This window comes from Trichocoleus sp. DQ-U1 (assembly GCF_039961925.1).
Lineage (GTDB): Bacteria > Cyanobacteriota > Cyanobacteriia > Cyanobacteriales > FACHB-T130 > FACHB-T130.
The window spans coordinates 57,672-115,342 of sequence record NZ_JAMPKB010000003.1 but is presented as its reverse complement, the minus strand read 5'-3'; the positions used below and the strand labels follow the sequence as shown (position 1 = coordinate 115,342).

50 protein-coding genes (2 of these 50 cut by a window edge) are annotated in these 57,671 nt (G+C 47.1%); 33 read left to right on the top strand and 17 right to left on the bottom strand.

Annotated elements, in window-relative coordinates:
- From NDI34_RS02255 to NDI34_RS02240, 4 genes are all read left to right on the top strand, one after another.
- Positions 1–571, top strand: the 3' end of a protein-coding gene (locus NDI34_RS02255) for a chemotaxis protein CheB (protein WP_348231725.1). The gene continues 1,094 nt to the left of window position 1, outside the view; the window shows 571 of its 1,665 coding nt (coding positions 1,095–1,665); its start codon lies beyond the left edge, outside the window; it ends in the stop codon at positions 569–571.
- A 461-nt stretch (positions 572–1,032) separates the two neighbouring features.
- Positions 1,033–2,892, top strand: a complete 1,860-nt coding sequence (locus NDI34_RS02250; RefSeq protein ID WP_348231724.1) for a CheR family methyltransferase — start codon at positions 1,033–1,035, stop codon at positions 2,890–2,892.
- Positions 2,889–3,803, top strand: a complete 915-nt coding sequence (locus tag NDI34_RS02245; RefSeq protein ID WP_348231723.1) for a PAS domain S-box protein — start codon at positions 2,889–2,891, stop codon at positions 3,801–3,803. The genes NDI34_RS02250 and NDI34_RS02245 overlap by 4 nt, the downstream gene beginning before the upstream one ends.
- Before the next feature lie 579 nt (positions 3,804–4,382).
- Positions 4,383–5,741, top strand: coding sequence for an ATP-binding protein (locus NDI34_RS02240; protein WP_348231722.1), 1,359 nt, complete (start codon positions 4,383–4,385; stop codon positions 5,739–5,741).
- A gap of 157 nt (positions 5,742–5,898) precedes the next feature.
- Here NDI34_RS02240 and NDI34_RS02235 read toward each other — a convergent pair whose 3' ends face one another.
- Positions 5,899–7,179 (bottom strand): sugar ABC transporter substrate-binding protein, encoded by a 1,281-nt coding sequence (locus NDI34_RS02235; RefSeq protein ID WP_190677014.1) that lies wholly within the window; start codon positions 7,177–7,179, stop codon positions 5,899–5,901.
- A gap of 229 nt (positions 7,180–7,408) precedes the next feature.
- Between NDI34_RS02235 and NDI34_RS02230 the strand changes: the two genes are divergently transcribed.
- From NDI34_RS02230 to NDI34_RS02200, 7 genes are all read left to right on the top strand, one after another.
- Positions 7,409–8,512: a type IV pilus biogenesis protein PilM gene (locus tag NDI34_RS02230; RefSeq protein ID WP_190413781.1), complete on the top strand. Its 1,104-nt coding sequence runs from the start codon at positions 7,409–7,411 to the stop codon at positions 8,510–8,512.
- 4 nt (positions 8,513–8,516) lie between these two features.
- The gene (locus NDI34_RS02225) at positions 8,517–9,317 is read left to right on the top strand and encodes a PilN domain-containing protein (RefSeq protein WP_190413631.1); all 801 of its coding nucleotides are present in this window, start codon (positions 8,517–8,519) and stop codon (positions 9,315–9,317) included.
- On the top strand, positions 9,314–10,105 hold the full coding sequence (locus NDI34_RS02220; protein ID WP_190667440.1) for a hypothetical protein: 792 nt from the start codon (positions 9,314–9,316) through the stop codon (positions 10,103–10,105). Before NDI34_RS02225 ends, NDI34_RS02220 begins: the two co-directional genes overlap by 4 nt.
- Positions 10,106–10,150: 45 nt before the next feature.
- Positions 10,151–12,799, top strand: a complete 2,649-nt coding sequence (locus tag NDI34_RS02215) for an AMIN domain-containing protein (protein WP_348231721.1) — start codon at positions 10,151–10,153, stop codon at positions 12,797–12,799.
- A gap of 376 nt (positions 12,800–13,175) precedes the next feature.
- Complete coding sequence (locus NDI34_RS02210) at positions 13,176–13,457, top strand: HU family DNA-binding protein (RefSeq protein ID WP_190413637.1); 282 nt, start codon at positions 13,176–13,178, stop codon at positions 13,455–13,457.
- Between the two features lie 26 nt (positions 13,458–13,483).
- Entirely contained in the window at positions 13,484–14,560 is a 1,077-nt protein-coding gene (cobD, locus tag NDI34_RS02205) for a threonine-phosphate decarboxylase CobD (RefSeq protein ID WP_348231720.1), read from the top strand.
- A 90-nt stretch (positions 14,561–14,650) separates the two neighbouring features.
- Positions 14,651–16,150, top strand: a complete 1,500-nt coding sequence (locus NDI34_RS02200) for an NAD(P)/FAD-dependent oxidoreductase (RefSeq protein WP_348231719.1) — start codon at positions 14,651–14,653, stop codon at positions 16,148–16,150.
- 24 nt (positions 16,151–16,174) lie between these two features.
- On the opposite strand, the gene thyX is transcribed toward NDI34_RS02200, so the two are convergent.
- From thyX to NDI34_RS02185, 3 genes are read right to left on the bottom strand one after another with little or no spacing between them, the layout of a single operon-like run.
- Positions 16,175–16,897: an FAD-dependent thymidylate synthase gene (gene thyX, locus NDI34_RS02195; protein WP_190537078.1), complete on the bottom strand. Its 723-nt coding sequence runs from the start codon at positions 16,895–16,897 to the stop codon at positions 16,175–16,177.
- Between the two features lie 12 nt (positions 16,898–16,909).
- Complete coding sequence (gene dcd, locus NDI34_RS02190; protein WP_190537077.1) at positions 16,910–17,491, bottom strand: dCTP deaminase; 582 nt, start codon at positions 17,489–17,491, stop codon at positions 16,910–16,912.
- Between the two features lie 52 nt (positions 17,492–17,543).
- Positions 17,544–18,080 (bottom strand): P-loop NTPase family protein, encoded by a 537-nt coding sequence (locus tag NDI34_RS02185; protein WP_190439959.1) that lies wholly within the window; start codon positions 18,078–18,080, stop codon positions 17,544–17,546.
- Positions 18,081–18,383: 303 nt separating this feature from the next.
- Between NDI34_RS02185 and NDI34_RS02180 the strand changes: the two genes are divergently transcribed.
- Positions 18,384–18,947 (top strand): adenylate kinase, encoded by a 564-nt coding sequence (locus tag NDI34_RS02180; RefSeq protein WP_348231718.1) that lies wholly within the window; start codon positions 18,384–18,386, stop codon positions 18,945–18,947.
- A gap of 68 nt (positions 18,948–19,015) precedes the next feature.
- Here the strand turns inward: NDI34_RS02180 and NDI34_RS02175 are convergent, their stop codons facing one another.
- Positions 19,016–20,293: a folylpolyglutamate synthase/dihydrofolate synthase family protein gene (locus NDI34_RS02175; RefSeq protein WP_348231717.1), complete on the bottom strand. Its 1,278-nt coding sequence runs from the start codon at positions 20,291–20,293 to the stop codon at positions 19,016–19,018.
- A 164-nt stretch (positions 20,294–20,457) separates the two neighbouring features.
- On the opposite strand from NDI34_RS02175, the gene NDI34_RS02170 reads away from it, so the two are divergent.
- From NDI34_RS02170 to NDI34_RS02155, 4 genes are read left to right on the top strand one after another with little or no spacing between them, the layout of a single operon-like run.
- The gene (locus NDI34_RS02170; RefSeq protein ID WP_348231716.1) at positions 20,458–21,150 is read left to right on the top strand and encodes a hypothetical protein; all 693 of its coding nucleotides are present in this window, start codon (positions 20,458–20,460) and stop codon (positions 21,148–21,150) included.
- A 46-nt stretch (positions 21,151–21,196) separates the two neighbouring features.
- Positions 21,197–23,059, top strand: coding sequence for a P-loop NTPase fold protein (locus tag NDI34_RS02165; protein ID WP_348231715.1), 1,863 nt, complete (start codon positions 21,197–21,199; stop codon positions 23,057–23,059).
- A gap of 29 nt (positions 23,060–23,088) precedes the next feature.
- Positions 23,089–23,730 carry a Uma2 family endonuclease gene (locus NDI34_RS02160; protein WP_348231713.1) on the top strand — a complete coding sequence of 214 codons (642 nt, stop codon included), beginning with the start codon at positions 23,089–23,091 and terminating at the stop codon, positions 23,728–23,730.
- Positions 23,731–23,738: 8 nt separating this feature from the next.
- A complete protein-coding gene (locus tag NDI34_RS02155) occupies positions 23,739–25,187 on the top strand; it encodes a DUF1802 family protein (RefSeq protein ID WP_348231712.1) in 1,449 nt (482 codons plus the stop codon).
- A gap of 6 nt (positions 25,188–25,193) precedes the next feature.
- Here the strand turns inward: NDI34_RS02155 and NDI34_RS02150 are convergent, their stop codons facing one another.
- A complete protein-coding gene (locus tag NDI34_RS02150) occupies positions 25,194–25,838 on the bottom strand; it encodes a hypothetical protein (RefSeq protein ID WP_348231711.1) in 645 nt (214 codons plus the stop codon).
- A gap of 433 nt (positions 25,839–26,271) precedes the next feature.
- Here NDI34_RS02150 and NDI34_RS02145 point away from each other — a divergent pair, with 433 nt between their 5' ends.
- From NDI34_RS02145 to NDI34_RS02130, 4 genes are all read left to right on the top strand, one after another.
- Entirely contained in the window at positions 26,272–26,697 is a 426-nt protein-coding gene (locus NDI34_RS02145; protein WP_190413660.1) for a DUF4278 domain-containing protein, read from the top strand.
- 450 nt (positions 26,698–27,147) lie between these two features.
- Positions 27,148–29,757 (top strand): bifunctional aconitate hydratase 2/2-methylisocitrate dehydratase, encoded by a 2,610-nt coding sequence (gene acnB / locus NDI34_RS02140; protein WP_348231710.1) that lies wholly within the window; start codon positions 27,148–27,150, stop codon positions 29,755–29,757.
- A gap of 66 nt (positions 29,758–29,823) precedes the next feature.
- Positions 29,824–30,471 carry a Uma2 family endonuclease gene (locus tag NDI34_RS02135; RefSeq protein ID WP_348231709.1) on the top strand — a complete coding sequence of 216 codons (648 nt, stop codon included), beginning with the start codon at positions 29,824–29,826 and terminating at the stop codon, positions 30,469–30,471.
- Positions 30,472–30,967: 496 nt separating this feature from the next.
- Positions 30,968–32,293, top strand: coding sequence for a GTPase domain-containing protein (locus NDI34_RS02130; protein WP_348231708.1), 1,326 nt, complete (start codon positions 30,968–30,970; stop codon positions 32,291–32,293).
- A 63-nt stretch (positions 32,294–32,356) separates the two neighbouring features.
- Here the strand turns inward: NDI34_RS02130 and NDI34_RS02125 are convergent, their stop codons facing one another.
- Together NDI34_RS02125 and NDI34_RS02120 are read right to left on the bottom strand one after the other, a co-directional pair.
- Positions 32,357–32,620, bottom strand: coding sequence for a hypothetical protein (locus tag NDI34_RS02125; RefSeq protein ID WP_348231707.1), 264 nt, complete (start codon positions 32,618–32,620; stop codon positions 32,357–32,359).
- 400 nt (positions 32,621–33,020) lie between these two features.
- On the bottom strand, positions 33,021–33,350 hold the full coding sequence (locus tag NDI34_RS02120) for a phosphomannose isomerase type II C-terminal cupin domain (RefSeq protein WP_190413787.1): 330 nt from the start codon (positions 33,348–33,350) through the stop codon (positions 33,021–33,023).
- Between the two features lie 277 nt (positions 33,351–33,627).
- Between NDI34_RS02120 and NDI34_RS02115 the strand changes: the two genes are divergently transcribed.
- On the top strand, positions 33,628–34,041 hold the full coding sequence (locus NDI34_RS02115; protein ID WP_348231706.1) for a nuclear transport factor 2 family protein: 414 nt from the start codon (positions 33,628–33,630) through the stop codon (positions 34,039–34,041).
- Between the two features lie 180 nt (positions 34,042–34,221).
- Positions 34,222–34,440, top strand: coding sequence for a hypothetical protein (locus NDI34_RS02110; RefSeq protein ID WP_190439938.1), 219 nt, complete (start codon positions 34,222–34,224; stop codon positions 34,438–34,440).
- Between the two features lie 451 nt (positions 34,441–34,891).
- On the opposite strand, the gene NDI34_RS02105 is transcribed toward NDI34_RS02110, so the two are convergent.
- Complete coding sequence (locus NDI34_RS02105) at positions 34,892–35,425, bottom strand: hypothetical protein (protein ID WP_190985581.1); 534 nt, start codon at positions 35,423–35,425, stop codon at positions 34,892–34,894.
- A gap of 95 nt (positions 35,426–35,520) precedes the next feature.
- On the opposite strand from NDI34_RS02105, the gene NDI34_RS02100 reads away from it, so the two are divergent.
- Complete coding sequence (locus NDI34_RS02100) at positions 35,521–35,754, top strand: Nif11-like leader peptide family natural product precursor (protein ID WP_190528204.1); 234 nt, start codon at positions 35,521–35,523, stop codon at positions 35,752–35,754.
- A gap of 242 nt (positions 35,755–35,996) precedes the next feature.
- On the opposite strand, the gene NDI34_RS02095 is transcribed toward NDI34_RS02100, so the two are convergent.
- The gene (locus NDI34_RS02095; protein WP_347276127.1) at positions 35,997–36,881 is read right to left on the bottom strand and encodes a tetratricopeptide repeat protein; all 885 of its coding nucleotides are present in this window, start codon (positions 36,879–36,881) and stop codon (positions 35,997–35,999) included.
- A gap of 320 nt (positions 36,882–37,201) precedes the next feature.
- On the opposite strand from NDI34_RS02095, the gene NDI34_RS02090 reads away from it, so the two are divergent.
- From NDI34_RS02090 to NDI34_RS02080, 3 genes are all read left to right on the top strand, one after another.
- The gene (locus tag NDI34_RS02090) at positions 37,202–38,788 is read left to right on the top strand and encodes an efflux RND transporter periplasmic adaptor subunit (RefSeq protein WP_190413673.1); all 1,587 of its coding nucleotides are present in this window, start codon (positions 37,202–37,204) and stop codon (positions 38,786–38,788) included.
- An 87-nt stretch (positions 38,789–38,875) separates the two neighbouring features.
- Entirely contained in the window at positions 38,876–40,093 is a 1,218-nt protein-coding gene (locus tag NDI34_RS02085) for an ABC transporter permease (RefSeq protein ID WP_190413675.1), read from the top strand.
- A gap of 76 nt (positions 40,094–40,169) precedes the next feature.
- Positions 40,170–40,934, top strand: a complete 765-nt coding sequence (locus tag NDI34_RS02080) for an ABC transporter ATP-binding protein (protein WP_348231705.1) — start codon at positions 40,170–40,172, stop codon at positions 40,932–40,934.
- Between the two features lie 107 nt (positions 40,935–41,041).
- Here the strand turns inward: NDI34_RS02080 and NDI34_RS02075 are convergent, their stop codons facing one another.
- On the bottom strand, positions 41,042–41,563 hold the full coding sequence (locus tag NDI34_RS02075) for an orange carotenoid protein N-terminal domain-containing protein (RefSeq protein WP_190413679.1): 522 nt from the start codon (positions 41,561–41,563) through the stop codon (positions 41,042–41,044).
- Positions 41,564–41,770: 207 nt separating this feature from the next.
- Between NDI34_RS02075 and NDI34_RS02070 the strand changes: the two genes are divergently transcribed.
- Together NDI34_RS02070 and aspS are read left to right on the top strand one after the other, a co-directional pair.
- On the top strand, positions 41,771–42,076 hold the full coding sequence (locus NDI34_RS02070) for a hypothetical protein (protein ID WP_190528200.1): 306 nt from the start codon (positions 41,771–41,773) through the stop codon (positions 42,074–42,076).
- 373 nt (positions 42,077–42,449) lie between these two features.
- Positions 42,450–44,255, top strand: coding sequence for an aspartate--tRNA ligase (gene aspS, locus NDI34_RS02065; protein ID WP_348231742.1), 1,806 nt, complete (start codon positions 42,450–42,452; stop codon positions 44,253–44,255).
- Between the two features lie 132 nt (positions 44,256–44,387).
- Here aspS and NDI34_RS02060 read toward each other — a convergent pair whose 3' ends face one another.
- Complete coding sequence (locus tag NDI34_RS02060; protein ID WP_348231704.1) at positions 44,388–44,672, bottom strand: Dabb family protein; 285 nt, start codon at positions 44,670–44,672, stop codon at positions 44,388–44,390.
- Between the two features lie 400 nt (positions 44,673–45,072).
- Here NDI34_RS02060 and NDI34_RS02055 point away from each other — a divergent pair, with 400 nt between their 5' ends.
- Positions 45,073–46,722: an alpha/beta hydrolase gene (locus tag NDI34_RS02055; RefSeq protein WP_348231702.1), complete on the top strand. Its 1,650-nt coding sequence runs from the start codon at positions 45,073–45,075 to the stop codon at positions 46,720–46,722.
- A 75-nt stretch (positions 46,723–46,797) separates the two neighbouring features.
- Here NDI34_RS02055 and NDI34_RS02050 read toward each other — a convergent pair whose 3' ends face one another.
- The gene (locus tag NDI34_RS02050; RefSeq protein WP_348231701.1) at positions 46,798–48,360 is read right to left on the bottom strand and encodes a hypothetical protein; all 1,563 of its coding nucleotides are present in this window, start codon (positions 48,358–48,360) and stop codon (positions 46,798–46,800) included.
- Positions 48,361–48,880: 520 nt separating this feature from the next.
- Here NDI34_RS02050 and NDI34_RS02045 point away from each other — a divergent pair.
- The 4 genes from NDI34_RS02045 (at position 48,881) to NDI34_RS02030 (ending at position 52,569) form a co-directional block, all read left to right on the top strand.
- On the top strand, positions 48,881–49,564 hold the full coding sequence (locus tag NDI34_RS02045) for a general stress protein (protein ID WP_242028870.1): 684 nt from the start codon (positions 48,881–48,883) through the stop codon (positions 49,562–49,564).
- Between the two features lie 78 nt (positions 49,565–49,642).
- Positions 49,643–50,161 carry a BON domain-containing protein gene (locus NDI34_RS02040; protein WP_190425946.1) on the top strand — a complete coding sequence of 173 codons (519 nt, stop codon included), beginning with the start codon at positions 49,643–49,645 and terminating at the stop codon, positions 50,159–50,161.
- A gap of 251 nt (positions 50,162–50,412) precedes the next feature.
- On the top strand, positions 50,413–50,973 hold the full coding sequence (locus NDI34_RS02035; protein ID WP_190536976.1) for a signal transduction histidine kinase (STHK), LytS: 561 nt from the start codon (positions 50,413–50,415) through the stop codon (positions 50,971–50,973).
- 198 nt (positions 50,974–51,171) lie between these two features.
- Positions 51,172–52,569 (top strand): TldD/PmbA family protein, encoded by a 1,398-nt coding sequence (locus NDI34_RS02030; RefSeq protein WP_190434077.1) that lies wholly within the window; start codon positions 51,172–51,174, stop codon positions 52,567–52,569.
- A gap of 142 nt (positions 52,570–52,711) precedes the next feature.
- Here NDI34_RS02030 and coaE read toward each other — a convergent pair whose 3' ends face one another.
- The 4 genes from coaE to NDI34_RS02010 all read right to left on the bottom strand — a co-directional run.
- Positions 52,712–53,302: a dephospho-CoA kinase gene (gene coaE, locus NDI34_RS02025; protein ID WP_348231700.1), complete on the bottom strand. Its 591-nt coding sequence runs from the start codon at positions 53,300–53,302 to the stop codon at positions 52,712–52,714.
- On the bottom strand, positions 53,299–55,500 hold the full coding sequence (locus NDI34_RS02020) for an EAL domain-containing protein (RefSeq protein ID WP_348231699.1): 2,202 nt from the start codon (positions 55,498–55,500) through the stop codon (positions 53,299–53,301). The genes coaE and NDI34_RS02020 overlap by 4 nt, the downstream gene beginning before the upstream one ends.
- 140 nt (positions 55,501–55,640) lie before the next feature.
- Positions 55,641–56,084 (bottom strand): response regulator, encoded by a 444-nt coding sequence (locus tag NDI34_RS02015; protein WP_190683236.1) that lies wholly within the window; start codon positions 56,082–56,084, stop codon positions 55,641–55,643.
- A protein-coding gene (locus NDI34_RS02010; protein WP_348231698.1) for a PAS domain S-box protein crosses the window boundary here: on the bottom strand, positions 56,077–57,671 show its end. Its footprint extends 2,398 nt past the window's final position; 1,595 of the gene's 3,993 nt are visible here — the last part of the coding sequence; the start codon falls outside the window, past its right edge — the gene reads right to left on this strand; its stop codon occupies positions 56,077–56,079. The genes NDI34_RS02015 and NDI34_RS02010 overlap by 8 nt, the downstream gene beginning before the upstream one ends.

Below are 57,671 nucleotides of genomic sequence, written 5' to 3'. Positions count from 1 at the left end.
TTTGATTACCTTTCCCATCGTGGCAGTGGCAGCGTCTGCCGGTGGGATAAAAGCCATCACCGAATTGATTTCTGGCTTGCCAAAAGACTTTCCGGCAGCGATCGCCATCGTCCAGCACCTAGACCCCAAACACCCCAGCCTACTCGCAGAAATCCTGAATCGTCGCACGTCTCTACCCGTCAAGCAGGCAGAACCAAGAGAGCAAATGCGTCCGGGGACAATCTATATCGCGCCGCCGAATCATCACCTGCTGATCGACCCTGACGCTACTCTCTCCCTCACCCAGACGAAACTGGTGCATTTTGTCCGTCCCTCCGCTGATCTACTCTTTGAATCAATCGCGGCGAGTTTTAAAGAACGAGCGATCGCGGTTGTCCTCACCGGGACGGGTAAGGATGGTGCAACCGGCATCAGAGCGATTAAACAAATGGGCGGAATCGCGATCGCGCAAGATCGGGAATCTTCGCAGTATTTTGGGATGCCGGGAGCCGCAATTGAAACTGGAGCAGTCGATTGGATACTCCCCTTAAATGAAATTGCTGCTACTTTGGTGAATCTGGTAAATAGCTAATTGCAAATGGCAAATTGTTGTCACCAACTTTAATCATTTATAGATAGAGTTTGCTAATAAAAATAGGGCAAAAAGCTAGTGATTTACCACGAATCGCTAATCAAACTGTGAGCAATCAATGTAACTTTGTTGAAGACTGGGAATCGGAAATCCTCAGTAGTCATTAAGTCCTCAGCTTGCTGCGATTGACAACTAACCTTTCTACCACTCCCAAAGCGTGATATCTAATTACGCTAATATACTAAATTGATGTTGTGTAAAAAAATATTCGATTAAGCGAGTAGCTATTATAGTCATTTTCGATCGGGTAAGATATACAGAGAAAACCTAAGCGCTAACCCTCTTCCCAACGCGGTTGTGGGCGGTCAATTCAAAGCCTCTCTCAGATTCTTCTAGAGCAATGGAAGCGAGGTCAAAACCGTATTGCACTTATGGAAAACTGGTATAACTAACAACTACTTATGGATCGCTCAATCCTCAACCCTGAATTTGAAGCGCTGCTAGAGTATCTTAAAGGCAGCCGTGGCTTTGATTTTACTGGCTACAAACGTTCCTCTCTGATGCGTCGCGTCCTGAAAAGGATGCAGATAGTAGGACTGGAAAGCTACAACGATTATATGGATTACCTAGAAGTATATCCAGAAGAATTTATTCACCTGTTTAACACGTTGTTGATTAATGTAACTGCCTTCTTCCGCGATCGCTCAGCCTGGGATTACATTATTGAAGAAATCGTTCCCACCATTGCCGCCCGCAAACAAATCAACGAACCGATCCGCATCTGGAGTGCTGGCTGTGCCTCTGGAGAAGAAGCTTATACTATCGCGATCGCGTTCGCTGAAGCGCTGGGAGTGGAACAGTTCAAAGAACGGGTGAAAATTTATGCCACCGAGTTAGACGAGGAAGCCCTCAATCTAGCCCGCCAAGCGACCTATTCAGCGAAGGATGTCGCGGATCTGGCTCCGGAAATGGTAGAGAAGTACTTCGAGGAATGCGCTCGCGGCTATAACTTTCGCAAGGATCTGCGTCGCTCGGTGATTTTTGGGCGTCACAACTTGACGATTGATGCTCCCATCTCCCGCATTGACTTACTGGTGTGTCGCAACACTTTGATGTATTTCAATGCCGAAACTCAATCTAAAATCCTCTCCCGCTTTCACTTTGCCCTGAATGACAGTGGCTTTATCTTTTTAGGGAAGGCGGAGATGTTGCTCAGCCACAGCCACACTTTCACACCTGTGGATTTGAAGCGGCGTATCTTTACCAAAGCCCATAAAATAGGAATACGCGAACGGTTGTTGCTTATGGCTCAGTCTGGCAGCGAGGAGGCAGTGAACAATCTAGCCACTCATGTCCGCATTCGGGAAGTCGCCTTCGACAGCAGCCCAACATCCCAGATAGTGATAGATGTCAATGGCTTTTTAGTGCTGGTGAACGAACGTGCTAGGGCAATGTTTCCCTTGAGTCCGAAGGATCTGGGTCGCCCCTTGCAAGATTTAGAAATTTCTTATCGTCCCCTGGAATTACGCTCTTGTATCGATCAAGCCTATGCGGAGCGCCGACAGATTACTGTCAGGGATGTGCCGTGGCAAACTCCGAAAGGCGAAACGATTACTCTAGACGTGCTGGTGGTACCGCTCGTAGAGGTATCCAACAATCTTTTAGGCGTCAGTATTTCCTTCATTGATGTCAGCCGCTACAAACAGCTACAGGACGATTTGCAACAATCCAACCAAGAACTGGAAATGGCTTATGAGGAACTCCAGTCTACGAATGAAGAGTTGGAAACGACGAACGAGGAACTCCAATCCTCTAACGAAGAGTTAGAGACGACAAATGAGGAACTCCAATCCTCTAACGAAGAGCTAGAAACCATGAACGAAGAGCTACAATCCACGAATGAGGAATTGCAGGCTCTTAACGATGAAATGCACCGCCGCAGCGAAGAACTCAACGACGCAAACGCCTTTTTAGAATCGATTTTAGGCACTCTTCGGGGCGGCATCGTCGTAGTCGGGCGAGATATGCATATCCAGCGTTGGGATCGCAAAGCTGAGGAGTTGTGGGGACTGGGAAGCGATGAAATCCAAGGACAACACTTTCTAAATTTAGATATTGGCTTGCCAGTAGAGCAACTCAAACAGCCGATTCGCAACTGTCTAGCTGGGGAGAACGATTTACAAGAAATTATCCTCAATGCCACTAACCGACGCGGCAAGGCAATTGAGTGTAAAGTCTCTTGTAAACCTTTGTTAGGGAAGGAGGGAGAGATTCGAGAAGTGCTTTTATTCATGGAGGAGCAAGAAGGAGTTCCTGAATGAATGAGGACAAGTTTTCCCAGCAGATAATCCTTCTACAACAACACTTGGCAATCCTGCACAAATATTTATTAGCCATTGATTCATCGCCCCTACAGGCATTAATCTTGCAGCAAATCGTGTTGGCGACGGCAGCGTTTGAGGACTTTTGCTTCGTCTTGGAAGACTTGCTGGTGGCGCACGAGGAGCTATCTCAATCCAACGAGCGTTTGGCAGCGATGGAGAGCGATTGCCAAGACATGAACCAATCTCGACAGTTCCAGGTGCAATACTCTAAACAGAGGCTACAACTTCTCAATGAGCAACTGCAAGCGACTGTCGAAGCATTAGCCAAGAGCGATCGCGCCTTAGAAAATAAAAACTACGACTGGCTTGTCGTCAACGAACACCTGCAAAGCGCGATCGCCCAAATTAAGACCACTGCTGATAGCTTAGAGGCGCGTAACGAAGATTTACAAATAAAATCAGAACAATTAGATACAAGTAACGAAGAGCTACGCCTAACAACAGAAAAACTGCGGCTGTCCAGCAACCAGGTTAACCAAGCCAACGCCTTTCTCAAATCTATTTTTACCAGCCTACCGGGCGGAATTGCCGTATTAAACCAACAACTGAACATCCAAATCTGGAATCCTCAAGCTGAAGATTTGTGGGGATTGCGAAGCGATGAAGTCCAGGGACAGCCCTTTCTAAATTTAAAGATTGGCTTGCCGGTAGAGCAGCTTAGACAGCCGATTCAAAGCTGTTTAACCGGGGACTTGGAATACCACGAAGAAACGCTAGATGCTATCAACCGGCGTGGGAGGACAATTCAGTGTAAAGTCACCTGTATGCCTCTATTTATTTTAAAAAAAGATATTCAGGGAGTGATTGTATTAATGCAAGAATTGCACAGCGCTATGCCAATATTATAAAAATCTCAAAGCTACAGTCTGTCTTGGAATATCTTTTCTAAGTATGTGTAAAAACTCAACCGTACTGGTATAAAACTAACCGCTTTCTAAACCTCGATCCGACAATATAAAAAAAAGTTAAAGTTAGCCGCTTTCTCCCTAAAAAAAGCTAGAATGTTTCATCTTTTTCTTCTTCTAACCAGGCAACGCTTACCGTGAAGCGGGCAGAAGGCTGGGGGATCGGGTTTGTTTGGTTTCGAGAAGGAACGGAAAGGTATGTGGATAAAGCTCTGGTTACGGCTTATGGATTTCACCTAACTTATCAGCCTTAAAGAGGATTTACACATAAATTTCTTACAGTTAACTCAAAGTATGTACATAGTGTCTTTACTAAGATTTTGCACACCTTGTGTGTTACGGGAATTTATTCATTAAAGTTAAGTTCAACGGCACTGGCTGCCAAAAGCTAAAAACTTTGTGTGATTTGTCTAGTTGCTTAGGGCGCTTACAGCTAATCTGATTTCCAAATTGCTCAAAAAGCAAAATGGGTGATTCAAGAGCTTAACAAAAGTTTAAAAAAAGATAGTAATCAAGAATTTCATGACTTTTCATCTAAAAGGAGAGCGGTTTACCGAGAAAATAGAGACGGCACGCCAACGCGCAGCGGCGTTACAGCAGCGTGTCACCGAATCGCCTCAGCAACAGCCACAGCTGCTAGCGGGATCGCTGGAAGAATTAAAAACCGCTTTGGAAGAATTACACGTAGCCGAAGAAGAACTGCGCCAGCAGAATGAGGAGTTGTTAGGGGCGAGGGGAGCATTGGAATCGGAACGCCAGCGCTACCTAGACCTATTCGAGTTTGCTCCAGACGGCTACCTGGTAACAGATGCGGCGGGAACGATTCGGGAAGCCAACCGCGCCGCCGCTGAGCTTCTCGGTATCTTGCCCACTTACCTAGTGGGCAAACCGCTAATCATATTTGTGCCTGAAGAAGCTCGTCGAGCCTTTCGTTCCCAACTGACTCAGGTGCCAAAATTAGGCTTAGTTCAGGAGTGGGAGGTGCGACTAAAATCGCGTCAAGGCAAACTCTTTAATGCTGCGCTGACTGTCGCCAGCGTCCCAGATAAGCAAGGTAAGGGGTCTTCCCTGCGCTGGATGCTACGTGATATCACCGCCCGCAAGCAAGCGGAGGAGAAAATTCGCTATTATCATTTACAAAATTTGCGCCTTCAAGAAGAAGTCCGGCTGAAGTCGCAGTTTTTGGCGCTGATGTCCCACGAACTGCGGACTCCGATGAATGCGATTCTAGGCTTTACGCAATTGCTGATGCGCCAAGCTCAGCATCAGCTGGGCCAAAACCAAATACATATGCTGGAGCGCATTTTTAATAGTGGCAAACACCTACTCAAACTGATTGAGGATATTCTGGACTTCTCTAAGCTAGAGGCGGGAAAGCTGGAATTAAATTTGGAAGAATTTGACTTAGTCGAGCTAGTCACGCAAACGGTGGAAGAACTCCAGAGCTTGGCTCAGCAGAAGCACCTGGAAGTACATATTCACGTTAGTCTTGATAATCCTTGTGTTGTGAATGACAGTAATCGCGTGCGGCAGGTGTTGGTTAATCTTCTTTCCAACGCGATTAAGTTTACCGATTCGGGTAGCATTACTGTGGATGCTTGCGAACCGACACCCGACCAAATTGCGATCGCGGTCAAAGATACAGGCATTGGGATCGAGGAGTCGGAAATTCAGCAAATTTTTCAAGAATTTCGACAACTCAGTCAAAGCCTGACGCGCACTCATGGGGGTACGGGTTTAGGGCTTGCCATTACTGACCGATTAGTTCGCATGATGGATGGGAAAATACAGGTGGAAAGTCAGCCGGGAGAGGGTTCAACTTTCCGCCTAGAGTTGCCCCGTGAAGTCACATCAAGCTCTAATACTGCTGTAATCGTGTGATAACTCCCCATCTAGAGAAAAAAGTGCCTCTCCAAACCTCTCCCCAAACCCCTCTCCGAAACGGAGAGGGGTTTTGAATATTTCTCTTGAATATTGCTCCCCTTCCCGATTCCAGGAAGGGGTTGGGGGTTAGGTCTGGCAGCTTTAGCGTGAATCCCTAGCGTTGATTCCACGCTAAAGCTGCATCTCCAACTGCTTTGTCTACCGTTTTTTCCCCTAACATTGCTGCTTGCAAATTCTCATAAATTGCCTTCTGCAACTTGTTGAGATCCTTCATCGCCGGGACTAAAACCTCTGCCGATGTCAATTGGCTGGCACTAATGACGCGAGCTTGTTCTACTGGCGACACCTTCGGATTACTGGCTATCTGGCTTTGGTACTCTTGCACTGCCTGAACTGTAGACGGCAACACGTTCGCCGCCTTAGCAAAAGCCAGCTGATTTTGATCGTTGGTGACAAATAAAGCAAATTTGAGGGCGTCATCCGGATTTGGAGTGTCGCGGGGAATCACCAGATTCATCACCGCTACATTCTTTTTACCCGTTTCGCCGGTAATCTGGGGTGCCGCAGCGGAGACTTGCGCGATCGCTGGGGCGTTCTTCTCAATCGTCGCCATAAACTCTGCGCCCGTTGCTAGCACCGCCGTCTCACCTGCTTGGTACAGTTCAATTGCACGTCGATGCCCTTGTGTCAATACTTCCTGGGGCAACAGCTTCTTCTGGTAAAGGTCTACCCAATACTGAAACGCCGCTTTCCCGGCGGGTGTATTAAAAGCCGCCTCTCCATTGGCATCCACCAATTGAACCCCCATCTGCACCATCGATTCCAGCACCTCAGCCGAATCTTCTGGAACTAGGGTTGCAAAAAACGCATACTTGCCGGTTTTTTCCTTAATTTGTTGAGCAACTTGTGCCAGTTCGGCATAAGTCGCCGGAGGTTTGCTTACCCCAGCGGCTTTAAACAAATCCTGGTTGTAAATCGTCACCCGCGTCGTTAAATACCAGGGAAGTCCAAAACTTTGGTCGCTGAGCGTGCTAGCCTTCCATATATTAGGTAGATATTGCTGACGCACCGCCTGGGGAACTTTAGTATCTAAATTCAACCAAGCATTGCGCGACGCCAACTGAGAGGCAAAGTCCGGATTGAGGTTCGCGACATCGGGTGCTGTTTTTGCCGAAACCGCGGTCAGGATTTTGCTTTCCATCGCACTCCAGGGTACATCTACCCAGCGGACTTTGACGCCGGTATTTTCGGCTTCAAAGTTGGCAATCAGTTTGTTGAAATACTCAGTAAACTGCGGTTGCAGCTGCATCGTCCAGAACTCAATTTCCCCTTTTCCGGATGGGGCAGATCCAGGGCTACAGCTGATAACCCAGCTGAAAATGAACCCCAATAGGGTACAGATGCCCAATCGTCTCCAGGTTTTCCTACGGATCATGTAAATTGCAATTCCACTTTCAGCGCTAGCAGTAACCCAGCTAGCAGTAACTCATCCTACCTGATGAGGTATATCTAATGGTACGGAATCTATCAGGGTGTATTTTTGTCTCTACCGATGTGTTTGTCAGCTAGATTGGGTACCATGAATCTGTCTCTATTTCCCTATACGCAATCTCTCTTACCTAACTAAAGTTTCTATGGCTGCTCCCCTCAGCAAACCTAAAGATATGTTCACCCGATTTAAAGGATTATTATCGAAACGTACCAAAGGAATTGGTATAGAAATTGCCCCTGAACGAATTAATATTGCTCAGCTACGCAAGCAGGGACAAGGATTCAAATTAACAATGCTGTCCTCGAAAGAAGTTCCGGAAGGGGTTTTTCAAGAAGGCAAGATTATCGATGCCCCAGCTTTAGCAGAACTGATTAAGGAAGCGATCGCTGAAAGTAAGATAAAAGTCCAGAACGTCGCCACTGCCGTATCGGGTCGCGAAGCCGTGGTGCGCGTTATCCCGGTGCCTGCGGAACTTGATGACAAAGAGTTGCGGGAAATGGTGTTGGATCACGAAGCCGGTCTCTACTTGCCTTTTCCACGGGAGGAAGCAGATGTAGACTACCAGAAGCTGGGATTTTTCACCGATGAGGATGGAATTGAGAAGGTGCAGGTGCTGCTAGTTGCCACCCGCAAGGATGTGACAGATACCTATATCGAAACCTTCCGCGAAGCTGGATTAAAAATCGATGTGTTAGAGATTAGCAGTTTTTCTCTGATTCGGACGATTCGAGAGCAGTTGCGGCAATTTGGTCCTCAAGAAGCTGCCGTTTTGGTAGATATTGAGTTCGACAGCACCGAGATTGCCATCATCGTAGATGGGGTGCCACAATTCTCGCGCACCGTGCCGATTGGGACGTATCAACTACAGAGTGCCCTCAATCGGGCGATGAATTTACCGACATCGAGAAACACTGAAATCCTGCAAGGGATGACAATTCCCAACACCCCCGTCGATAATGTCCGCACAGGTGCAACAGGGATCAATCCCGGTATGGCGGCTTTGGTTAGAGTATTGGGAGAGCTTGCCGACGAACTGCGTCGTTCTATCGATTTTTATCTAAATCAGAGCGAAAATTTAGAAGTGGCGCAGCTGCTACTCGCTGGGCCAGGAGGAGGAATTGGACAACTGGATGAATTCTTCACGCAACGGTTGAGCTTGCCAACGACACAAGTAGACCCAGTTGCGGCCCTTTCCTTGGAGGTGATAGAGGAAATTTCACCAGTGCAAAGACCGGGATTGGGAGTGGTATTGGGATTAGGACTACGAGAGGTTTAAAGCGATGTATAGCCTAGATATTAATTTTCTTAAGGATCGCCCGGACATCATCCGCCGCGATGTCCCCGGTGCCAAAGCTCCCTCTGGGAATAAAAACATGACGCCGCTGTTGGCGGGATTGGCAGTCGGTCTGCTGTTGCCAGCAGGAGTTGGGGCGTTGTGGTTGTTGCTGCAAAACCAAACCGAACAATTGACCGCCAAAAAAGCTCAATTGGAACAGCGGCTCAATGAAGGCAAAGCCAAAGAGCAGCAAATTCAAGCAATCAACAACGAAACTCAGGCAGTGAAAGGAGAAACGCAGGCACTCGCCAGCGTGTTTAATCAATTAGCTCCGTGGTCAGCGATTTTGCAGGATATACGCGATCGCGTGCCACCCGGTCTACAAATTACCAGCATTGAACAAACCGCTCCAGATCCAGCCACCGCCGCAGCAGCCCCTAGCCCCACTGCTGCCGCTGCCCCTCCGAGTTCTAACGTGTCAATCAAAGGGTACGCTCGCTCCTTTGATGAAGTGAACGACTTTTTGCTAACGCTACAGCGATCTAAGTTATTCGATAGCGAAGATACCCAAATTGTGGCGGCTGAGTTGAAAGACAATCAAACTCAGGTGCAACAGCCCCAGGATCAAGGAAATTCCAACGCTAGAGTAGAAATTAAATTGCCAAAAGTGGTGGAATACACCATTAAAACGAGCCTGAGCGATGCCCCGGCTTCCCAGTTACTTAGAGAGTGGGAGCGCAAAGGTGCAGTGGGATTAGCGACTCGGCTTAGAAACCTTCAGAACACAGGAGCGCTGCAAAAATGACGGTAAGTCAAGACTTTATACCATCCGATGAAGGCCAGGATGAGGCTGCCTATCCCAGTGCCTTTGGTATTACGTTCACGCCAACAGTCAGCGGTGCCTTGCTGGCAGTGTTGGGTTTAGCAGGAGCAGCTTATTTGGTCGTTAACTTGTTGTTGCCTGCGTGGACTTCTTATCAACAACTGCAAACTGATGTAGAAAACACCGAGCAGCAAATTCAACAACAGGCACAACTCCAGCAAAAAATTGATGCGGCGAAAGTAAACCTAAACAAGGCAAAACAGCAAAGAGCTGCTGTCCTTTCCATGTTTGGTAGCTCCAGAACCCTGGATACCTTAATGCTAGATATCAATCGTTTTGTTAAGGCAAGACAGGGTAAATTGACCAAGTATGAGCCAAGAAGAAACGATGCCGCTGATGCTAGCAGTAGTGACATTATTACTGATGGGTCTTTGGGGCCGGAAGTCAATGGTAAGCTCAAACGTAAGGTATACAATGTAAGCTTTGAAGGCGACTACGGACAAACCCAATCGATTCTGAGAAGTCTAGAGCGACTCCAGCAACTGCTAGTAGTAAAAGACTTGAAATCAGATTTAAAGGACGCGGCGACCAGTCAGAAAATTACGGTAAACCGGCAGGGTCAAATTGTCCCCACTGGCAAACCAAAAGAGCGAACCTTGATTAACACCTCTTTTAGGTTAGAGGTGCTGCTGCCATTATCGGAGCAGGAAGCGAAAGAGGCGGCGGCAGCAGCAGCGGCAGCAGCAGCGGCAGCTCAACCACCCCAGTAGGAGACAGCAAGTAGGTGTCGAGAATTCGACCTGAAAGCTGTTCAGGTGCAAAAATTGCTTTTGTGTGAGGAGGAAACGGTGAAACAGCTATCAATATTGGGTGGAATCTTGCTCGGTTCAGCACTGGTTCTACCCGGAACACAACGGGTCTTAGCAGCTGCCACGCAAGTAACCGCTGTGCAACTCAATCCCACGGATAATGGTGTTGAAGTGATGCTAAAGACATCTGAGGGCGATCGCTCCGGCAAGGACACTGTCCTACGCCCTCAGATGTTCACACTCAGCCGTGGCAATGAGTTAACGGCAGATGTGCTGAATGCCCGACTGAGCTTACCTGAGGGAGACAGCTTCCGTCAGGAAAATCCGGCTCCTGGCATTGAGTCAATCGTCGTGAGCCAGCGGGAGGACAATAGTGTCCGAGTAACAGTCAGCGCAGCTAACAGCAAACCGACCGGGCAGATTAGCCAGAACAAGGAAGGGGGAATCACCTTAAACGTTAACTCTGTTGCACCGCCGACTGAAGCAACACCGCCGACGCTCTCCTCCCAAGCACCTGTTAATTCTTCTCCTACTGCACCTGCACCAACGGCACAGACACCACCGACTCCAACCCGACTCGCTCAAACGCCAGTTCCGGGCGGTGTATTCCCCCAAACGCCACCCGGTCAAATCCCTCAGGTTCCAGCACCCAGTGGCATAACTCCTGCGCCCGGTCTACCAGAGGTTCAGCCTCAACCAGTCATCAACCCGCCAAACCCAGATGTTCTGGTGCCAAACCCGCGCATTACCATTGACGGAGTTCCGGCTCCAGCGGCGGGGACAGTGCAACCCGTCAGTCCGGCACCGCCTTTCTTGCCGAGAGCGATCGCGCCCCCAGTCGGCGATATTACTACCTCCAACACCAATGCTGCCCCCGCTGTCATCGATCTCGGTACAGCTGAGCGCGTACCCCGCTTAGTGTTGCGGGATGCTCCCGTCCGAGAAGTTTTAGGGCTGCTTGCCCGTTCGGCTGGTCTCAACCTTGCCTTTACGGGAGGCGCGGCAGCAGGCGGGACTCCGGGGCAACCAGCAGCCGCTCCTGGCCCAGGTGGTGCTACCGAGGGGGGACCTACGATTTCCCTGGATATCGAAAATGAGCCAGTTCAAGATGTCTTCAACTACGTCCTTCAGCTGAGCGGTTTAGAAGCCAACCGAGTTGGACGAACAATTTTTGTGGGTGCCAGACTGCCCGACGATGCTCGAAATATCATCACGCGCAGCCTGCGACTCAATCAAGTCCCTGTCACGGCTGCGGCAAACTTCTTGACGACCCAAGGGGCAGAGACGCAAATCCCTACAGAGCAAATTCAAATTCAGACCATTGGAGAGGGAGCCGCTGCGCGAACTGTAGAAATCAGAACGCCAAGCATTTTAGCACTGAGAGCTACTGAGGGAAATGCCCCTTTACTACTCAAAGGGTTAGCAGTATCAGCCGACGAGCGACTCAATGCCATCACCCTGGTTGGTTCTCCTCGCAAAGTTGAAATTGCGACAAACCTCTTGACCCAGTTAGATGCCCGTCGTCGCCAGGTGGCAGTGAATGTCAAGGTCGTTGATGTCAACCTATTGAACACCAAGGACTTTAACACTAGCTTCTCCTTCGGGATCGGGGATAGCTTCTTCAGTGTTGACCAGGGAGCAGCAGCCTTTAATTACGGCGGTGTCAGACCCCCGACAAACCAGCAGGTGACTACGAGTCAGGTTAGCCCACCTATTATCCAGAATCCATTTAGCGGAGCCAATGTTTTCCTCGATCCAAACAATCCCGTAAGCATTCCGGGAACTTCACCCGGTACCATCATAGTGGGTCCAAATGGTGTTCAAAGGGTGCAAAATGCAGGCGCTGGGCTTTTTCCTAGACCTTTTGTGAACTTAAATAATCCGCTACAGGGTGGTTTCATCACCGTTACTCCAGCTACAGACAATATCATTACTCAAACCGTTGACCCCGCTACTGGAAGGGTAACATCAACTGCAACAGCAGGAACCGTTGGGACGGTTACGGCAGCTCTCCCTTCCCTATTGCAGTTCCCTAGCCGGTTCTTATCCTCATTGCGGGCGCAGATTCAAAGCGGCAATGCCAAGATTTTGACTGACCCGACTCTGGTTGTCCAGGAAGGACAGTCGGCTACCGTAAACTTGACTCAAGAGGTTGTGGGTAATATTCGGCGGGAAACGGAAACAACTGAAAATACGACGAATACAACCGTCACCGCAGAAATTAAACAGGCAGGTTTAATCCTCAATATCAGAGTCGAGCGAATTGACGATAATGGTTTCGTCACTTTAGCGGTAAATCCCACCGTAACTGCGATTGGCGGTCAGCAAAATATAGTCGTTGGTGATGATGTCAACCAAATCGCTTTGCTGACGGTGCGTAACCTGAACTCTGGACAACTTCGCCTGCGAGATGGTCAGACGCTGATTCTGTCGGGGATTATTCAAGATTCAGAGCGAACGACCGTATCCAAAGTGCCAATTTTGGGCGATATTCCGCTGCTGGGTGCCTTGTTTAGAAGTACCAACAAGGTGAATCAACGGCAAGAGGTAATCGTGTTGCTGACTCCTCAGATTATCGATGACTCGTCCCGTTCCGCGTTTGGCTACAGCTACACCCCAGGACAAAATGCGCGTCAGATATTGGAGCGTAAGTAAGGGGCGTAAGTAACAAGTAGCGCTCGCTTGAGCCTTGAAGAGACAAAACACAACTTCCCCCTGTTCGACTTCCGACAGGGGGCTTATTTGTGCCCTAGACGGAGTTTTTGCCTAGGAAACTAGGTTGTGCAACTCTTAAAAAGTGCCCGTTGCCGAAAAATTAATCAAAAAACTCTTCAAATCTACATAACTTAAAGCTTTCGACGATCCATATCCAGCACGCAGACTTTAGAATAATGCAGTGAAACTTCGAGACAGCGAGAGTTTCAGCTTTTTTGAGGCTAAATTGCCCTCAAAGGCTCGTGTCTAAAGCCCCGATTGGGACTTTAGAGCTAGTCATAATCACGCCCGTACAAACCATTTGGAGTGACTAAACATGAATAAAGGTGAATTGGTTGATGCAGTGGCAGACAAGGCTTCTGTCACTAAGAAGCAAGCAGATGCTGTTTTGACGGCTGCCTTGGAAGCTATCATGGAAGCTGTTTCTTCTGGCGATAAGGTGACTTTGGTGGGATTCGGCTCTTTTGAATCGCGGGAACGCAAAGCCCGCGAGGGTCGCAATCCTAAAACTGGGGACAAAATGGAAATCCCCGCAACGAAGGTTCCTGCATTTTCTGCGGGTAAGTTGTTTAAAGAAAAAGTTGCGCCCGAAGATTAACCACTTATCCAAAGCGGCAATCATCCTTGACTCGGCCTGTTCACGGGGGTAACTTAGCCTGGGCAGCTGCACTGGCAGGCTGTTCCCCCGACCTCATTGTTGATTTTTCTGCCAGTATTAACCCGTTGGGGCCTCCCCAGTCGGCACTCGCGGCGATTGGGGCACATCTAGAGCGCTTACGTGCCTATCCTGACCCAGATTATGCCGAGTTGCGGGTGTCTCTGGGTCAGCTGCACCAACTCCCGGCAGACTGGATTCTGCCTGGGAACGGCTCGGCAGAGTTACTAACCTGGGCAAGTTGGGATTTATCAGAACTGACGGGAACGTGTCTGGTGACACCAGCATTTGGCGATTACTGGCGGGCACTCCGGACGTTTAGCGCCAACGTACATGAGTGCCCGCTTCCCGATTTTCGAGCTTCGATTTTGGATTTAGAATTCCCAATCCAAAATCCAAAATCCAAAATCCAAAATCCCACTGGTCTACTGGTGAATAACCCGCACAATCCCACGGGTCAGATGTTTTTCAGAGAGACTCTGATCCCTTATCTGGAGAAATTTGCGCTGGTGGTGATGGACGAAGCCTTTATGGATTTTCTACCGCCTTCCCAGCAGCAAAGCCTCATTCCAGTGGTGCAAGACTACCCAAATTTGGTGATTCTGCGATCGCTCACCAAGTTCTACAGTCTGCCAGGGCTGCGCTTAGGTTATGCGATCGCTCACCCAGACCGTCTGCGTCGCTGGCAACAATGGCGCGATCCTTGGCCCGTCAACATCTTAGCCGCAGCCGCTGGTGTCGCTGTGGTACAGGATACACAATTTCAACAGGAAACCTGGGATTGGTTGGAACCGGCAAAGTCCCACCTGTTTCAAGGTTTGGCGCAAATACCGGGATTGCAACCGCTACCGGGTGCTGCTAACTTTTTGCTGGTTGAGTCAGAACAACCCAGTTCGCAAGTACAGGAAAAACTTCTCAAGCAGAGTAAAATTCTGATTCGTGACTGCTTGAGCTTCCCAGAATTGGGCGATCGCTATTTCCGAGTCGCCGTGCGTTCCGAAGTTGATAACCAGCGCCTAATCGACGGTCTAGCAGCAATTTTGTAATGGCTAATCGCTAATGGCTAATTGTTCATTTTTCCGATTAGCCATTAGCAATCAACACATTAGCAATTAACAACTGACAAAGAACAAATCATGGCAGTTGAGTACGACTTAGTCGTAATAGGCGGCACGGAGGCAGGGCGTCATGCCGCAATTGCTGCTGCCAACCTGCAAGCCCGCGTCGCCTTAGTCGAACCCCAGCCACCTTCTGAGAGACGCTGGCAATCGTCCTTACAGTTAGGGTCTCTCTATACCAAAGCTTTGACTCAGGTTAGGCGAGTGATTCACCCGCAAAGTGACTTCAATCGATTTGGTGTCCCCTGGGATCTGGCTGATTCTACAGAACAGCAACCCGTTCCAGGGGGGCGATTGACTGAGGCAATCCAGTGGGCGGATGGCGTCCTCTCCACTTTAGAAGAACAACATTCCCCAGCGATTTTGGCTTCTTTGGGCGTTGATGTCATTGTTGGGGAAGGTGAATTTTGCCGTAAACCTTACCTCGCTTTTGTCGTCAACGGACGGAGATTGCGATCGCGTGCCTACCTGATCGCCACGGGTTCTCGTCCGGGGATTGCAGCAATTGACGGACTCGAAGCTACTGGCTATCGGACGCCGATAGATATTTGGCAGCAATCCCCCGAACAGATAGCTGTAGACGCATCTCCTCGCCCCTGCTGGGTGGTTATTGGCGGTGGCGCATCTGGCACCGAACTGGCGCAGACTTTATCTCGGTTGGGCGCTGATGTCACCCTGGTGGTACGCAGTTCCCACATTCTGCCGAAAGAAGACCCAGAAGCGGCGAGAGTGGTGCAAGCACAGCTAGAAATTGAGGGCGTCCGCGTCCTGACTCAAATAGAGGTGACGCAAGTCAAACAAATTGACGGCAAAAAGTGGGTTCTCGTTGGCAACAAAGCGATTGAAGCCGATGAAATTGTGCTATGTACTCGACCGCAACCGAATGTCACAGCTTTAAACTTGGAAGGCGTTGGCGTCAAGATGAATCGGCGTGGGATGGAGTTGAACGAGAAACTGCAAACAACGAATCCCCGTATTTACGCTTGTGGTGACGTTGCTGGGGGTTATCAAGCTGCCCACATTGCTCGGTACGAAGCCAGCATTGCCCTCAAAAATGCCTTGTTTGCGCCTATTTTCAAAGTAGACTATCGCGCCATTCCGACAGGTGTTTTTTCGGAACCGATGCTGGGGCGGGTTGGCTTAACCGAGGCGCAAGCGAGACGTCAGTACGGTAAAGATGTCTTAGTGTTGCGACAATATTTCAAGGCAGTGGCAGCAGCCCAGATATTAGGGGAAATCACGGGATTTTGTAAAATTCTGGTGCGTCGCAATGGAGAAATTCTAGGAGCAACGCTAGTGGGGATGGAAGCGGGTGAGTTAATCGGGGCGATCGCTCTCGCTATGCGACAGAAAATAAAAGTGGATGCTCTCAGTCAGCTGCCTGCGATTTCCCCCACCTTATCAGAAATTATTCAGCAAACTGCTAACGAGTGGCACCGACAACGACTCTGGAAAAATACCCGATTGGAAGACTTCTTAGAAGGTTTTTTTAACTTCAGGCGGTCTTGGTCTTCCTAATCATATAAAGTTTATTTTGGCAAGCTATGGAGCTAATTTTGCCTTTTTGGCTCGGTTTTCCAAATACCATTGAGCGATCGCCGGTGTCCATTGTTCAAAATGAACCCAGAGCAATTCGCAAAACTTTTGCGCTTCAAGTTGAGCATCTTTTTTCCATCTCAAGTCTAATAGATGCATGAGCGATCGCACATTACAACTCAGCACAAAATGCTGTCTGGCATCAAAAGGAATAATTCCTCTAGCGTGTTCTTCTGAAAGTCCTTCATCTATGCGTTTTTTATAATGTTTGCAGGCATCTTCGCACCATTGCAAATCAGCCTGACGTTGTTCCTCCGAATACAAATAGCGTTTTCCCTGACGGTTCGTATAGTTACCAACCGGACGTAAATAGAAAGCTTCTTCTATATCTAATTTGCCCTCTACAACATCAACAATTCTCTGTCCGGTATAACGGAAGGATTGTACATCAAAGCTTACGCCCACGCGATGAGTGCGGAGTTGCTGCATCATCGAATGCGGGAAATAACCCACATTAACAGTAATTTGAGGATGTTCTAGAGGGCCGTAATGTCCGCGATCGCCTGATAATAAATGTTTAATAATCAGTTCGCCGCTTCGCTCCTCATCAGGCCAGCGATCGCAACTATTCCAAACCAACTCTTCGGAGTAATCTTGATGCATTGCTGCCCAAATAACTTGTTGGGGATTCGGCGTGGCAGCAACTACCTCAACACGAAAATATTTCACCTGAGTATTTCCTTATATTCGTGCTATAACAATTTTTTCCGGCTGATCTTGATATTTACCCTGACGAGATTCATAGCTCACCTCGCAAGGTTTACCCTCAAAAAATAGCAGTTGCACAATTCCTTCATTGGGATAAATACGGCAATCTGCATTTGATGAATTAGAAACCTCTAGGGTTAAATGTCCTCTCCAACCAGCCTCAGCAGGCGTTAGATTGCAGATGATCCCGCATCGTGCGTATGTACTTTTTCCAATGCACAATACAGTAATATTTTCAGGCACTTCTAGTCTTTCTAATGCCACGCCTAATCCATAGGTATGAGCTGGCAGAATGAAATAGCTACCATTCGCATCGGTATGGAGTTTTGTCGGCTCCAAATTTTCAGGATTAAAGTTTTTGGGATCGACGACTGTGCCAGGAATATGCCTGAAAATGTGGAATTCCACAGGCGAGAGCCTGATATCGTAACCAAAGCTGCTCAGACCAAATGAGATAACAGGTAAGTCGTCCACACGACGAACTAATTTAGGCTCAAAGGGCGAAATCATACCCTTTTGAGCCATTTCGGTAATCCAGATATCGTTCTTAATCACAGGTTCACAAGTAATCCCAACCGGAATACTAGGATAACGTGAAGTGTATTCCTTAGGGTCGGTGACTACGACGTATTTCAGTAATTTGGTCGGCGACATCCAGAAGTGCTTGGGGCATTTCTGGGCCAGTCAAAATGATATCTACATGAGCAGGGCGTTTTTCGAGCAGCGCGAGTACCTCGGATTCGGGAATTAAGCCAAAGTTAATCGCTAAGCTCAATTCATCCAGAACGACGAGGGAATATTTGCCTTCGGAGATTACTTTTTGGGTATGCTGCCAAAGCTGGAGTAAAGAGTGAGTTTCCGCTTCGTCGAGGTGTGGGGTATCGATGCAACGGGGTAAGTCGCAACGAACCCAATCTAGATTTTGCCCTAAGCGCATGGGATGCTCGTGTCCCTGATTGATTCCGCCTTTGAGGAACTGAATCACTAAAACTGAGGTTCCTTGACCGGCAATTCGCAGCGCTTGCGCTATCACTCCGGTAAAAAAGCTGCGGTGAGCGCCGGTAAAAACTTGCACCAGTCCTTCAATAGTGGGGAGCAGGCGACGATCTGAATGAAGCGCTGGGGTTTCTAGCTGGGCAACCATAAGGCAAAGTTTAATCGTGAGGAATCTTGAAGAGCGAATCGCTTGCCCCAGAAGAGTTGGGTTGGCAAACGATATGTAGTGTATTTTTTTATTTTGCCTCATAATCAAACACTAGATATATCCATCCGTCAAGCCCGTTAAGTGCTGACTATCCTGTATTAGTTCTTGTATTAGTTCTTGGCTTCGTCAGTCTCGCTGAGCGACCGATCAATGGCAAAATAGCCAGCATAGGCTTGGTTGAAAGCTGGATCAAAGTTCAGCTTCCGGCGATGCTTGATTCAATCACAGCAGGAGCAAGGTGCCGTGAGACTAATAATTCTAGGAGGGCCTGGGGCAGGTAAGGGAACGCAGACTGCATTGCTATGCAGTCACCTGGGGATTCCTGGAATTTGCACGGGCGACATTTTGCGGCAAGCGATCGCATCCCAATCTCCCCTCGGTGTCCAAGCACAATCCTATGTAGAAAAGGGTGAGTTAGTGCCCGATGCCCTGATGATCGAATTCATGCGCCAGCGTCTCCAACATCCGGATATCAAGGCTGGATGGCTGTTAGATGGCTATCCGCGTACTGCTTTTCAAGCAGAAGAATTAGATTTTTTGCTGGAAGATTTGGGACAACATCTAGATTGGGCAATTTGGCTAGAGGTGCCAGAATCAGTGTTGATAAGCCGTTCCCTAGAGCGATCGCGTCCAGACGATCAACCAGAAATCGTACAACGCCGCCTCGAATTATTCCAAGAACGCACAATTCCCATCCTGGAATACTACGAACATCGCCAACGGTTGTTGACTGTCAACGGAAACCAAACCCCAGAGCAAGTGCAGCACAATATTTTGTGCAAAAACTTGGTGGCGAGAGCGGAGTAATACAGGGATTCTTCCTCTGCGTTACTTTGCGTTTACCTTAGCGTTCCTCTGCGTTAAAAATACAAGGATTATCTGGATGCAGCAGAGCGGTTTTGTTCCAGAAAATGACCTAGTAAATAAAGTGAACCGCACAAAACTAATAAACTTTCTGGAGAAATCGCAGCTTCTAATCCAGCCGTGAGATCCGGGTAGGTGCGACAATCGGCTAATTCTGGGCAGATATTTTGAGCCAAGGTAGCTAAATACTCTGGATCGGCGGAACTATGATCCGGGACGGGGACTAAATACAAGCGATCGCCCTTTCTAAGTAATGCACTAAAAATATCCGCATGATCTTTCGTAGAAAGCATCCCCATCACCCAATGGATCGGCGATTTTTCTAGGGTATCGACATATTGACGCAATGCGATCGCAGCGGCTGGATTATGGGCACCATCGATTAATAACCGATGATTTTGCCAACTTGTCCACTGAAGACGCCCAATCCATTGAGTTTTTGCCATACCAGAAGCGATCGCTGCTTCTGAAATTTCCCAACCTTGTGAGGAGAGAATTTGGAGAGATGCGATCGCTAACGCCGAATTATTCAGCTGAATATCTCCCAATAACGGCAAAGGATACTTTATCCCCTGATACTCCACCCTTCTTTCTTCTCTTTGCGTCCTTGGCGTCTTCGCGGTTCTTAACTCCACCGCTGGTTCAGCCCAAACAACCGGACAACCCAGTTCAATAATCCGCTGCTGTACCACCGCCCTTGCCTCCTCTGGCAACTGTCCCACGACAGCAGGACATCCCGGCTTGAGAATCCCGGCTTTCTCTCTAGCAATATCCGCTAAAGTAGGGCCAAGATTCTGCCAGTGTTCTCGGCTGAGAGAAGTAATAATTGTGACGAGAGGATTAGGGCATACATTCGTCGCATCCAGACGCCCTCCTAAACCTACTTCCACCACCGCCACATCTACCTGAGCTTGAGCAAAATACAACCAAGCGGCGGCGGTGATGACTTCAAACTGCGTCGGTGACTCTTCATCTGGTTGAATAGCTGCTTGGACTTGTCGCAGCAATTTTTCTAGCGTTTCTAGCGATATCGGCTGTTCGTTTAGACAGATGCGCTCGTTCCAATCAACTAAATGAGGGGAAGTATACCGCCCCACGCGATAACCGGCTTCAGTCAGCACTGCGGAAAGGTAAGCACAAACTGAGCCTTTACCATTCGTTCCAGCAACATGAATCACTGGCACTTTGTGGTGCGGGTTGCCCAAGGAAGCTAATAATTTTTGAATGCGCTCTAAACCGAGATGAACACCAAAGCGCTGAAACGGTTGAAGAATTGAGTCGATATCCACAAGCAATCAGATACTAACTTTTTTTTAATTAAACTTAATGTTTTAGTAAATTGACTTTTTTACCCTGTCTCATCGCAATTTGCTTAAGAGTGACGGGAACGATAACTTTGGCTAGATTGAGTGGGAATACTAATTGTAGATCGCAATTATCTGGAATTACTGAGATGACACCCAAAGAAAAATCAAAAGATACAGCTAAAGGGTTAAAAGGTACGGAAGCCCAAGCGAAAACTCGCGTGCTGCTTGCTTTGTGGGATATGAAGGGAGCCGATGAGGAAGTTAAAAAAGGTGACTTAACCGAAAGAGTTAAACGAACAAACGAGAGAGCAGGAGACTATCAGGGCGTTTTTGAGCAGTTGCAAACATCGGGAGCGATCGCTATCTCCAAAAACAAAATATCCCTGTCTGGCAAAGGCGTTGAGCTGCTTGGCGAAGGATTGAAAAACGCTGATTTCGAGTTTGACAGCCAAATTGGGGCAAAAACTGCCAATGCTTTGTTGAAGTGGCTCAGAGAAACGGGAACGCCTGTAAATGGGGCAACTGCTACATCGAGTAAGGCAACCGAGAAAGCGATCGCATCCTACGACGAGTTTAAACCTGTAGCGTTGGAAGTATACGACCAGCTGAACCGGGATTATAACCTGGACAACCTGGTGCCGATTTACCGGATTCGCCGAGAGATTGGGGAACGAGTTACGCGATCGCAGTTTGATGAATGGGTGTTGGAAATGCAAGCCAACGACATTTTTCAGTTGATGGGTGGAGAGATGCCAGACATCACCCCTGACAAAGCTGAGGACTCAATCACCACTGAACTCAGCGGATTGCGCTACTATGCCAAGCGCTTGAATTCCTAAAGTTGAACTTGACCCTTTTTTATTCGCCTACCTCACACAAATTGCCATGACAAACTTTTCTGCCTCTCCAATTGAAGAACTCAACGCTGCTATCGAAAGTCACAACCCGTTTGCTCTTAAAGGTGCTGCTGTCAGGATTCAGGATGTTTGGGGTCAAGGATTTCCCGATATTTCAACTCTGAACGCCCATGCTTCTGACGCTGTTTTTCAAGCGATTAAACAGGTTAGCTCCGGTCAAGGCAAAGTTACCTCTATCGCCATAACAGCTGAACAAGGAGTTGGCAAAACTCACCTTATTAGTCGCATTCGCCACCGTTTACAAGCTCAGGGGGGTGCTTTATTTGTTTACGCCAGTGCCAGTAAGTTTAGTGACTTAGACCGGATTCAATACCAATTCTTACAAACTTTGGGAGATAGTCTTAGCCAAGTGGGTAGTCAGGGGGTAAAGCAGTGGCAAGAACTAGCTACGGCTATGTTAAACCAAACTGTAAAGAATAAAAAATATTCTCAAGAAAGCATTAAACAATTTCCTCTGTGGCTAAAAAAATATGGCATGGATAAGCTGACTCAAGCGGTTCTAAAAACAAAACCTCATATCAGCGATCCTGATGTCGTGCGGGCTATTCTATGGACACTTTCAGAAGCTCATGCCCCTTTTGCAATTAAATGGTTATCTGGTCTTGATATATCTGAAAAAAAAGCTGCCGAACTGGATTTGCCTAACATTGATAAAGAAGATCGAGAAGCCAATGCCTTTGATACCGTATTGCAAATCTTAAGTTTGATCAGTGATTATAGTGCGCTGACCGTTTGTTTTGACCAGCTAGAGGGAGTTGACCTCAACGAAGGAGGTTATACAAAAGCACAAGTAGTTGCATCTCAATTAGTTAGCAATTTGTTTGAAAGTCTTAATTTAGCTAGTGGTAGCCGGGGAGTTGTTATTCTAACCGTCATGATTCCCGACACCTGGAAAATAAAAATTAAGCCGCTTCCGGGTGGCATACCTTATCGGGTTTCAACAACGACGAAAGAGCCAATCGAGCTACAACCTATGGATGGTGATTCTATTGTTGAGCTAGTAACCCTATGGCTCAACGAGTTTTATGAATCGAGAAATTTAGTCCCCCCGCATCCTGTCTATCCGTTTGTCGAAAGCCAATTGAGAGAATTAAGTAAAGAAAAGCCGCCTGTACGGAAAGTTCTCCAATGGTGTGCAGGGCATTTTGAGGTAAATGAGAAAAATCGATTTACAGGCATAGAAACACCTCCGACTCATCCGGTTGAAGCTGCTTTTAATAAAGAGCTTGCAGCTCTAGATGGGAGTATAGCAACCTTACTGGAGGATAAGACTACACTTGCTAAGGCTCTGCGGTTGAGCTTCGACACCGTAATTGGACAGACTATAGAGAAAGTCAAAGTTGAGGACATTGTAGAAGTTGAAGCTAAAGGCTCAGACAGAGGTTACATTGACTTCAAAATCATAGGTAATGAAAAGGGAAAAACGGTCAAGATTGGTGTAGCAGTTATTCAGCAATCCAGTGGCATAGGAGTACAAGCTGGATTGAAGCGTCTAATCGACTACAAAAAGTTTAATCTGACTCGTGGTTGCCTAGTTCGCTCTAAAGAAATTAGCCCTAGTGCGACAAAAGCCCAAGAGTGTTTAAGTAAACTTTTGTCCCAGGAATTGGGCGGGGAATGGGTGTCGCTGACAGGTGACAACATCAAGCCCCTTTTAGCTATTTTGTTTGTCTATGAAGGTCGTGACGATTACGAGTTGAGTGAGGAGCAAATTTTAGACTTCATTGTCCAGAAGAAGCTAGCGACTGACAATTATCTCATCAATGAAATTCTGAGCGACCCATCTGGGGAAGTTCCTAGTGGTTTAGTTGATGAAGATAGTGTTGTATAAACTCACACAATACCGCAACAGAGAAATATATGAGTACCATGCGGACAAAACTACCGACTAATACTTGGGTAGTAGCTACGTGGGATGAATTTATCCAAACCATTGAAGACCCAGCTTATCAAAAAGCTAAAGGCTACTACTACAATGGACGAATGAGGATTGAAACTATGTCAGTAGGTCCCGATCATGCAAAAGATAATGGGATTATTGCTATTGCTGTCACCTTATTCGCGGCTATCAAAAACATCCCACTGAATTGCTTGGATAACTGTAGCTACCGGAAAACAGGTGTTCGAGAATGCCAACCTGATGTATCTTACTACATCGGAGAACGGGCGCAAATGGTACCGACAGGAACAGCGATCGCTAATCTTGATATCACTCCACCTCCCGACATAGCTATTGAGATTTCTGACACTACCTTAGCTGACGACAAAGGCGAAAAACGATTGCTATATGAAGATATTAAAGTATCTGAATATTGGATAGTTGATGTGCAACAAGCTCAAATAATTGCTTTTGAAATCATCTCTAGCGGTAGTAGAAGAATTACTCAATCTCAAGTATTACCAGGTTTAAAAATGGCAGTATTAGAAGAGACTTTGCGCCGCAGTCGTCAAATGGCACACTCGCAAGTTGTGGCTTGGTTATTAACTCAATTTCAACAATAAAATGAAGTATGCCGTCAATTAATTCTGTAAATATTGATACTGCTTTAAAACTACCAGCGCCAGACGTTAAAGCTTTAAGTGAAGGGAGAGCGATCGCAGCCATGCCTCGGACATTCATTGATCCGGGGCGAAAATTTGCTCTTTATCCTGCTGATACTTCGATTAACTTGCTGCCAACAGAGCAACAATATCGCCCGAATTTTTTGTCTATCGCTCAAACTGTATTTTCCCAGTTAAATTCTGAAACAGTCACAATTAAAGGTTGGGCTAGGTGCGAATTGTGCCAAATTATAGATAATTCAGAAGCGTTAGAAGCTTTGTCGCAGTTGACAATTTGGACAGAAGAAGCATTGCAGCAGATTCTGTCTCAACGTCCTTATATTTTTCTGGCTTATTTGCGAGTTTATCCGCTACCTCATCCGCTAGAAGTTCCGGTAAATACTAAGGGTAATTTTGTTTCTTTACCGCATCTTCTGACTGTTACTGAATCTTCGCCTGTAGTGAGCGATCGCCTCTTCTCCCAACGCCAATACCAGCTAGAAAATCGACTACCGCCATCGCATCCAGAATTGGAAGAGTTGCAGAATGCGATCGCTCAGATGTCTATCACTGATCCAGCATCTGAGAAATTAAATCACTATATCAAAACATTTTTAGGTTGGGCAAACGAACAACCTATCCAACAGCTTGATCCAGACCTTTCTTGGATTAGTACAATCAATGATTTGGGCACTGCTACGACTGGCGGTAATTACGAAAAAGGCACAGCTTTTGAACAAATCGTCCATAAAAGCCTAGCCTTTTTAGGCTTTGGTGTTGACCCCAATGCTAAAGGCGGTGCAGGTGGTATGGACTTGTACTGTATAAAGCCTTATCCGTTAGTAGGAGAATGCAAAGCAGGTAAGAGTATCCCTGATGGTACAGTTGAAGAATTAATCAGAATTGGGACAAGACATCTGGGTGCAGATGGTTTTCAAGTAGCTGTTAAGTTAATTATTGGTCCTGGTCAACCGACACCTAATCTTCAAAAATCAGCCGAAAAGTTTGCTTTTGGAATCAGCATCATTAATCCTATGACTTTACAAAAGCTAGTTCAATTACAAGCTAAATTTCCTGGTTCAGTCAACCCAATTGAGCTAAAACCGTATTTAGTGCCTGGACAAATTGACTATAGGATCGATGAATATATTCAAAAAGTTGAAAGTAGTATTCGTCTGCGATCGCATCTAGTCCAGCTTGTAAAAAATTACCTGCAAAACACAGGTTTAGATAATGCTGGTGTTGAAGCTTTACATGGCGCATATTTTGGCTCCCATCCTCCTCAGCTATTAAAAACTGAGGAAATGCACGATATTCTGATTGAGCTTTCCTCACCTTTAACGGGATACTTGGGGCGGAAAAAAGGGAGTGATGGGAGCGATCGCTTCTATTTCCTCCGTGACTTGCCAGCCGCATAAGTCTTATCAGCTAGGACAATTGCAGGTATTAGTTGTATAGCATCTTTGACGACTTCCTCTCTTCTTTCCGTTTCTGTCGTAACAGTCTCCATCGTCTCGACATTCTAATTTTTCCTCACAAATGGTATCGCGGGGAAAAACTCCAACATCTTTTACAGAAACTTCCGCTGTAAAAGTACCTTGTTCAATTATTCTTTCTCCTTCTTTAATTTCATACTCAAACTTATTTTCGCCTTGCAGAACTGCAAAAGTACGAGTTTGATGGCTATTTCCCAAACTCAAATCAACACCTTGAGAATATTCCCCTTCACTGTAACCTCTGCTCGTGTAGGGATAAGGATTACTCTTCATACCCTGAGTCACGTTCCGGATTGTCACTTTCCTCTTCGGTGCGGGTGGAGTTGACTTGGAAACAAACTGAGCTTTTCTTGTGCCTGGATTCATTACAGTTCCCGGACATTGCCCGACATATTCAACTCGCTTAAATTGAATTTCATTGACATCGAAATTATTGCCGTTACTGACCAGGAACTCCGCCCCGTTTGCATTCGCCCGATTCACAAAAACCACAACCAGCACGAAAGCCGCAATGATTAGAAAGGCAGTTCTTTTGATTACAATCTGTAACGCGGAAAAGCTTTTGAGTTTCATAATTTTTCTTGGCACTACTAAAACAGACTTCTTTATCCTTCCTAGGAGGTAGATGAGGTTTAATACTTCCGATAGAAGATTATCGAATATTTTTAGTGTCGTTGATTAACCATTGATTGTTTCCCGATTTGTACAGCGGCTTATCGCTTCTCCTAGCCACTGAATCAGGTAAAGCAGTTAACCTCAGCCGCTGGCAAAGTAAGTTGGACGACTTCCTGGCGATCGCTGAAAAGATTTTCTTAAAATCTCTTAAAAATTGACACTTTAAAGGGAAAAATGTAAAAATAGATACAGAAATAAATTAGCTAGTTCACCACTGACTGAGTATTCATAGCCGTCAGTGGCTCTGGGGAATAAAAGTAGAGCGCGATCGCGAAGCAGCGTGCCTTGCTTAGTAACAAATACTCAGGAAACTCAATCGGAGGCGAAACTTATGAAACTCTCTTATCGCGGCGTCAGCTACGAAAAAACTTCACCCACGCTGGAAGTAACCGAAAGCGAGATTGTGGGGAAGTATCGGGGACAGACTTACAACGTTGCATATCCCAGACATATTGCAGTTCCCGATGCGATTGTTAACTTGAACTATCGGGGAGTCCCCTACTTCATCGGCAAAACCGGCACGACTAGGGATGCTCTAGAGAGGCAAATCTCATGTGAAGGGATGGCACCTCTAGGCGATCGGAAATTGCCAACCGATACAAGTCGGCGAAAAGTGTTGGATAACGCGGCTAAAAGTCACTTAGCGAATATCCACCGCAGCTTGGAACATCGGATACAAGTCGCTAAAGCCAAAGGTGACGAAAATCTAATTCGCCTTCTAGAAGCAGAGTCGAAGCAACTGACATTGTGCCTCTAGGAGTTTCCAGAATATCTGGCTGTGCTTGCGGTTGAGTCAGCAATTACTGCTGACTCAACCGTAAAGAGTGAAGGAGCGCACTCCTCCCCCTTTAGGTGTAAAATTTTATCTAAGCACGAAATCTTCAAAGCTGAAGACGACGGATTCCTGGTTTATAAAGCTACGTGGGCGATAGAGAGCGATCGCCCTTTTTTTTATGGGAATGGATTCTGGCAAATAAACCGTTACTGGTAAGGGTCGTTGCAGCGAATCCTACAAATTTTATTCCATTTTTTCACAATAATTAATAAAGGTAATCTGCGACTTAAGCAGTAGCGCTCTGCCTTGTGTTGACTTCTAACGATCGAGGGCAAAAAGCGTGTGAATCGCATCCTCACGATTGAGAACACAAAAGCGATGCGATAAAAGCGCTACCGCCCCCAAATTTTGCTGAGATTAGGAGACTTGAAAATGCTTGAATCTTATCGTCAACACGTCGCTGAGAGGTCGGCACTCGGAATTCCACCACTGCCGTTGGATGCCCAGCAGACTTCTCAATTGTGCGACTTGTTGAAAAATCCTCCAGCGGGTGAAGAAGAGACGTTGTTGGAATTGCTGCGCGATCGCATTCCTCCAGGCGTCGATCCGGCTGCTTACGTGAAAGCTGGCTTTCTCACCGCTGTCGCCAAAGGTGAAACCATTAGCCCTCTAGTTACCCCTATCTATGCAGTAGAACTGCTGGGAACAATGGTAGGCGGCTACAACGTGCAATCGTTGATAGATTTACTCAAATCTGACGATGAATTGGCATCAGCCGCCGCAACAGCTTTAAGCAAAATCATGCTGGTGTATGATGCCTTCCACGATGTCTTGGAATTGTCCGAGACGAATTCCTATGCCAAGCAAGTCATTGACGCTTGGGCGGCGGCGGAGTGGTTTACCAGTCGCCCCACCTTGCCAGAAGCGATTACCGTCACCGTGTTTAAGGTGCCGGGAGAGACGAACACCGACGATTTATCTCCCGCAACCCATGCCACAACCCGCCCGGATATTCCCTTGCACGCCTTGGCAATGCTGGAATCTCGGCAACCGGGAAGTTTGGAAACGATTGTCGAGTTGAAGAAAAAAGGGCATCCCGTGGCGTATGTAGGGGATGTCGTCGGAACGGGTTCTTCCCGCAAATCTGCGATTAACTCCGTGTTGTGGCACATTGGCAACGATATCCCCTTCGTACCAAATAAACGGGCTGGGGGATATGTATTAGGGAGTGCGATCGCGCCGATTTTCTTCAACACCGCCGAAGATGCAGGCGCATTGCCCATCCAGTGCGATGTTACCCGCATGGAAACCGGCATGGTAATCACCATTTATCCTTACAAAGGTGAAATTACCAACGAATCTGGCGAAGTAATCTCCACCTTCAGCCTCAAACCCGACACCATCACCGACGAAGTCCGCGCAGGCGGACGTATTCCCCTCCTGATTGGACGCACCCTCACCGATAAAACCAGAATTGCCCTCGGATTAGTAGAACCCAGTCCAATCTTCATCCGTCCTCGACCCCCCATCGATACCGGCAAGGGATTTACTCTAGCGCAGAAAATGGTCGGGAAAGCCTGCGGACTCAATGGTGTGCGTCCCGGCACTTCCTGCGAACCGCTGATGACAACGGTTGGTTCTCAGGATACCACCGGCCCCATGACCCGCGACGAGTTGAAAGAACTCGCCTGTCTCGGTTTCAGTGCAGATTTGGTGATGCAGAGTTTCTGCCACACCGCCGCTTATCCGAAGCCCGTTGACATCAAAACCCATCACGAACTGCCCGATTTCTTTGCATCTCGCAGCGGCGTCGCCTTACGACCCGGCGATGGCATTATCCATTCTTGGCTGAATCGGATGCTGCTACCCGATACCGTAGGAACGGGCGGCGACTCCCACACCCGTTTCCCCTTGGGAATTTCCTTCCCCGCCGGTTCCGGCTTAGTTGCTTTTGCAGCTGCTTTGGGCGTGATGCCTTTAGATATGCCAGAATCCGTCTTAGTGCGGTTCAAAGGCGAGTTGCAACCCGGTGTGACGCTGCGGGATATCGTGAACGCGATTCCCTACGTGGCAATTCAAAAAGGTTTGCTAACAGCAGAGAAGCAGAACAAGAAAAACATCTTTTCCGGGCGAATCATGGAAATTGAAGGCTTGCCAAATTTAAAAGTTGAGCAAGCTTTTGAACTTACCGATGCGAGTGCTGAACGTTCTTGTGCAGGCTGCACAATTAAGTTAAGTATCGAGACAGTTTCTGAATATCTGCGTTCCAACGTAGCGCTGATGAAAAACATGGTAGCGCGGGGTTATCAAGATGCCCGTACCATCATGCGCCGCGTAGCAAAAATGGAAGAATGGTTGGCAAATCCCGTATTAATGGAAGCCGATTCAGATGCAGAATATGCGGAAATTATCGAGATTAACTTGAACGAAATCAAGGAACCAATCGTCGCCGCACCAAATGACCCGGATAATGTTAAGTTGCTGTCCGAAGTTCAGAATGACCCCGTGCAGGAAGTATTCGTCGGTTCTTGCATGACAAATATCGGTCATTATCGCGCCACTGCGAAGGTACTGGAAGGGGAAGCAGCAGTTAAAACTCGCCTCTGGATTTGTCCTCCAACCCGCATGGATGAACACCAACTAAAAGAAGAAGGTGTTTATAGCGTATTTGATGCAGCAGGTGCGCGTACAGAAATGCCGGGATGCAGTCTCTGCATGGGAAATCAGGCGCGTGTGGATGACGGTACAACCGTATTTTCTACTTCCACTCGCAACTTCAATAATCGCATGGGTAAAGATGCGCGAGTTTATCTCGGTTCTGCTGAATTAGCAGCGGTTTGTGCGATGTTAGGACGCATTCCCACAGTGCAAGAATACATGGAGATTGTGGCGAAGAAAATTCATCCTTTTGCGGGTGATTTGTATCGCTATCTCAACTTCGACCAAATCGCTAATTTTGAGGATGAAGGTCGCGTAGTTTCCTTGGAAGATATGCCCAAGATTGAGGATATTTTGGGTATTCCCTCTGGTGCGTTGCGCTAGTCGATAATTAAAGTAGGGTGGGCATTCCCCACCTTACTTTCCTAATATTGAAGATGAGGCTTAAAGATGCTATTGGAATTAAAGCGATTTAATATCCCGCCTGGTCATAAAGTTTTTCTAGAAGATATAACCTGGCAAGAATTTGAAACCATTTTAGAAGAGTTAGGCGAACATCGTGCCTCAAGAGTAGCCTATGAAAATGGAATATTAGAAATCATGACACCCTTGCCAGAGCATGAAAGCATTAAACTGTTTATCACTGATTTTATTGGAATTCTTCTAGAAGAACTAGATATTGATTTTTATCCTCTTGGTTCTACTACTTTTAAAAACCCGGATATGCTGAAAGGGATAGAACCCGATAACTGTTTCTATATTCAGAATGAAGCAGCAGTAAGAGGAAAAGAAAAATTAGACTTATCCATTGACCCACCTCCAGATTTAGCCTTAGAGATAGATATAACTTCGCGCACTCATCCAAGTATTTATGAAGCTTTAGGAGTGTCTGAGCTTTGGCGCTTTGAAAAAGGGAAGTTACAAATAAATATATTACGAGATGGAAAGTATATCGAGTCAGAGTTTAGTCTAATATTCCCTGATTTACCGCTTATTGAGGTGATTCCTCAGTATTTGACTCAGGTAAAAACGGTTGGTAGGAATAAGACAATGAGAGCTTTTAGAACTTGGGTACAAGAACAAATTACAGAGACGTAAAACTTAAGCTGATTCTTATCAACTATTTAAATCACTAACATATTCTCGAAAAATGGGATATAAATTAAACAAAATTTTCTCTCCCTCTATTGTTTTGAGTAAATAGCGTTTTTTCAAAGATTGTAACCCATTAATCAATTCCATTGATAGCAAGGATAAAGCTTGTCTTAGATCTTCCCTTGAGACGGGTTGATTAGATTTGCTCATTTCTAAAACTATCTGTTGTTCTATCTTTTGTAAGTTATTGAGGTGGTTTCCTGTGTGCTTGAAGACTAACTAATCTATCAATTGTAAAATTTTTGTTACGGTCATACAAGCTAGACATAGTAAGTATTTTAGCGATTATAGCTTAGTCTCAGGGAAGAATATCAAGGGTTTTAAAAGATTTTTCTTAATATTTCTTTACAAATTACTGAATAAATTCAATGTTATGCAGGTGGCAGTATTCAGAAGAAGTAGTTTAACATAGGTAAAAAAGGGTACTCAGATATCAGACATGACTATTAAAATTGCTGTAGCTGGACATACCAATGTGGGTAAAACAACTCTGATTAGAACTTTAATGCGGCTCAACGTTGGTGAAGTAGGTGATGCACCAAATATTACAAAAAAAGGTAAACTTTATTACTATGACGGACTTCAAGCAACTTTTATTGATACTCCAGGCTTTGTATATCCGTCAATCGCTATAAACTATCTTAATAGAGAAATATTATCAAAGGTAGACCAAGAAAAAATGGCATTAGATTTGGATGCAATAAAGTCTATTGAGCAAAGTGATATAGTTATTTATTTGGTAAATTTAAGTGTAACTTATGATGGAGGTTATAAAGATGAAATGGAGATTGTAAGAAGGGTACAACCTAAGACTATAGCAATCTTAAATCAATATTACCAAAATTTACAAGGTATTGGGTATGAAAAAGTCGAAAATCGTTGCCGTCAATGGAAGGAAATATTAAATAAACAAGGAGTTAATAAAACTATAGTTTTTGATGCTCATTGGGATAGGCGCTCTAAAGAAAAAGAAATTTACGATGCTATCTATGAAACTTTACGAATTAATAAAAAAGAAGATTTTGTAGAAGGATTGAAGAGATTTAAAGAACGACAAAATAAAATCAGAGAGGAAGTTTGTGAAGCTTTATCTGATAGCGTTGAAAATTTGCAAAAAATTAGAGTTAACGTCAAGAAAAGTGAATACAATGGCGATCAAAAAGGAGAATGCCGAGACAAAATTTTAAGAGTGATAAACAAAGAAACAGTGCAGTTTATTGCCTATGTGAGTAAATTATATGAAGTTGCGGCTGAATACCCAACCGATTCCGCAGAAGATTTGATATTGAAAGCACATGATAGAATCTCTTTTTCCGGAAGGTTAGGAATGACTACAAGTGTATCAACGGTTCTTGGTACTGTTGGTGCTGTTGTTGGAGGAATTGTAGGTGCTGTAATTACAGGATATCTCAGTGGTGGTTTAGCTACAATTGCAGGTGCGGTTGAGGGAGCAAAAATATTTGGGGGATTTGGAGCAGCTTTAGGAAGTTTCGCGGTATTTTCTGATATCGACGATCGAGTAGATGTAAGAATGACATCAGCACAGATTGAAGATGTTGTTAAAGATTTATTAGCTATTGTCTGGGGACTTGAGCATAATGGTTTTGGTCGTGGTAAAAATTTGTCTGAAGATGAAGCTAAAGCTATGAAAAGTCAGATTAAAGAATTACACGCTCAACAAAAGATTGATGATTGGACTAAGGTAAATCGAGGAAGAGTTATCAATTATTGTAAAGATAATCTCAAGGAATTAGAAAACTATTAAAGTTCCTATTTCGCTAATATAACGCTTGACCAATGGGCTACTGTCTAAGAAGTAAATTGCCATTTAACGGCGTTCCTCAATGAGAGTTTTAGAAACTGGCTTTCCCTCTACCTTAATCAGTTGTCTTTCAGCGATAGGCTGATATGCAGGAGGCTTAATCTGCTTGACTAATCCAGAATTAATGAGAGCTTGGTGGAATGCTGCTTTATTGATAGTTTTTTCTCGCTCGGCAAGATATTCTTGAATGATTTGATTAAGCTGTTTAATTTCTTTTGTTTCAAGTGTCTCCATCTGTTTAAGTATTTGGTTCAGGGTTATTAGTGTCATAACTTTCGTGCCTAATAATTGGATATTCTTATAATATCCGTTAGGATACACACAGTTATGACATAAACTTGTGTGAGTGGAGATCGCTTTTTTCTACGTGCTGCGTTTCAAGAGTGAGATCGCATCCTCCGCCTATCGCCAAAAAACCTAACCCCAGCTGCCTTCCCTTGCAGGGAAGCAGAGTGGTTTCATACAAAGTGGCGATAGTCTGGGAGAAACTGCAATTGCAAAGCTGATATTTATCCGGATTTTGGTCAATTTTGAAGAATCTTCAAGAAGTATTTTCATCTTTCTGTCTTTGTATGAAACCCCTATCCCATTCTCTACAAAAGAATGAGCTAGGGGTTCGGTCTTGTATTTGAGTCAACTGAGAACCACGATAGCCTTTGATTTTGCGATGTTAGGTTTCCGCGTCGTCAAAACGGATGATGTCATCCTCTCCCAGGTATTCCCCATTTTGGACTTCAATCATCACGAGAGGAATACACCCTGGATTTTCAACCCGATGAGCTGTAGACATCGGCACGTAGGTTGACTGTTTTTGAATTAAGGTTGTCTCTTTACCATCACAAATCACTTTGGCGGTGCCAGATACAACGATCCAGTGTTCGCTGCGGTGATAGTGCATTTGGGTGCTAATGTGATGACCTGGGTTGAGTTCAATGCGATTAATCCGGTAGCGTTGCCCTTCTTCTAAAACGGTGACTGTGCCCCAAGGTCGTATCCGCATTGTGTCACTATCTTCAGGTAAGGGCAGAATCGAAGCCTGCCCCTCATTTTGGTTGCTATTCATCCCTGCTTGTCTCCGAAGATTCGCATCTCAATTTTGCCGCATTTTTGAAAGTTCCTCTGCACTAATTATCGGTGGGACAATATATCGAGGGTGCTAGTAGTTGGTAGCGGCATCCGAAGCGTGCAAGCAGGCATCCTGCGGTTCCCATGAGATTTCTACGGCTTCTCTCCGCTTGTTTTTGCCACAATTGATTTAGTTGCGGCAGCTTACAAACATGGCACAAACACAACAAAGCACGATGGAAACTGCCCAGCGTGCATTTGGGCACTTCACTCAGGGGATGGGAACCGGCAAGTGGGAACCGTTTTTGGAAATGCTTGCGGATGACTTTAGCTTCTGGTTTCCAGTGGGGCAATATCAGGGGGAAAATGTCGGTAAAGCACGGGCAGCTGCTTTCTTTGAGTATGCGTCTGAAGCTTTCAACAATGAGCTGGTGGTGACGCTAGATGGCGTCACCAGTAACGAGACGACCGTTGTGTTCGAGATTCGCTCTCAAGGGCATCTGCGGGGGAAGCCTTATCAGAACCGAGGGGCGATCGCTTTCGATGTTCGTGGCGACAAGATTTGTCGTTACCGCGAGTATCTTTCGGTTGTGGTTCAGCCCAAAGTAGAATCGCACCCAGAATAGTCTCCGTCGCAGGGCTAGTTGTGTGATTTATATCACTCAGCAATTAGCTGCTCATCACCTTTACTTAAACCCGCGATCGCACGATTTTCCAGTGTATTGTCACATTTTTCAAAGTGTTTCATCACTCAGTAAGACGGGCAAAAGCTTGATATTAGAAGTATCGAGTTAATACCCGTAACAATGCCCGTTCAAATCTGCCCTCTCGACTCTGCGATCGCTGAACTATTTGCTCAAGCTACCTACTCTGGTAACATTACTCTCGCTGACCGATATGGGCTGATGGCTGCACTGTTGCAAGATGCAATCAGCGAAGAAGACAAACGAGCAATTGATCGGCTACTTTACGCTGTCCGCAAGAACCGGCTGAAAGTTGTAGATGAAATTTCTGCCCTAATATAAATAGTGCCGGTGATTAAAATTTACTATTACTTTATTGTTAATTTTTTTAGTGTTTTGCTGCGCTTTGATTCTACAAATATACAACATTGAATATTTAGAGCAACCATTAAATTTTACCAGAATTTTTTATGACCTAAAGATAAATATTATAAAAATAATAATTTGATATTTGTCCTATAAATCTCCTGCTAATTAAATCCATAGTAATCCTATTGGATTTGCAAGATGCTACCCTTCATATCCCCAGCTTCTCTAAGAAGTTGAGGTCTTATAATTCACGAATTATTTAGGACGGCTATAGCCGTTATCGTACTCTAGTTTGTGCTTTTCATCTACCAATCAAAATAATTACTAAGTATTATTAATATAAATTCCTGGCATTAAGATGTGAATACGCTGCCATAATTCATCTACTCACATACTTTTACCTTTCAAGAACTGCCGCTAAATTTTAATCACTTTGAGGTTTTAATTCCCAATTAAGAAGCCGGGGAATCTGCGACAAGTGTACGCCGTAATTAAAAATCCAAAGGACAATTTCCAGCACTAATAATCTCTGTATCCAGATTGTCCCACTCTCACAATTCAGAAGCGTCAATCCACTATATAATTGCCAAACGCGATAAGGAAGGTATAAGCAAGGAACCATCACGAACGTACAGGATTGAAACCGTCTCGTTGTCACGCTTTCGGATAAAATTTGTAACCCCAAAATGACAAAGTACGGCACCAGTACCTGAAATACGCTGGGATGATTCCACCATATGCCCCACAGAACCATTGCTACTAGGGGAAGCGCCACTCCCACTAGCAGTACAACAAATAACCACGCTCTAAACCAAGGCGGCAGTGGTTGAGGAATCGTGAAGGGAGGTGAATGTCTCCAAAGCCAACCCGCAAAGATAAGAAAAGACGTAACAATTACTAGGAAAAGGAGGTTTTCTAAAAGAATATTCAGGTTGGTAGATGCGGCTGTCTGTAACATAGGATTAAAAAAGAATTTCAGCAGTATAGCGCACGATTAAAATGGCTATAGTGCATGAACTAAAAAAGACACAGTAGAGTAGGGGGATTGTCAAAATGTCTAAAGAAAGTGCCTGTCAATTTCTGGAAGCTGCTACCTACGATCCAGGTTTACGCGAAAAATTCCAAGAAGTAGCTAGTCCAGAGGAATTCGTAAAAGTTGCTCGTGAATTAGGCTACGCCTTGACCACTGAAGAATTGAAGGATGTCGTCAAAGAACATAGTGAAGGTGTCATCTTGAGAAGGCAGACAGGCGTTTGGCCTTGGCTGCGGAGGGTTAACTGGATTTAGTGTATTGTCGCAGAGATGCTCCTAAGCGCGATCGCACTGCGGAAGTAAAACAGCGAAGCAATCGGGCATTCACAGTAAACAGCAAGCTGTTGACCCTCTCGATGCATTTGGCGTAGACCCTACACCCTATCTAGTGTCTGTGGGTTTGTCCTGAGCTTCTATGCCTTTACGTTTAAAACTACCCGCAAAAAAATAAAGGACGAAGGATAAAATCTTATCCTTCGTCCTTTATTCTTCATGCTTCACTCAGGGGCGTTTTGCGGTTGTCGAGGTTCGTTGTCATTTTGGGCAATTGTTTCCTGAATTCTGGGAGTTAACAGGAACTTTTTCGTTTCTGTGAGCAAGCGATCGCCCCAAAGATTTTCTTGGAGAAATTTTACATCGGCGTAGCGACTGTCTAACCGAATCGCAGCCTCTCCCAAAGACAAACCCTGTTCGCGATCGCCCTTCGCATACAGCGCCACCGCCATCGCCAACCGGGGTTCTGCCGCCTCCTTATCGAGAGAGCTAGCGGAACGCCACTCACTAAGCGCCCCATCTATATCGCCCATTTCGTACTTAACTAGCCCAATATTATTAATTGCAGGCCAGAATTTCTTTTCCTTAGCAACCGCCTTTTGGTACTGAGCGATCGCATCTGGAAACCGTTTCAGTTTGTAGTAAGCATTGCCTAAATCAAACAAAGCTTCCGGGACATCGGGTTTGATCTTTAACCCAGCTTGCAAAACACTAACAGCTTCCTGATACTTTTCCTGCTGAAAGTGCCCGCTTCCCAGAGCAAATAGAATCCCCGGTTCGTTGGGTTGAAGGGTTCTCGCCCGTTGCAAGGCATCAATGGCGTTATTTACCTCCTGCGCTTGCAAAAACAAACTCCCCAGTAAAAACCAGGTTTGATAACTGGTGGGAGCCAGCTGAGTCGCCAATCGCGCTCTGGGCAATGCTAGATCGTATTGTTGGAATCGCGCTAGCTGAGCCGCATCTTGTGCCAGGTTCAAGCCCTGCTGCTCTAGCTCTTTTGACTCCATTTGTAGCGTATAGGGCACGAGTGCTTGCCCAGAGGCGGGGAGAGCAACGCTCCCTAAACCAAGGAAAACAAGAAGCGGGAATATCGAAAAACGTTTAGGCACGGTGCAGCCTCAAAGAAATAATGCGAAGAGAAGAAATGTTCAGCAACCTTACCAATAATTTAACTGACCGTAGCAGAAATCGAGAGCAAAGCCACACGTCAATTTGGGGATCGCTATAACGGATTGACGGGAAACACTAAACAAGGTTCAATCCGTCAGGAAGTTCAAACTCGCTAAAATAGGGAAACAATAAGCAACTTGCTGTAGATAAATACAGTTGAGTGTGACTCCTTGGTGCTAAAGCTGAATCCCATCGTCATTAAAAATACCCTCATTGAGCAGTCTGTTCATTCGTACTACCGGACTTAAAAACTACGCGAATGCAACTTCCACTAATAAGCAAAGTCAAGAACCCTTCTCGGTGGGTCATTGGGCTGATAGCGTCTAGCATCTTGGTAGTTGGCTCTACCACTTATTTCATCATGGGTCGGGCAACGCCCAAACTAGACATTGAGAGCCTGACCGTACCTGTTAAATCGCAAACCTTGAAAGTACGGATTATCGCTAGCGGTACCGTCGTGCCCGTTCAAAGCGTCAATCTCAGCCCTCCAACATCTGGGCGTTTGGCAAAGTTATACGTCGAGCAGGGAGATAGAGTCCAGCAAGGGCAAAAAATCGCCCAAATGGAGAATTCCCAGCTTCAGGCTCAATTCTTTCAAGCCAAAGCCAATCTGGAGCAAGCTCAAGCCAAACTGCAACAAGCACAAGCGGGGAGCCGTCCCGAAGAAATCAATCAGGCAAAAGCCCGTCTAGAGCAAGCGAAAGCTCGTTTAGCTGCGGCGCGGGTGGGTCGTCCCGAAGAAATTGCCCAATTCAAAGCTCGTCTGGAGCAAGCCGAAGCGAATCTAGCATCGGTACAAATTGGTCGTCCTGAAGAAATTGCCCAGACCGAAGCTCAAATCTCTGCCGCCGAAGCGCGGGTAGAATTGGCACAAAAACGAGCCAATCGCAATCAACAGCTCGCTTCTCAAGGAGCCATTTCTAAAGACCAGCTGGATGAGGTGCTGACAGAGTACCGCAATGCCAGCGCCAACCTGAGAGAAGCCCAACGACGGTTGGAGCAACTCAAAAACCGCACTAGCCAAGAAATCCAGCAGCGTCAAGCGGCAGTAGCAGAAGCGCGATCTGCCTTGCAGCAAAGCCAAAAGGGTGGTCGCAGCGAGGAAATTTCCCAGCGAGAAGCGGATGTTGCAGAAGCGCAAGCGGCTCTGCGACAGTTAGAAAATGGGACGCGCCGAGAGGAGATTGCTGGGTTAAAAGCAGCCGCTGACGCCGCCAGAGCTTCGATGCAGGCGGTGCAAGTCCAGCTCTCCGACACGGTAATCATCGCTCCCTTTTCGGGGATTGTGACGCAGAAATACGCCACAGAAGGCGCTTTCGTTACTCCCACAACTTCTGCTTCCACTACGGCTTCCGCTACCTCGACTTCAATTGTTGCTATTGCCAGGGATTTAGAAATTCTGGCGAAAGTCCCAGAGGTTGATGTTGGGCAAATTACCCAAGGACAGCCGGTTGAGATTGTGGCAGATGCCTATCCCGACCAAGTGTTTAAAGGCAAGGTCAAGCTGATTGCGCCGGAAGCGGTGGTCGAGCAAAATGTCACGTCTTTTCAGGTGCGGGTCGCTCTGGAAACGGGTAAGGAACAACTGCGGTCGGGAATGAATGTTGACCTGACTTTTTTGGGTAAACCTGCGAATAATGCCTTGGTCGTTCCCACCGTGGCAATTGTCACCGAGAAAGGAAAGACGGGTGTATTAGTCCCTGATGAGGAGAACAAACCCCAGTTTAAAGCGGTGACGATTGGCCCATCGATTGAAAACCAAACACAGATTTTAGATGGTATCAACGAAGGCGATCGCGTATTCATCGATTTGCCCAAAGATAGCAAACCTAAGCCAGAGGAATAAGGAGAGTTGGTAATGGGTAATAGCTAATTAGTCATTAGTCAGGTTTCTGATTACCCCTTCTCGATTACCAATTACCGATTACCGAATATGGATATTGTAGAAAGCGTCAAAATGGCTGCCACGACGCTGGTAGCAAACAAACTGCGTAGCAGTCTCACCATGCTCGGCATTATGATTGGCAATGCCTCGGTGATTGCGATGGTGGGAATTGGACAAGGAGCGCAAAGGTTAGCCGCCGAACAGTTTGAGTCGTTGGGGCCAAACGTGCTGTTTGTGGTTCCTGGTTCCCAGAAAACTCGGAATACGACCTTTGAGGTACCGAAAACGCTAGTTCTTGAAGATGCCAGAGCGATCGCGTCTCAGGTGCCTTCCATCCAAGATGTCGCTCCCCAGATCAATTCCAGACAATTAGTTACCTACCGCAGCAAAAACACCACTACCTTGGTTCTCGGGACAACGCCAGAGTATCTCTCAGCGAGAAGTTTTGATGTGGATCGAGGACGATTTATTACCGATCTTGATATTAAGCGGAGTAATCAAATTGTCATCCTGGGGTCAGAATTAGCAGATAAATTATTTGACAATCAAGATCCGATCGGGCAACAACTGCGGATTAAAAATATCAGCTTTCAAATTGTTGGCGTGATGAAACCCAAAGGTTCGGCGCTGGGAGATAATCCGGATGAAGCGGCTTATTTACCTATCACCACCCTAGCGAATCGGATCGTGGGAAATACGTCTCCCTATGGTCTTGAAGTGACAGCAATCTCTATCTCCGCCAAAGACGAAGCCAGCATTGGAGCCGCTCAATTTCAGGTGGCAAATCTGCTGCGGCTACGGCACAAAATCAACGGTGAAGATGACTTTACCGTTCGCAGTCAAAAAGACCTTTTGGGCATTGTAAACACGATTACTAGCGGCTTGACCTTCATGTTAGCTGCGATCGCTGCTATTTCCCTGTTTGTCGGAGGCATTGGCGTCATGAACATTATGCTCGTCTCCGTCACCGAACGCACCCAAGAAATCGGGCTTCGCAAGGCGATTGGCGCACGAGAGCAAGATATCCTGATTCAATTCATCATCGAAGCGGTAATTCTCTCAGCGGCGGGTGGCTTATTAGGGACTCTGATTGGCGTTGGCGGGATCTCGCTCGTCAGCGCTTTCACCCCTCTGAAAGCTGGCATTTCACCCGTGGCAATTGTTATTGCTGTCAGTGTCTCCGGCGGGATTGGGCTATTCTTTGGCGTCGTCCCGGCACGACGAGCCGCTAAACTTGACCCAATTGTGGCTTTGCGGAGTGCTTAAAATGCACGAACAATGTTCATGGTTCATCGTTCATAACTAAGGGCGTTTGAACAGTTAGCAATTCTTCAATCCTTCAATGAGCAATCAACAACTCACTCCTGAGTCCTCAGCCCTTAATCCTTCAAAAAAACCTGTCGTCATTCGTATAGAGGATGTCACCAAGGTTTACGGCGTCGGCGATACAGAAGTTCGCGCCCTTGCTGGTGTGAGCTTAATTGTAGAGGAGGGCGAATATTGCGCGATTATGGGGGCGTCTGGATCGGGCAAATCCACTGCGATGAATATTATTGGTTGTCTTGACCGACCCACTGACGGACGATATTACTTAGATAACGTAGATGTGTCCTCTCTAGAAGATGCTGACTTAGCGGGAATTCGCAATCGGAAGATTGGTTTTGTGTTTCAACAATTCCATCTCTTGCCACAACTAACAGCGTTAGAAAATGTCATGCTACCGATGGTTTATGCGGGTATTCCGAGTGCTGAAAGACGCCAGAGAGCAACCGTTGCTCTGACTCGCGTTGGTTTAGAGCATCGACTGAATAATCGACCGAATCAACTATCTGGGGGACAACAGCAGCGGGTCGCGATCTCGCGTGCGATTGTCAACAAACCCGTCTTGCTGCTTGCTGATGAACCCACTGGCGCACTGGATTCCAAAACGACCGAAGAAGTGATGGACATCTTCACAGAACTGAATACCAGCGGCATCACTGTGGTCATGGTTACGCACGAACCCGAAGTTGCCCGTCTCACCAAACGCATCGTCTGGTTCCGCGATGGACAAGTGCTGCATTCCCATCTGACCCCAGGCGATATTGGAAAAGTCGCCGTTTCTTAATTGCAAAAAAGAGCGTTCAATCCCAAGAACGCTCTTCTTTTATGGCATTTCGGATTAAATCATGGGACGCACGGCTATACGCCCCTGCGATCGCATAAGGAAATAATTTACAGGCTGGCAGTCTTACCAGTTTCAGCTTGAGAGGGAATTGGCTTCACGTCCGTATAGCCCATGTTGCTAACGATTGTCCGGAACATGGAAATTTGTCCCTCAAAGTCAAGACCTTCAATTTGACCCATTAGGTCGTTAACGGGGTTATTTGCTTGGTAGTCCGAGGGCACATCTACGACCGTATCACCCATACCCTGCGCCCAAGCATACCAAACCATTAACTGATTATTCTCTTTCAAAGCCCCATAAGCATGGGAATATTCTGTGTTTTCGCGATTGACAATTTCTCGCATAATTGCCAACTGGCGATCGTCATCCAAATCAAAAAATTCTCCTAACAGCTTCGGAGCCAGTTCTGGATCGGTTGCAGTTGGGGCAGCGGGAGTAATCGAATCTCCCATCTTTTCATAAACGTAATAAAACCATGCTAGTTTGTCATCCGTGTTCAACGCTTCAAAAGCCTCAACCACTTTTTGAGTTTCACTGGAAAGAGCTTGAGATTTTTGGTTTGTAGTCATAAATTTTATCCGACAGTGAGGTTAATATTTCCAAGAGTTGCAAACTTGGTGGGTTAAAATCGCCCTCCAAGAGAGAGAGTTTGACTCACTCGGTTTTGCAGATTGAGAGTTGGCTAAGGATCTATCTCAAGAGGGTCAGAGGAACGGGGATCGCTCCTTTAAAATCTAAATTGCAGATAAAAAAGTCTAAATAAATAGGAGTTACTTATGACTGAAGAAGTGAAACCCGATCCGAATCAAGCGACAACTCAAGATGCCCAGCTAGCTGCCGAACGCATGGTTGCAGGTGAAGAAGCAACGCAAAGTGTCGATTTCGACGCTGACTACGCAGCATCAAAAGAATTTAGCGTTAGTGAAGTTGACCAGAGTGGTGCTGGTGCCCAAGCGGCTGAAGCTGCAACAGGTGCTGCCCGGAAAATGCCCCAGCCAACAGAGATGAAATCCTCACCAGAGGCTCATAGCAATCCGGACGACTTCCGGGAAATGGCGAAGGATGTCAATCCTAGAGCTTAAGAAAAAAACAGCCAATAAAAGCGATAAATCGTGGAAAAAGCGATAGGACTGGGTAAACCAGGGAAGTAAAGCCGTATTCACTAAAAAAAATCAGGATAGCGATCGCGTAGACGATGCCGCAATGATTCGGCTCTAGGCTAGTTTAGGGTCACTGCGACGTATCCCAATCGCTAAAAATGCAAAAATATGGCTCAACCAAGCGTTGGTTGAGCTTTAGTTATTTTGGTACCAATGTCAGGAATTGTTAGGGGTTCGGTAGGTTCAGCCCCTAGCAGTTTGAACAGAATTACAAAGAATGCAGGATAATGGGCAAAGCTTTCACATTTTGTTACCTTTAAATCCCAATCTTTCAGCAAGCATTCGATCGGCAACCATGCGAACCCATTACTGCGGCGAACCTAGAAGCGAACATATTGGACAAACTGTCACCTTGTGTGGATGGGTAGACCGTCGCCGCGACCACGGGGGGGTGATATTTTTAGATTTGCGCGATCGCACCGGCATCGTTCAAATTATCAGCGACCCAGTGCGGACGCCTGACTCTTACGCAGAGGCGGCAAACCAGCGCAATGAATACGTCCTCAGAATTACAGGTCGAGTCAGCAAACGTCCCGAAGACTCGCTCAATCCTCGCCTCCCGACTGGCGAAATTGAAATTTACGCAGACAAAATTGAACTGCTCAATCAGGTATACAAGCAGCTGCCCTTCCAAGTAGGGGCGGGAGACACAGAATCCCTGCGCGAAGACTTGCGCCTGAAGTATCGCTATCTAGACTTAAGACGCGATCGCATGACTCGCAACCTCCAGTTGCGTCACCAAGTCGTCAAAGCCATCCGTCGCTACCTAGAAGATACCGAAAACTTCATCGAAATAGAAACGCCGATTCTCACCAAATCGACGCCCGAAGGCGCACGGGATTACCTCGTACCTAGCCGCGTCAATCCTAGCGAGTGGTATGCGCTTCCTCAGTCGCCGCAGCTATTTAAGCAAATGCTGATGGTATCCGGCTACGACCGCTATTACCAGATTGCTCGTTGCTTCCGGGATGAAGATTTACGCGCAGACAGACAGCCAGAATTTACTCAGTTAGACATGGAGATGAGCTTCATGTCTCAAGAAGAGATTCTCCAGCTCAACGAAAGTTTAGTTTGCCATATCTTCAAAACGGTCAAAGGCATCGACTTACCCCGTCCCTTCCCGCGCCTGACTTATGCAGACGCGATGGATCGCTACGGGTGCGATAAACCAGACACCCGCTTTGGCTTAGAACTTGTCAACGTTTCCGATTTGCTGAAAGATTCTGGGTTTAAGGTATTTTCCGGCGCTGTCGCCTCTGGCGGTATCGTCAAAGTATTGCCCGTTCCTGGCGGAAACGACGCCTTCTCCAACGTGCGGATTAAACCAGGCGGCGACCTATTTAAAGAAGCTAGCGAAGCCGGTGCTAAGGGTCTTGCCTATATTCGCGTGCGAGATGACGGCGAACTCGACACCATTGGCGCGATTAAAGACAACCTCACCGAAGCGCAAAAACAAGAATTGCTAAGTCGCACAGGTGCAAAACCCGGTCATCTTTTGCTATTTGGTGCGGGCGATACGAATACGGTTAATAAAACCCTAGACAGATTGCGCCAGGTGATTGGTCGCGAACTAGGACTCATCGATCCTGACAAAAACAACCTGCTTTGGGTGACAGACTTCCCCATGTTTGAGTGGAATGCGGATGAGAAGCGCCTAGAAGCGCTGCATCATCCGTTTACGGCTCCCCATCCCGATGATTTGCACGACCTGAAGACGGCACGGGCGCAAGCTTATGACCTGATTCTCAATGGCGTGGAAGTTGGCGGTGGAAGTCGGCGGATTTACCAGCGCGAGGTTCAAGAGCAGGTGTTTGAAGCCATTGGCTTAGGGAAAGAGGAAGCGTATGCCAAGTTTGGATTTCTCCTAGAGGCATTTGAATACGGCACGCCGCCACACGGGGGAATTGCCTACGGTTTAGACCGCTTGGTGATGCTCTTAGCAGGGGAAGAATCGATTCGGGATGTGATTGCTTTCCCGAAAACACAGCAGGCTCGTTGTTTATTGACCGATGCGCCCTCTAGTGTCGATGGAAAGCAGTTGAAGGAATTGCACGTTGCTTCGACCTACAAGCCGAAATCCAGCGAAAAAGACAAGCAGTAACTCGCGCGATCGCAATCAAGATTTAGAGGCGCACAATGAATTGTGCGCCTTTAAAATTTTGGGAAAGGGAAACAGAGGCGTGAGGAAAAGATAGCGATCGCTTCCCTATCGTCCCAATCTCTTCAAAGACTATTAAGCTTCAAAATCAAAGATGATGAAATCATCTAAGCATTTTAATATCGCAGACTTCACTCGTTCGTGTTCGGGATGCGGCAGATAGAAATCGCGGGCATCCGCGCTCTCAAATGTCATCAAAAATCCGTGGTTATAGCCCTGGTTCAGCCCCTCGTGACTAGAATAGGCTCCCCCAGCATAGTAGGTAATACCTGGAATTAATTGCTGAAGTTCACCCAGTTGGTTTAACAAATCTGCAACCTTTTCCTGCGTTATTTCTGGTTTAAATTTGAGCAGAACCATGTGTTGAATCTGAGGCATTTGCTTAGGTTACTGATAGCAGAGTCTCTAAAAGCTTAGCTGGGAACAGAAAGAACATACAGCCAGACGCGATCGCTCTCAATAAAATTCTGTCACAAGCGCTCGCCCCTTAATCCTGCTTCTTTGGGTGCTTGCTGTCTTCAACAAATTCACTCGCAAGACCAAATGGTTCTCAATTATTCTGCTGCTTGTGAGCTGCTTGCTGCACTTGCTCTATGGTTGAAAGTCGCGGCTGTACAGACAAAGGCTACAACCTAACGTCATCCGCTTCGTGCCTGTGAAGAATAAATTGCACGGTATACATCTATAGGGGCGTACAGCCGTGCGCCCCTACAATAATTGCAAGTAGATAGCCAAAAAGCACAAACAAGGAGAAATATTCATGCGATCGCGCTTGAGATGGCTGTTGTCAGTTATCAGCGTCCTCAGTGGTTGCGCCTACATCAGCGGCGCGACCCCTTCTGTACAAGCCGCTCAAACCATCGTGGTTCGGAAAGGCTCCTCTACTGAATCCATTAATATCGCGGATCTCCGCCAGCTTGCGGAAACGGGAACTGTCCCATCGTCTTTGAGAAGTTTTGCAAGAAACCTGTCTTCTCAACAACGAAGCCAAATTTTATCAGCGCTAAGGGCAAAATTTGATATTGATGTTCTGCAAGTGAGTCGGTTACTCGATACTCAGATTGGTAGCGCGATCGCATCTTCTTTGGCTAGCACAACATCGCGTCAGGATAATGTCGGAGTGCTAGATGTGCGATCGGGACTCGTATTAGGGGCTAGGGCACCAGAAGGACTGTCTTTACTCAGCTTTATCGAAGCTTATCCCCGTCAAACGCTTGATATAGACTTAAGTCGGGCGTTTAAAGTTGTCGAAAATTTTAACAGCGCTTTTTGGCAAACTCAGTGGTTTATGGCAGAGATTGCCCCCCAACTGACTGTCAAGCGCCCCCAACTTAATTTACCTTTCGATCCCACGCTACCGGGAACGGCATCCGTGCAGGTGCTGAACTTGAAACTCAATGATACCCAGCGCCGCCGGGAAATTCCCCTTGATGTTTACTGGTCGGAAGCGGCTTCTCCGGCTAAGCCGATGATTGTTCTATCGCATGGCTTAGGTTCGGTTCGCACTGATATGCGCTACCTGGCAGAGCATTTGGCATCCTATGGCTATGTAGTGGCAGCCTTAGAACATCCTGGGAGTAACGAAAGTCATGTGAAGCAGGTAGTTCGAGGCAAAGCTCCTTTGTTGGATGCTCAGGAGTTTTTGAATCGTCCTAAAGATATCAGTTTTGTTATCGACGAACTAGAAAAGCTGAATCAAGCAGGGGAACTTCAAGGGAAACTAGCACCCGATCGCGTCATGGTAATCGGGTATTCTCTGGGGGGTAGTACAGCGTTATCGGTTGCGGGTGCCGAGTTGCAACTAGCGTCTTTAAAAGAGCGCTGTAAAGGTAACGTGATTTCCTTCAATCTTGGGGAAGCTTCCCAGTGTTTTGCTAGTGGGCTTCCAGAAGACCGCTATCAACTGCGAGATCCCAGAGTCAAAGCAGCAATCGCGTTCAATCCCACGACGTCTTTACTCTTTGGCGAAACGGGTTTAAGCGCCGTGCAAGTCCCCACTTTAATTGAAGCCGCTTCCGCCGATAAGACGACTCCGGCTTTAACCGAACAAATTATTGGATTTTCTAAAATACCCGCTCCAAAATGGCTGGTGGGTGTAGTGGGAAGCACCCATTTAAGTGTGAAAGATCCTAGCACTACCCAAGATCAAGCGAGACAACCAAATACACTTTACACGGGCGGGGAAATCGTCGGCGAACAAGCAGTTGCCATCCGCAGCTACATGAAAGCGATCGCGCTGGCAATGGCAGGACAACTCACCGATGATGCTGCCAAGTACGCAATTTTCCTCACCCCAGAATATGCTCAGTTGGCTTCAACCGATGCTTTCCCGATTCGTCTCGTCACTGAGATTCCACCGGAAGCACAAGCCGTGGTGGACGATTTTCTTGAGAATCAATCCAAGAGATAATTTCGCGCCAAGACGCAAAGACGCTAAGAATAACTTCTTTGCACCTTGGCTCGAAATAAAATCACCGATTACCCACTACTGCAACTTGATGTACTTTTCCACATCTTCAATCTGGGGATCTGGAAACTGAGTTAGCACTTGCCATAAAACCGTGTAACTGCCATCAGCGCGGCGGCTGACGGGACGGAAGGCGACCAGGACATCGCTACTGGGCAATTCTAAAATTTGGTCAAGATAGCGGCGTTGTTCCCTAGAAACGGTACCTCCCGTCTGAACCACTTCCGGCACCTGGAATTGGACTAATCGCATTAAGTAGGTGTGGTTCAGCATCGCTGGTGCATTTGGAGAGAGGCGGTCGATCGAGGATGCGATCGCTCTCGTCTGTTGCACGGGTTCGCTGAAAGCCACCTGACCCAGCTTTCCCGTGATAAACCGCTGTCGATCTACCTGAATCGATGCCAACTGATTCGGCGGACGATAATTCAGGAAAAACTGGCGTGTTTGCGGCGATAAGGCGCGGACTTTCTTCAAGGTGGGATCGAGGTTTTCTAAGGGGACTTCTCCCAAATCCACCATGAAGCCATAATCCAGCCCTTGCTGGGCAATCTCAAAGTTACTACCTTCCATCCGAACCGCAAAGCGCGGAGTAAATTCTTCCCCAGGACCAACTCGCACCGATGAGGGAGTAGATTCCTCATCGCTACCGCCGCCCACCCCTTGCAGCAAGGCTGGAAATGGGAAACGCTCTGCTACGCTGGGCGAGAGCCGATTTCCTAGCGGATTCAGTTGTTGACGGTAAGCCTCAGATGGTAAAACGCGGGCAATGCCGGTGTTGGGCTGAGAAAGAAATTCGCTATACAGGCTTGGCTCTTGCCGATATAGGGCGTAAGAGTTGCGTTCGTTTAATTGGTACGTTTCCGCGATATCAGTAAAACGGGCGGAGGGGGGAAATGCTGCCACAGCTTGTCCCAAAAACTTTTTGGCAGTTTGTAGGGTTGTCACGGTTTGTTGGGAGGGCGCGATCGCTGGCTGAATTGGCGGCTGATAGCCAGAAATCGGTGTCTTTGCCGCTACACCAACGACTGGCGGTTCCGGAGCGGGAAATCTGGGCACTGGAACCGCCAAACGCTGAGGAGGTACGGTCAAAATCGACGGTTGACCAATTGCCAAAGGATTTCCTCTGGTGGGAGCGAGAATGGACTGTCGCCGTTCTAGCACCGGACGCAGGGGCAATAATTGCTGCGTCGAAGCATAGAGAGCGCAGTACACCTGCGCCTGCTCCAAGGTTAAATTAGAGCCTGCCGGGGTAACGCCGTTCGTGCGGGTACACAGCAAAGCAGGATTGGGATATTGGCTCTTGAGAAAGCGGTCTACTTCTCCCTGGTGGAGGAGGATTTGCCCCTCCGCCGCAAAAGCCGGGTAGGGTTCGGGAGACGCACTCGCTCTTTTGATTCGATTAATTAAATTGATTTGAGTTTGTACCAATCGCTGAGCTTGGGGCCAGAAACTTTGATCCGAAGCTGAACTCGAAGGGATTTGGCGGCTTACACCCAGCCTTTGGGACTCTGCCTGCGCGATCGCCTGTCCGGACACCAAGCTTAGTAGGGAAGACACAAAAATTAATAATAAGTACCGCATCTGAAACTCCTCAATCTGACAACTTGATAAAACAACCCAGTAGACCTTATTTATACTTCCCTGTTTTGACCCAAAAATTAAAGTCCTCTGTTTTTAATAAAATCATTGAATAGGAGAAAATATTTTTTTGTCTATCACTTCTTGCGCTTCCTATTTAACAGTTTACAGAACTCTAACTATTTGTTTTCTTTTTACTAGCGTTTCCTAATATATGTTTTTTTGTTAAGAAAATAAGCTTTTGTTTCTCAAACTCTTACTGTACTTGCTAGTTGAAGACCCCTAAAAAGATTGTTAATAAAGAGCAGACGGTCAAGATGCAACTCCCTCAATTAGTAACGATCTAATTCCTAAGGAAGATGGGGAATTGCAAAAAAACAGAAAATTGGAGATTGAAGTTATATCTGAAGATTGATGGCTTCGGTCAAATAAAAAGCAAGAATTGAACTGTTACTGACAGACTAATGCTGCTGTGTTAGTAACACAATTTGGTTAGGTTCAGTGGCAATCGGAGAAAACACTGATGTTAGGACAACATAAGCGTGCTGTTGGCGTATTTTCAAACTATCGAGACGCCGAAGTAGCACTGACTGAACTAAAAAATTCTGGTTTTTCTATGGACAACGTGTCCGTAGTAGCTCGTGACGCGGACAAAGGAAACGACATTGCTGGTGCCGATGTAAGCGATCGCGTTGGCAATAAAGCCGACGAAGGTGCGAAAGCAGGTGCCGTCACCGGCGGTACTTTGGGCGGTCTAACCGGCTTGCTCGTTGGTCTGGGAGCCTTGGCAATTCCGGGACTTGGCCCTGTCATGCTAGCGGGAGCAGCAGGCACCGCTATTGCTACAACCCTTTCTGGCGGTGCCATTGGTGCAGCCGCAGGAAGTCTTTTAGGTGCATTAATCGGTTTGGGAATTCCTGAAGAAAGAGCCAGACACTATAGCGATCGAGTATCCCGTGGGGATTATTTAGTAATGGTAGACGGCAGCGACGACGATATCCGTCGTGCCGAAGCGATTCTCAGTCATCGGGGAATTCAAGATTGGGGTATCTACGATGCTCCTGCCACCAATACAACCACTACAACGACAACTCGCACATCTGATATTGCCGATCCCAGTGGTACTTATCAAACTCCAGTAGTTGATACAACTCCACGCACGGATACCCCGGTTCAAATTATCGACCGTCGGGAACAGACTCTTTAGGCTGATTTGAGAACGATTGAATGGGGTGGAAGGAAAAATACTTCCACCTCTTATCTGCTCGAAGTGAGGAATTGACAAATGAACAAGTTTTTAACATTACTGTTTAGTGGCGTCTTGTTAGTGAGTGTTGCTGCTTGCGACAACAATGAGAAAACGGCAGGTGGAGCGGATTCTGATTCAAGTCAGACTTCTTCGCCTGCTGCAACTGGAGCCGCCAGTCCAAATGCCAGTGCCCCAGCATCACCCTCGGCTGATGCTTCAGCACAACCCGATCAAGGCGCGAAGAACGATGCATCGAGTGATGTCCGCAAAAGACAGCTAGAATCTGATATTCGGGCACGCGAGCAACGTAATAATGCTGCTGGCGACCCCCTAAAAAGAGCTGATAGCGACTTGGAAAGCGAGGTTCGTAGCAAGTTAGAAGCGAACTTGCCCAGCAGCAAATTAGAAATTGATGCTAAAGACGGAGCTGTAACAGTTGTAGGAACTGTAGAAAAGCCAGATCAAGTGGCAAAAATAGAACCGTTGGCGAAGGAAATCAAGGGTGTTAAGACAGTAGCTGTTCAAGCGAAAGTTGCGCCAGCCCAGAAAAATTAACTTTACTAGGACTTAGGGCCTGGAAACCAGGAAATCAATTTCCTGGCTGAAAGCCCAAGTCAGTTTTCACTGAATAAAACAACTCCAATCAATCCGTTTCATGGGTTTGAGCGGTGAAGCTGGAACTACTAGAGTGGGCTTTAGTTCAGGGCAACTTGATAAGTCCTGTGTAATAACGGTGAAACTGTAATTTGATTTCGCTTGTGGCAAAACCACGAATAGATCCCTAAAGAGTTAGAGAGGAAAGGGTAATGGTGCTTACTCAGCCAAAACGAGCTTTTGGCGTGTTCTCCAGCTTGCAAGATGCAGAAGGCGCAATTCAGGAATTAAAAGCCGGTGGGTTTCCAATGAATCAGGTTTCTGCAATCAACAAAGAGCCTGAGCAAGTATCCCCGCCACCGACTTCTAAAGCGCAAGAAGGAACGACCCTTGGCGCGATCGCGGGTGGTGCAGCCGGAGGCGTCTTAGGTTTGGCGCTGGGACTAGGCACCATTGCCGCCATTCCCGTATTAGGGCCAATTAGCATTATTGGGGTGGCAGCCACGGCTTTAGCGACTACTTTAACCAGTGGTGTGATTGGTGCAACCGCAGGCGGCTTATTAGGTGCCTTGACTGGCTACGGGATTCCTGATGAGCAAGCCGCAATTTACAACGATCGCATTCATCATGGGGACTATTTCTTGATCGTTGAGGGCACAGAAGCAGAGGTGCGTCAAGCTGAAGCAATTCTCAACCGTTGGAACGTCCAAGAATTAAGAATTTACGATGCTGCGGCATCACCACCGCCATCCATCAATGAAATGCCTCTTTGATATTAGAGATTCTTGTCCAGGTAGTAACAGGTGCATCTGGCTTTAAAAACCTCTTTTCCTAGTGAAAAGGGGTTTTCGTATTTTGTATCTCTATCGATTACCATAACCTCCCCGGCTCCTCGTTTCCTGCTTCCAGTGGCAAGGTGCGACCAAATAATTGCACAATGGAAGCAGTTTATCAATGTTGCTGCAAGACAAATGCCGACCTTACTGGCTGATGCCAAAAACTTGCTCGCCGACTTAATCGCTCGTTACTCACCTCAAGTCGATTATTTGGCAGTTCGGATAGAAGAAGCCGAAGGAACTGATATCTTTTTGCGCGGCGATAAGGTCGAAACCCTCACTGAAGGCATCTCCATTGGTGGACAAGTCCGGGCTTGTTACCAGGGCGGCTGGGGCTTTGCCAGCTTTAATCAGCTTTCTACCTTAGCAGACCGAATTGAAGAAGCGATCGCTGCCGCTCGGATTATTGGCGATGAAGAAACCCTGTTGGCTCCGATTGAGCCAGTACAGGCGACTTGCCAACTTCCCCTAGAAGGCAGCGATCCGCGAGAGATATCGCTGGAAACCAAGAAGCAATTGTGCGATCGCTACACTGAAATCCTCAAAAGCGCTAGCCCTTCAATCACCACCACCTCTGTGCGCTACAGCGACAGTTCCCAGCGAATTATCCTCGCCACCTCAGACGGAACGCTGATTGAGCAGTCTTGGGTAGATATGGAAATGCGCTTTGCCGCCACTGCGCGGAATGGCGAAACCGTGCAAACTGGACGCGAAACGACTGGCTCCCGCAAAGCCTACGAAGACTTAACTAATTTGGACGATCAGGTTCGGAGTGCGGCTCTCCGCGCCGTGAACGCCCTCTCTCTGCCTCCTGTGAAAGGCAATACCTACACGGTCGTCATCGACCCCATTCTCAGCGGTTTATTTGTCCATGAAGCTTTTGGGCACCTTTCAGAAGCAGACATGGCTTATGAAAACCCGGATATTTTGGAAGTGATGACCCTGGGACGCCGATTTGGACCCAAAGAACTGCAAATCTTTGACGGTGCTGCTCCTCCCGGTCATCGTGGCAGCTACTTATACGATGATGAAGGGACGCCTGCTACCACGACTCAGCTAATTAAGGATGGCATCTTAGTTGGACGCCTCCACTCCCGCGAAACTGCTGGAAAGCTGAGCGAAGCCCCCACTGGCAACGCCCGTTGTCTGAATTACCACTATCCCCCCCTTGTTCGGATGACGAATACTTGGATTGAGCGGGGTACAACGCCCGTGGAGGATTTATTTGCAGGGATCAAAGAAGGTGTCTACGCTCGTAACTGGCTGGGTGGTATGACGAATGGAGAAATGTTTACTTTCTCCGCCGCTGAAGCTTGGATGATCCGCGACGGCAAGATTGCCGAACCCGTTCGGGATGTGACGCTTTCGGGGAATGTTTTCAGCACCTTGGCGGATATTGAAGCGATCGGGGATGATTTCTACTGGGATGAATCCGGCGGCTGCGGGAAGGGAGGTCAGAACGGCTTGCCAGTTGGTTGTGGTGGGCCAAGTCTCCGCATTCGCAATGTCATTGTGGGAGGCGATGCAGAATAGTTAAAAATTAGAAATTTCGTCAGTGTCATGAAGTTTTCACGATTGGAATGACCTAAACCTCGGCATTCTTCCTTTCAAGAGACAGAGAAGACGTCAAGATATAGGCGATAAAAAACTCATGACACTAACAACTCCCACATTTTTAATTTTTAATTTTTAAGTGCGTATCTACCTGTTTGAGCAAATCTTCAAGCGTAGAAGAATTATCTAAAACTACATCAGCGCGCTCGCATTTCTCCTGAATGGGCATTTGGCTAGTAATCCTGGCTTGCGCTTGTTCTAAAGTTAGGCGATCTCGCTTGATTAATCTCTGAAGTTGATGTTGTTCGGAACAGTATACGACCCAAGTTTCCGTACACAGAGCCGTCATCCCCACTTCAAACAGCAAAGGCACCACCAACACTACAGTCGGATGCGAGTTGAGTGCTTGCATTTTTTCAATCATGCGATCGCGCACGTAAGGATGAATCTGTTGCTCTAGCCAACGCCGCTCTTCGGGCGAATTAAAGACAATATTGCCCAGCTTTCGGCGGTCAAGCGTTCCATCCGGTAGCAGAATATCGGCTCCGTAACGCTTAACAATTTCGCCGAGAATCGGCGAACCCACTTTTACAGCTTCTCTAGCATAAATATCCGCATCCAAAACCGGCAAATTGTAGTGACTGGCAAGATAATTTGAGACAGTTGTTTTGCCAGTACCAATGCCTCCCGTCAGACCAATAACGCGCATCATGAATTAACTTGCAACTGTGCCAAAATCAACTGTCCCGCAGCCCCATTATCTAAAGGTTTCGAGAAAAAATATCCCTGTCCTCGTTCGCATTGCAATGCCTTGAGTTGTGCCAACTGTTGAGCCGTTTCTATCCCCTCCGCCGTCACACTCATTCCTAAATTATGAGCCAACGCCACGATTGCCTTGACAATCTCTGCATCCTTGCCACCCGCTCCCATCCGGTTCACAAAAGAACGGTCAATTTTCAATGTATTAACGGGAAAGCGGTGCAGATAATTCAAGGATGAATAACCCGTACCAAAATCATCAATCGATAATTGAATATTTCGATCTCGCAATTGCCAAAGCAGGATGGCAGCAGCTTCAGCATTTTCCAGCAAGCAGCTTTCAGTAATTTCCAACTTTAAATAGTGTCCATCCAAGCCAGTCTTCCTCAAAATTCGGTCAATCTGCTCAATCAAATTTGGTTGCGAAAACTGCTTACCAGAGAGATTCACGCTAATTGCCAAACCCTGAGTCGTAGAATACTGCTGCTGCCAAACTTTTAGCTGACGGCAAGCTTCGTTCAATACCCAAGTACCCAAGGGAATAATCAGACCCGTATCTTCTGCCACAGGGATAAACTCGCTTGGGGGAACCATGCCACGAGTCGGGTGATTCCAACGCACCAGAGCCTCAAAAGCCTTAATTTTACCCGTCGCCAGCTCGACGATTGGCTGGTAGTAAAGTTGAAATTCCGTAGCGATAATCGCTCGTCGCAGATCCGTTTCTAACTGCAAATGTGCCACGGCAAGGGTATGCATGGCCCGATGGAAGACAACATAGCGACCTTTACCCTCTAACCGGGCATGATACATAGCCGTGTCGGCTGCCCGTAGCAGGTCTTGCGGACGAGGCAAGAGGTTATTGTGAGAGGGTGCAGAGGGACAAAGCGGCATAGAGGCAGATGCTTTCCGAACCGGCTCCCATCCCTCTTGTCCCTTTCCTGCAAAGGCAATCCCAATGCTAGTCGTGGTGAATACTTCGCGCCCATCCAAGTTAAAAGGCGAATTCAGTTCCCCCTGGATCTGCTCGACAACGCGAATCGCATCGCTAACATCGTGAATATCCTCCAGCAGAATTGCAAATTCGTCTGTGCCAATCCGAGCTAGGGTGTCCGTAGGACGGAGGCAGGTCATCAGTTTGCGAGCTGTAGCGATGAGCAGTTGGTCGCTTACCAGGTGTCCCAGACTATATTTGACCATCTCGAAGCGATCCAAATCCAGAAACAGGACAGCAAATAAACTGTCTTTGTCTCTTTGGGAACGCTTGATTTGGCTGGCAAGGCGTTCGAGAAATAATGTCCGATTCGGCAAACCGCAAAGCGAATCGTAGAACGCATGGTGTCGCAGTTGCTCCTCGGCTTGCTTGCGCTCAGTAATGTCGTGGCAGTTGACGACAATCCCCTGCACCGCCGGATCGTTCAGGAGGTTAGTGGTGACTGCCTCGAAGATCCCCCAAGAGCCATTGCGATGCTGCACGCGATACTCACCGAGTCGCTGAGTCACATTGGGATTTTGAATCGAATTTTTCAGCCTTTGCTTAACCAGTAGCACATCCTCTGGATGAATAAATGTCAAAGCATTTTTGCCTATGAGTCCATCGGGTGCGTATCCTAGAATCCGATTGACAGAAGGACTCACATAAGTCACTTGACCGCTGGCGTTAACAATGATGATGATGTCGGTCGCATTTTCGATCAGCGCTCGAAATCGTTGCTCGTTCTCTTGTGAAGCGGCGATTAATCTGGTTTTTTCCGCCTCAGACTGCCGCTTTTGGTCGCGCATTTGTTTGGCTTGTAGGGCTTGCGCTACTGCCGATCCTAGTCGCATCAGACGGTCTTTCAGTAGATAATCTGCTGCCCCCTGCTTCATGCACTCCACCACCACTTCTTCGCTCACCGTGCCCGTGATCACGATGAACGGAATATCTAAGCCGCGCTCTTGCAAAAGTTGCAGCGCTCTGAGGGCGTTAAACTGAGGCAAGCTATAGTCAGCTAAAATCAGCTCGATACCGGGATGCAGTTGGGCAAGGTAATCGGCTTCTGTCTCTACACGCTGCCAGTCGGGTTTAAAGCCAGCCAAACGTAGTTCGTGCAAAGTTAATTCAGCATCAGCCAAGGAATCCTCAAGCAGTAAAATCTGGAGCGGAGCGGACATGATGATCTTCTTGTAAGCAAGGGAATTGAGCCGTGGGCGGGGTTACACCACTGTTCGCTTTTAGAGAGCGTGCAGTCTGAATTATGAGGTGTTGAGCGTAAATTTAATTGCGGTTTTTAGAATTTTTAGCCTGAAGAATGCTAGCGGCTTGGCAGCTGGTTTAACAGCAGCCAGTACAAGCCTAATTGCTGCACTGCTTCGGTAAACTGTTCAAAGTTCACCGGCTTAACGATATAACTATTGACGCCCAACTGGTAACTTTCTACGATGTCGCGTTCTTCGTTTGACGAGGTGAGGATGACGACTGGAATCATGCGGGTTTGGGGGTCAGATTTGAGGCGTTGCAAGACTTCCAAGCCGTCTACTCTGGGGAGTTTGAGGTCGAGGAGAATGACTTTGGGGTAGTTTTCCGGATAGCGATCGCGATAGGCACCTGTCCGGAAAATGTAGTCTAAGGCTTCCGCACCGTCGCGGGCAACTTGTATGCGATCGCCAAGGTTGTGCTTTCGCAAAGCATAAAGTGCTAATTCTAGGTCGTTGGGATTGTCTTCGACCAGCAAACAGTCTGCTGTGCGCTCACTCATGAATATTTCCCTCTGCCAGGGTAAAGTAAAATATTGTGCCTTGGTTAACGCCTGACTCAGCCCAAATCCGTCCGCCGTGGCGATGGATGATGCGCTGCACAATCGCGAGTCCGACTCCGGTTCCTTCGTAATCTTCCGCACGATGCAGCCGTTGGAAGACGCCAAAGAGTTTATGAGCGTATCGCATATCAAAGCCTGCGCCGTTGTCTTTGACGAAATAAACGACAGTGGTTGAAAAGTCATTTGTCTCTAGTTCTGGGTCATTCGTAAATGACTGATGACGATAGCCAATTTCAATCTGGGCGACTTCCCGACCGCGCGTGAATTTTAGAGCGTTTGTCAGCAAGTTGACAACTACTTGCTTAAGTAAAGCAGGATCGCCTTCGCAGGCGGGTAAATTGCCGATATTTATTTCAAATTGGCGATTTTGCTGTTCGTGCCATAAGTCTGCCAGTACTTGACGTACCAAATCAGCGATCGCTACAGTTTGTTTTCTCAGTGGCTGGCGCGAAAGGCGCGAAAATGTCAGCAAGTCATCAATCAGCTGTCCCATTTGCTGAGCATTATCCCGCACCAGTTTCTGGTAGCGTTGGGCTTCCGGATCGAGTTGTTCTAGATATTCTTCCAGCAAAATCCGCGAAAATCCGTTGATAGCACGCAAGGGCGATCGCAAGTCGTGAGAGATGGAATAACAGAAAGCTTCTAACTCTTGATTTGCAGCTTCCAGTTGCGCGGTTCGTTTGATGACTCGTTGTTCAAGTTCCGCGTTCAACTGTCGAATTGCTTCCTCTGCCTGGACTTTTTCGGTAATGTCGGTGCAGGTGCCGATCCACTCTCGCACATCGCCGTCTTTTGATAATACTGGAACCCCACGGACATTGAAGTAGCGGTAAATACCATCAGCACGCCGCAGCCGAAACTCAGTGTCATAGAGGCTTTTCGTTTGGATAGCGTTAGACCACTGCTCGGCAATGCGATCGCGATCGTCTGGATGGATGGCATCTAGCCAGTGCCAGCTTAGTATTTCTGCCTCGCTTTGACCCGTATAGGCTCTCCAATCCGGTTGATCCGTCACAACCTCACCTTGGGGGTTGGAAGTCCAAACCATCTGTGAGGTCGCCCGTGCCAAAGAACGATATCGTTCCTCACTCTGCCGCAACGCTTCCTCAGCCACTTTTCGTTCGGTGATGTTGCTGACTAAGGCAATAAATCCTTTGACTTCACCGTGTTCCCCAAAATGTGGCAGGTAAGTAGCATTGACCCAACGCATCCCTCCATATTCATAGGATATAGGGCTTTCGTAGGTTACTTCCTGCCCGGACAATGCTGCCTCGACATACGGCTGAATTGCCTGATAAGCCGAGTCCCCTAAAATTTTTCTAATGGGCTGTCCGATGACTTCCGCCTGAGATTTGCCGAACCATTGTTCGTAAGCCCGATTGTTAAAGTGATAGCACTGTTCCGAATCGACATAGGCAATCAGCACCGGCAAAGCATCTGTAATCAAGCGCAGTTGATCTTCACTCTGTTGCAATGCTGCCTCTGCTTGCTGGCGTTCCAGAGCAATTCCCGCAATTTGGGTCGCAA

Bases quoted from the DNA above. Each gene is read 5' to 3' on its own strand.
- NDI34_RS02150 (WP_348231711.1), bottom strand. From the start codon at position 25,838: ATGAAACTCAAAAGCTTTTCCGCGTTACAGATTGTAATCAAAAGAACT.
- NDI34_RS02110 (WP_190439938.1), top strand. From the start codon at position 34,222: ATGCCCGTTCAAATCTGCCCTCTCGACTCTGCGATCGCTGAACTATTT.
- coaE (WP_348231700.1), bottom strand. From the start codon at position 53,302: ATGATGCGCGTTATTGGTCTGACGGGAGGCATTGGTACTGGCAAAACA.
- NDI34_RS02220 (WP_190667440.1), top strand. From the start codon at position 9,314: ATGACGGTAAGTCAAGACTTTATACCATCCGATGAAGGCCAGGATGAG.
- NDI34_RS02015 (WP_190683236.1), bottom strand. From the start codon at position 56,084: ATGAGTGAGCGCACAGCAGACTGTTTGCTGGTCGAAGACAATCCCAAC.
- NDI34_RS02165 (WP_348231715.1), top strand. From the start codon at position 21,197: ATGACAAACTTTTCTGCCTCTCCAATTGAAGAACTCAACGCTGCTATC.
- NDI34_RS02135 (WP_348231709.1), top strand. From the start codon at position 29,824: ATGCTATTGGAATTAAAGCGATTTAATATCCCGCCTGGTCATAAAGTT.
- NDI34_RS02230 (WP_190413781.1), top strand. From the start codon at position 7,409: ATGTTCACCCGATTTAAAGGATTATTATCGAAACGTACCAAAGGAATT.
- NDI34_RS02055 (WP_348231702.1), top strand. From the start codon at position 45,073: ATGCGATCGCGCTTGAGATGGCTGTTGTCAGTTATCAGCGTCCTCAGT.
- NDI34_RS02155 (WP_348231712.1), top strand. From the start codon at position 23,739: ATGCCGTCAATTAATTCTGTAAATATTGATACTGCTTTAAAACTACCA.
- NDI34_RS02030 (WP_190434077.1), top strand. From the start codon at position 51,172: ATGCCGACCTTACTGGCTGATGCCAAAAACTTGCTCGCCGACTTAATC.
- NDI34_RS02035 (WP_190536976.1), top strand. From the start codon at position 50,413: ATGGTGCTTACTCAGCCAAAACGAGCTTTTGGCGTGTTCTCCAGCTTG.
- NDI34_RS02240 (WP_348231722.1), top strand. From the start codon at position 4,383: ATGACTTTTCATCTAAAAGGAGAGCGGTTTACCGAGAAAATAGAGACG.
- NDI34_RS02200 (WP_348231719.1), top strand. From the start codon at position 14,651: ATGGCAGTTGAGTACGACTTAGTCGTAATAGGCGGCACGGAGGCAGGG.
- NDI34_RS02130 (WP_348231708.1), top strand. From the start codon at position 30,968: ATGACTATTAAAATTGCTGTAGCTGGACATACCAATGTGGGTAAAACA.
- aspS (WP_348231742.1), top strand. From the start codon at position 42,450: ATGCGAACCCATTACTGCGGCGAACCTAGAAGCGAACATATTGGACAA.
- NDI34_RS02250 (WP_348231724.1), top strand. From the start codon at position 1,033: ATGGATCGCTCAATCCTCAACCCTGAATTTGAAGCGCTGCTAGAGTAT.
- NDI34_RS02080 (WP_348231705.1), top strand. From the start codon at position 40,170: ATGAGCAATCAACAACTCACTCCTGAGTCCTCAGCCCTTAATCCTTCA.
- NDI34_RS02075 (WP_190413679.1), bottom strand. From the start codon at position 41,563: ATGACTACAAACCAAAAATCTCAAGCTCTTTCCAGTGAAACTCAAAAA.
- acnB (WP_348231710.1), top strand. From the start codon at position 27,148: ATGCTTGAATCTTATCGTCAACACGTCGCTGAGAGGTCGGCACTCGGA.
- NDI34_RS02245 (WP_348231723.1), top strand. From the start codon at position 2,889: ATGAATGAGGACAAGTTTTCCCAGCAGATAATCCTTCTACAACAACAC.
- NDI34_RS02235 (WP_190677014.1), bottom strand. From the start codon at position 7,179: ATGATCCGTAGGAAAACCTGGAGACGATTGGGCATCTGTACCCTATTG.
- NDI34_RS02170 (WP_348231716.1), top strand. From the start codon at position 20,458: ATGACACCCAAAGAAAAATCAAAAGATACAGCTAAAGGGTTAAAAGGT.
- NDI34_RS02060 (WP_348231704.1), bottom strand. From the start codon at position 44,672: ATGGTTCTGCTCAAATTTAAACCAGAAATAACGCAGGAAAAGGTTGCA.
- NDI34_RS02125 (WP_348231707.1), bottom strand. From the start codon at position 32,620: ATGACACTAATAACCCTGAACCAAATACTTAAACAGATGGAGACACTT.
- NDI34_RS02160 (WP_348231713.1), top strand. From the start codon at position 23,089: ATGAGTACCATGCGGACAAAACTACCGACTAATACTTGGGTAGTAGCT.
- NDI34_RS02105 (WP_190985581.1), bottom strand. From the start codon at position 35,425: ATGTTACAGACAGCCGCATCTACCAACCTGAATATTCTTTTAGAAAAC.
- NDI34_RS02225 (WP_190413631.1), top strand. From the start codon at position 8,517: ATGTATAGCCTAGATATTAATTTTCTTAAGGATCGCCCGGACATCATC.
- NDI34_RS02145 (WP_190413660.1), top strand. From the start codon at position 26,272: ATGAAACTCTCTTATCGCGGCGTCAGCTACGAAAAAACTTCACCCACG.
- NDI34_RS02090 (WP_190413673.1), top strand. From the start codon at position 37,202: ATGCAACTTCCACTAATAAGCAAAGTCAAGAACCCTTCTCGGTGGGTC.
- NDI34_RS02045 (WP_242028870.1), top strand. From the start codon at position 48,881: ATGTTAGGACAACATAAGCGTGCTGTTGGCGTATTTTCAAACTATCGA.
- NDI34_RS02100 (WP_190528204.1), top strand. From the start codon at position 35,521: ATGTCTAAAGAAAGTGCCTGTCAATTTCTGGAAGCTGCTACCTACGAT.
- NDI34_RS02040 (WP_190425946.1), top strand. From the start codon at position 49,643: ATGAACAAGTTTTTAACATTACTGTTTAGTGGCGTCTTGTTAGTGAGT.
- NDI34_RS02070 (WP_190528200.1), top strand. From the start codon at position 41,771: ATGACTGAAGAAGTGAAACCCGATCCGAATCAAGCGACAACTCAAGAT.
- NDI34_RS02115 (WP_348231706.1), top strand. From the start codon at position 33,628: ATGGCACAAACACAACAAAGCACGATGGAAACTGCCCAGCGTGCATTT.
- NDI34_RS02120 (WP_190413787.1), bottom strand. From the start codon at position 33,350: ATGCGGATACGACCTTGGGGCACAGTCACCGTTTTAGAAGAAGGGCAA.
- NDI34_RS02210 (WP_190413637.1), top strand. From the start codon at position 13,176: ATGAATAAAGGTGAATTGGTTGATGCAGTGGCAGACAAGGCTTCTGTC.
- NDI34_RS02050 (WP_348231701.1), bottom strand. From the start codon at position 48,360: ATGCGGTACTTATTATTAATTTTTGTGTCTTCCCTACTAAGCTTGGTG.
- NDI34_RS02020 (WP_348231699.1), bottom strand. From the start codon at position 55,500: ATGTCCGCTCCGCTCCAGATTTTACTGCTTGAGGATTCCTTGGCTGAT.
- NDI34_RS02185 (WP_190439959.1), bottom strand. From the start codon at position 18,080: ATGGTTGCCCAGCTAGAAACCCCAGCGCTTCATTCAGATCGTCGCCTG.
- NDI34_RS02085 (WP_190413675.1), top strand. From the start codon at position 38,876: ATGGATATTGTAGAAAGCGTCAAAATGGCTGCCACGACGCTGGTAGCA.